The organism is Bacillus sp. TH22 (genome assembly GCF_016651015.1).
GTDB classification, from domain to species: domain Bacteria; phylum Bacillota; class Bacilli; order Bacillales; family Bacillaceae_G; genus Bacillus_A; species Bacillus_A mycoides.
This window is the reverse complement of the sequence record NZ_JAEKER010000001.1, coordinates 4,623,438-4,681,108: the sequence shown is the minus strand read 5'-3', so window position 1 is coordinate 4,681,108 and position 57,671 is coordinate 4,623,438. Positions and strand designations below refer to the sequence as shown.

Here is a 57,671-nt window from a genome sequence, read left to right as displayed (position 1 = left end):
TGTTCCCATTTCCCATAAATTTAACTGTTTCGTGTCTGAAAGAGGCAATCTATCAGGATATGTAAGCGCGTATTGAATCGGTACTCGCATATCAGGTGAGCCAAGCTGTGCCATTACACTACGATCTTCAAATTCAACCATAGAATGAATAATACTTTCTTTATGTAGAACAACATCGATTTGCTCATAAGGGATACCAAAAAGCCAGTGTGCTTCAATTACTTCTAGCCCCTTATTCATCATTGTAGCAGAATCAATTGTAATTTTCGAACCCATTGACCAGTTTGGATGACGAAGTGCATCTTCTACGGTCACTTGATGCAATTCATCTCTCGTTTTATCACGAAAACTTCCGCCTGAAGCAGTTATAATTAAGCGAGAGATTCTTTTTTCATTTTCACCATTCAAGCATTGAAAAATAGCTGAATGTTCACTGTCTACTGGAAGTAACGATACATTATGTTTTCGTGCTGCTTCCATTACAAGATGCCCTGCAGTTACTAACGTTTCTTTATTTGCAATTCCAATTGTTTTTTTCGCCTCAATTGCGCGGAGTGTCGGTAACAACCCTACGCTACCTACAACAGCATTCACTACAATTTCTGTATCTGGGTGCAGCGCTACTTCTAATAAGCCTTCGCTACCATATACTACTTTTGTATTACCAGAAACAGCTTGTAATTTTAAAACATCTTCCTCTCTTTGCACAGAGACAATTTGCGGGGAAAATTCTTGAATTACCTTTACTGCATAATCAACATTTTTCCCTACAGAAAAAGCAACGAGACGGAATTGGTCTGGGTGCGAGCGTAACACATCTAATGTTTGTGTACCGATTGATCCGCTTGCACCTAGTAAACTAATGTTTTTCATGACTCCAACCCCTCGTTCATTTATTAATTGTATTGTAATAAGAAGTATAGAATTGGTAACACAAATAACCAACTATCTGTTCGATCTAAAATACCACCATGTCCAGGTAAAATTGTACCTGAATCCTTTACACCATAATGGCGTTTAAATGCAGATTGCACTAAATCACCAATTTGTCCAAAAATAGAAATGATAATCGTCAGAACGATTAAAACTCCTACATTCGCTTCAACTGGGAAGAACATATTGTAAACAAGTGCAACAACAATTCCACAAACAATACCGCCTAATGAACCTTCAATCGTTTTATTCGGACTAATTTCTGGCCATAATTTTCTTTTTCCAAATGCTTTTCCTATGAAATATGCACCTGAATCAGTTGCCCATATGACAAATAGTGCACAGAACACATATTTGATTCCTAATATTCTCGTTTCATTTAAATATAAGAATCCCATTCCAACATATGTCGTTGCCATAAGTAAAAATGAAGCATTGTCAAAAGTAAATGTATTCTTAGAAAGGACTGTATATGATAAAAGTAATAAAACAATCACAAATGTGATTTCTAATTTACCTAACCCAATCCACGTAAACAGTTCTGATGCACTACTCGGAATTAAAATAATCCACAATAATACTGCAGCTAAAACTGTTGGTACCGAAATAAGCGTAAGCTTGTTCATACGAATTAATTCATATAAACCTATAGAAGCAAGTGCATACACTAAAACTGTAAAAGGCACGCCACCGTAAATTACGATGGGAATGAATAGCGCGGCAGCAATCACTCCAGTAATAATTCTCTGTTTCACTACCAAACCCTCTCTTTCTACACGCCTCCGAATCTGCGCCCTCTATGTTGAAAGTCTGTAATCGCATTTAGCAAATGTTCCTCGGTAAAATCTGGCCAATACACATCTGTAAACCAAAATTCCGAATAAGCAATTTGCCATAACATGAAATTACTAATACGTAGCTCTCCGCTTGTACGGATTAACAACTCTGGATCAGGTAAAGAACTCGTCATTAAGTAAGAAGAAATCTTTTCTTCACTTATTTCTTCCGAACGAATTTTTCCTTCCTCACTATCTTTCATCATATGTTGCACAGCAGAAACGATTTCATCTCGACTTCCATAGTTTAACGCGAAATTAAGAATTAATCCCGTATTCTCTTTCGTATCTTCCATGGCTTTTTCCATCGCTCTGCGCGTATGCGTAGGAAGACGATCTTTTTGCCCTATTACTCGGACTTGTACGTTTTCTTCAATCAACTCTGGTAAAAATGCACCTAAAAATTCTTCTGGAAGCTTCATCAAATAATCAACTTCTTTTTTCGGTCTTTTCCAGTTCTCAGTCGAAAAAGCATAAAGAGTTAATACTTTCACATCAAGCTTACTTGCAAATTTTGTGATTTTCTTCACAACTTGCATACCTTCATGATGACCAGCAATGCGAGGCATGGCTCTTCTCTTTGCCCATCTTCCATTACCATCCATAATAATAGCAATATGTTCTGGGATATATCCTTTTTTCACTTTTTCAATGAGATGATCAAACGATGTGACCTTTTTACTTTTAAAAAAAGGAAACTTTTTAAACATCATTCATACCCTCCAACAAGCAGACGTATGCCTAAAAGTGTAAAAAGACCCCCTTAAGAAGAGGGTCATATTTGCGAAATTATCGCTATTACACTTCCATAATTTCTTTTTCTTTGTTTTTTGCTATTTCGTCAACTTTTGCAATATATTTATCTGTTTCTTTTTGGATATCTTCAGTATATCCTCTTAAATCATCTTCTGTAATGTCGCCAGCTTTTTCAAGCTTCTTAAGGTCATCATTACTGTCACGACGTACGTTACGAACAGCAACTTTTGCTTCCTCAGCATATTTCTTCACAACTTTTACAAGATCGCGACGACGCTCTTCTGTTAATGCAGGGAATGCAATACGAATTACAGTTCCATCATTAGAAGGGTTTAAGCCTAAATCTGCTTTTAAAATTGCTTTTTCAATATCACCGATAGAAGTTTTATCATAAGGTTGAATTACAAGCAAACGTGCTTCTGGAACTGTAATGTTCGCTAATTGCACAACTGGTGTTGGTGCACCATAGTAATCAACTTGTACCTTATCTAATACAGACGAGCTTGCACGACCAGCGCGAACTGTTGCTAATTCACGAGAATAAGCAGCAACTGCTTTTTCCATTTTTTCATTTGAAGACTTCAATACTTGTTGTCCCATAATTTATTTCCCCCTTACAACTGTTCCAATATTTTCGCCTAAAACGGCACGTTTAATGTTACCTTTTTCCATAACCGAGAATACAATTAATGAAATATCATTATCCATACATAAAGAAGAAGCTGTAGAATCCATTACACCTAAACCTGCTTTTAATACATCTAAGTAAGTAAGTGTTTCGTATTTCGTAGCTGTTGGGTCAATAGATGGATCTGCACTATATACGCCATCCACATTATTTTTCGCCATTAAAATAACGTCCGCTTCGATTTCAGCTGCACGTAATGCTGCTGTTGTATCTGTAGAGAAGTATGGGTTACCTGTACCTGCAGCAAAGATAACAACACGTTTTTTCTCTAAGTGACGAATTGCTTTACGACGAATGTAAGGCTCTGCCACTTGACGCATCTCAATTGAAGTTTGTACGCGAGTTTGAATTCCAATATTCTCTAAGCTATCTTGAAGAGCTAATGAATTCATAACTGTTGCTAACATGCCCATGTAATCTGCTCCTGCACGATCCATGCCCATTTCGCTTCCAATTTTCCCACGCCAAATGTTACCGCCACCAACAACAACAGCAACCTCTACATCAAGTTCTGCAATTTCTTTCACTTGTTCCGCAACTGACTTAATAACAGCTGGGTTAATTCCAAATCCTTGCTCGCCAGCTAAAGCTTCTCCGCTCAGCTTTAAAACGACACGATTATATTTCGGTTTACTCATAATGAACCTCCAATTGCTTACATCTTTATTTTAAAAAAGGGAACACAATGTGTTCCCTAATCTGTATTAGTTGTTACCTTTTACTTGGTTCATTACTTCTTCAGCAAAGTTGTCTTCGCGTTTTTCGATACCTTCACCAACAGCGTAGCGAACGAATCCTTTTAATGTTCCGCCTTTAGACTCAACGAATTGACGAACTTTCATGTCAGGATTCTTAACGAATGTTTGGTCAAGTAAGCAAATCTCTTCAAAGAATTTGCCAAGACGGCCTTCTACCATTTTCGCAACGATTTTTTCAGGCTTGCCTTCGTTTAAAGCTTGTTGTGTTAATACTTGACGCTCATGCTCAACTTCTTCAGCTGTTACAGCATCGCGGTCGATGTATTTAGGGTTAACTGCTGCGATGTGCATTGCTACATCTTTAGCAGCTGCTTCGTCAGTAGAACCTTCAAGAACTGTTAATACACCAATACGTCCACCCATGTGTAGGTAAGCGCCGAATGCATCAGCATCAGTTTTTGATACGATTTCGAAACGACGAAGTGTAAGTTTTTCACCAATTTTAGCGATTGCTTCGTTGATGTGCTCTTCTACTGTTTTGCCGCCTTCGATTGTTTGAGCCATAGCTTCTTCAACGTTAGCAGGTTTGTTAGCTAATAAGTGAGCAGCTAATTCTTTAATTAACGCTTGGAAACCTTCGTTTTTCGCAACGAAATCAGTCTCAGAGTTTAATTCTAAGATTAAACCTTCGTTACCGTTTGTTTCGATGAAAGTTAAACCTTCAGCAGCGATGCGGTCTGCTTTTTTAGCAGCTTTCGCAATACCTTTTTCACGTAAGAAGTCAATTGCTTTCTCCATGTCGCCGTTAGTTTCTGTTAAAGCTTTTTTGCAGTCCATCATACCTGCGCCAGTTTTTTCGCGAAGTTCTTTTACCATTTGTGCAGTGATTGCCATATTTTTCATCCTCCTAAAATATGTATTTATACCTTTTATAAAGGTGTTTATACCTTTTATAAAGGTGTTTATACCTTAAAAAAGGTGATAAAAGGCCGAACCCCTTATCACCTTTCCAAATTTGTTACGCAGTAACAGTTTCTTCACCTTGTTTTGTTTCAAGGATCGCGTCTGCCATTTTAGATGTAAGAAGTTTTACAGCACGAATTGCATCATCGTTTGCTGGAATAACGTGATCGATTTCGTCCGGATCACAGTTTGTATCAACGATACCGATGATTGGAATGTGTAATTTGCGTGCTTCAGCAACTGCAATACGCTCTTTACGAGGGTCTACTATGAATAATGCACTTGGAAGACCTTTCATATCTTTAATACCGCCTAAGAATTTCTCAAGACGCTCTAACTCTTTTTTAAGTTGAACAACTTCTTTCTTAGGAAGTACTTCGAAAGTACCATCTTCTTGCATTCTTTCGATATCTTTAAGACGCTTGATACGCTTTTGGATTGTTTGGAAGTTTGTTAAAGTTCCACCTAACCAACGTTGGTTAACGAAGTACATACCAGCACGAGTTGCTTCTTCTTTAATAGCTTCTTGTGCTTGTTTTTTAGTACCTACGAATAAAATGTCTCCACCTTCAGCAGCGATGTCACGCATCGTTCTGTAAGCTTCCTCAACTTTTTTCACAGTTTTTTGTAAGTCGATGATGTAGATACCGTTACGCTCTGTGAAGATGTAACGCTTCATTTTTGGGTTCCAACGACGAGTTTGATGTCCGAAATGAACACCAGCTTCAAGCAATTGTTTCATAGAAATTACTGACATAATTTAGTTCCTCCTAAATGGTTTTTTTGATATCCTCCGTTTACTTCATCTCTAAGCGAAACTACGAACGTAGCACCAACACTTAAATCAGTAAACGTGTGTACTTTGTACTGACACCACTGCTTACTATATCATACTGAAATATTACAATCAAGTCGAAAATGCGAACAATGTAAAACTTTCTTTTTTTCACGCTCAAATCCTAGTATTACCAACCTTCAATTCCTTTAAGCAAGGAATTGAAGGTTAATTAATAGTTTTCTAATGAATGTTGTCATGACGCCTTACGTAAGCAAAATCATTCACTTAAAAAAACAAAAAACTCTCCTCGCTTGAGGAGAGTTTTTTTTATAAATTAGTTTGTTTTTAATTTAGCAAGTTCCTGTAGAAACTTGTCGTTTAGCACTTTAATGTATGTTCCTTTCATACCTAAAGAGCGAGACTCAATAACACCAGCACTTTCTAATTTACGTAGTGCATTTACGATTACCGAACGAGTAATTCCTACGCGATCAGCAATTTTACTTGCAACAAGTAAACCTTCTGTTCCATTTAATTCTTCGAAGATATGCTCGATTGCTTCTAACTCACTGTAAGATAATGAGCTAATCGCCATTTGAACAACAGCTTTACTACGTGCTTCCTCTTCGATTTCTTCTGCTTTTTCACGTAAGATTTCCATACCTACAACAGTTGAGCTGTATTCAGCAAGAATTAAATCATCGTCTAAGAACTCTTGACCAAGACGAGCTAATACTAGTGTACCTAGACGCTCACCGCCACCAACGATTGGTACGATTGTAGTTAAACCTTGACCGAATAATTCTCTATTTTCTACTGGGAATGCTGTGTAGTCACTATCCACACCTAAATTTGAAGATGTTTCTGTAACATTGAATAAACTTTGCGTATACTCTTCTGGGAATTGACGCTCTGCAAGCATGTGCTTCATACGTTCGTTTTCGATTTGTTGGTGAATCGCATATCCTAATAATTTACCGCGACGACTTACAACGAACACGTTCGCTTCAATTACTTCACACATTGTGTCAGACATCTCTCTAAAGTTTACAGGCTTTCCTGCTGCGCTCTGTAATAACGCATTTAATTTTCTCGTTTTTGCTAATAATTCCATTTCAAAATTTCCTCCTACATGTTACTTACATATTTTTTCATCACTTGGAAACTAGGGCGAGTCACCTGATGACACTATTACAAAATAAACTGGCTCACATCTTTATTTTTAGCTATTGTCGCTAATTTTTCCTCAACATATTGAGGTGTTATCGTTATTTTCTCTAACGTAATTTCAGATGCCTCAAACGATAAATCTTCAAGGAGCTTCTCCATAACAGTATGAAGTCTTCTCGCTCCAATATTATCTGTATCCTGATTAACTTGATAAGCAATCTCAGCAATCTTACGAATAGCTTCGTCTGAAAATTCAATTTCTATACCTTCAGTCGCTAATAACGCCGTGTACTGTTTAATTAGCGCATTGTCAGGCTCGATTAATATTTTAACAAAATCATCCGCCGATAATTTTGTTAATTCTACTCGAATCGGAAATCTCCCTTGCAATTCCGGAATTAAATCCGACGGTTTAGACATATGGAACGCTCCAGCTGCAACAAATAAAATATAATCCGTTTTTACTGATCCGTATTTCGTTGCTACATTCGATCCTTCTACAATCGGTAAAATGTCACGTTGCACACCTTCACGCGATACATCTACGCTATTCGACTGCTTACCAGCAATTTTGTCAATTTCATCGATAAAAATAATCCCGAGCTGTTCAGCACGATAAACAGCCTCTTGTGTAACTTCATCCATATCAATTAAGCGCTGTGCCTCTTCATTTGTCAAGAGTTTTCTTGCTTCTTTTACAGAAAGTTTACGTTTTTTCGTTTTTTTCGGCATGATACTTCCTAGTGCATCTTGGAAATTCATTCCCATTTGCTCCATGCCAGTTCCTTGCAACATATCAAACATAGAAGACTGTTGTTCCGTCACTTCGATCGATATCACTTCATCTTCAAGAAGGCCTGCCGCAAGCTTTCTTTCCACATCTTGACGTTTCTTTTCGATTTCATCATCTTCCTGTGCATCAGATGTTTGGTTTGAATTTTGATTACCACCAAAAAGCATTTCTAATGGATTTTTAAATCCAGATTGCTTCTCCGGACTCGGCACTAAAATTTCAACAAGACGTTGATTCGCTTGCTCTTCTGCTTTATCTTGAACTTTAACTACCATTTCCTCTTTCACAATGCGAACGGATGTTTCAACAAGGTCACGGACCATCGACTCTACATCTCGACCCACATATCCAACTTCTGTAAATTTCGTCGCTTCAACCTTAATAAAAGGTGCTCCAACGAGTTTCGCCATTCGCCGTGCTACCTCTGTTTTACCAACACCTGTCGGTCCAATCATTAAAATGTTTTTAGGTGCAATTTCATCACGTAAATTTTCAACTAATTTACTGCGACGGTATCGATTTCGTAGAGCTACAGCAACCGCTTTCTTTGCATCTTTTTGACCGATGATGTATTGGTCTAATTTTTCCACAATTTGACGCGGAGTAAAATGTAAATGCATATAAAATGCCTCCCTTACGGATTCTACAATTCTTCAACAATTATGTTGTGGTTCGTATAAACACAAATATCGCCTGCAATTTCTAAACTGGCCTTCGCAATTTGTTTCGCTGTTAAATGTTCACTTGCATGTTGCTTTAAAGCACGACCAGCAGCAAGTGCATAATGTCCGCCTGAACCAATTGCTAAAATACCATCATCTGGTTCAATCACTTCTCCTGTACCTGAAACAAGGAGCATCGTTGTTTTATCCATGACAATGAGCATTGCTTCTAGCTGACGTAGCATTTTATCACCACGCCATTGTTTCGCCATCTCAACTGCAGCACGCTGCAAGTTGCCATTATACTCTTCTAATTTCCCTTCAAACATTTCAAAAAGAGTAAATGCATCAGCAACTGATCCTGCAAAACCAGCTAAAACTTTCCCTTGGAAAAGTTTGCGAACTTTGCGAGCTGTATGTTTCATTACAACAGCATTCCCCATCGTTACCTGACCATCTCCAGCCATTGCACATTCTCCATTATGATGAACTGCAAATATCGTTGTAGCGTGGAAATTTCCCATAGAAAAAACTCCTTTATATGTTTTTATAGCCTTAAAAGCAATTTATGCCCGCGGGTGATGCTTCATGTACACAGAACGCAATCTTTCTTTAGAGACATGCGTATAAATTTGTGTGGTTGACAAATTCTCATGACCTAATAGCTCCTGCACAGTACGTAAATCCGCTCCTTCATCCAACATATGTGTAGCAAATGTATGCCTTAACATATGGGGACTTATCCGCATTGTAAGTGAAGCTTTCTTAATGAGTTCGTTCAAAACATAACGTACACCCTGATCTGTTAACGGCTTACCTTTCGCATTTAAAAATACCATATGAGATTGTTCTTCAGTCTTTTGAGCTAACTGTTTTCTCCCGTTCTCTATATAAGTAATTAAAGCATCTTGTGCATAGCTTCCGAACGGAATATATCTTTGTTTTTTCCCTTTTCCCATCACTAAAATTGTTCCCACTGCAAAGTCAATGTCGGTAAGTTGCAAATTAACGCATTCGCTTACACGAATCCCAGTTGCATACATCAACTCTAATAAAGCTTGATTCCTTTGACCTAATGGTGCCCCTGTATCAGAAACTTCAAACAATTCCTCTAACTCTTCAGCATATAAAAACTTTGGGATTGACAATTCTTTCTTGGGAAGTGACGCAAGTGCAAACGGATTATCTTTTTGATAACCTTCACGCATCAAAAAACGATATAAACTTCGTAAGCTTGATACTTTCCTTGCGACAGATTTACGGGCTAACTTCTGATCGTGCAACGTCGTCAAGTATAAACGAACATCCGCGTATGTAACATCTAAAAAAGAGGATATGCCTTCTCGCTCCATAAATTGCACAAAATGTTCTAAATCATTTTGATAACTTGCAATTGTATATTTTGAATAATTTCTTTCAATTTGTAAATATCCAACGAATAATTGTAACAATTTCTTCACATTCACATCCATATAATTCACCTCAATAAAGGCTACTAAATCGTATCACAACTTAGTAGCCTTTGCAAGAAATTTAATTAAATATTTACAAAATTTTGAATTGTTTCCAAAGCGCGTGTAGCATATGCTTCATTTCGCTCTTGTTTCTTTTTAATTTTCTTCTCTAACGGTGTAAATAAACCGAAGTTTGCATTCATTGGCTGGAAGTTTTTCGCATTTGTCGCAGTAATATAATTTGCCATACTTCCCATTGCAGTTACAGGTGGTAATACAACTGGCTCTTCACCTTTTACAAGTCGAGCAGCGTTAATACCCGCTAATAATCCTGATGCTGCTGATTCAACATAACCCTCTACACCAGTCATTTGACCAGCGAAGAATAAATCATCACGTTGTTTATATTGATATGTTGGACGAAGTAAATTAGGCGAATTAATAAACGTATTACGATGCATTACACCATAACGTACAATCTCTGCGTTTTCTAGTCCTGGAATTAGCTGTAACACTTCTTTTTGTGGCCCCCACTTTAAATGTGTTTGGAAACCTACAATATTATATAATGTTCCTGCTGCATCATCTTGACGTAACTGAACAACCGCATACGGTGTTTTCCCTGTTTTCGGATCTTCTAACCCAACAGGCTTCATCGGTCCAAATACTAACGTCTGTCTTCCTCTACTTGCCATAACTTCTACTGGCATACAACCTTCAAAGAAAATTTCTTTTTCAAATTCTTTTAAAGGCACTGTCTCAGCAGCAATTAAAGCCTCATAAAAACGATCAAACTCTTCTTCTGTCATTGGACAGTTTAAATATGCCGCTTCACCTTTATCATAACGGGATTTTAAATATACTTTATTCATGTCAATGCTGTCTTTCTCAACGATTGGCGCTGCAGCATCATAGAAATAAAAATAATCTTCACCTGTTAGTTTTTTTAATTGTGCAGAAAGATCCGGAGACGTAAGTGGACCTGTCGCGATAACAGTTGGTCCCTCTGGAATTTCAGTGATTTCCTCATTCATTACAGTTACGTTCGGATGATTTTTCACATATTCAGTCACTTTCGCCGCGAATTCATGACGGTCTACAGCTAAAGCACCTCCTGCTGGTACAGAGCACTCATCAGCTGCACGAATAATGACAGAATCCATTAGACGCATTTCTTCTTTAATAACACCAACAGCATTTGTCAATGTGTTTGCGCGAAGTGAGTTACTACATACTAATTCAGCAAATTTATCTGTATGATGAGCTGGTGTTTGCCTTACTGGTCTCATTTCATATAATTTCACTTGGACACCACGCTTTGCAATTTGGTAAGCTGCTTCGCTTCCTGCAAGACCTGCGCCAATGACGTTTACTACTTGTGTTGTCATATATATCACCTTTCCTTTTCTTCCCGAAAAAAATGTGAGCAGTTACGCTCACATTTGTTGTTCTTCTTCATAATCACACGAAATACATTGTACTTGCACGCCTTTTTTTAACTTTTTCTCTACGAGCATACCTTCACACTTCGGACATTTACGACCAATCGGCTTATCCCAAGATACAAAGTCACATTCTGGATACGTACCGCATCCGTAGAAAAGGCGTTTCTTTTTATTACTACGGCGTTCAATAATTTGCCCTTTATCACACTTCGGACAAGTAACACCGATTTCTTTTACAATCGGTTTTGTATTACGACATTCCGGGAAATTTGAACAAGCCATAAACTTCCCATATTTACCCATTTTAAAGACCATCGGGTGACTACATAATTCACAGTCTTCCCCAGCTGGTTCATCTTTAATTTCCACTTCACGCATTTCTTTTTCCGCTTTTTCTAAGCGCGGTTCAAATCCTACGTAGAAATCATCAACAATTTTCACCCAATTTGCATTTCCTTCTTCTACTTCATCAAGGCTTTGCTCCATATTGGCAGTAAATTCAATGTTAATAATTTCTGGGAAAAACTCTAAAATAAGTTCGATTACTATTCCACCAAGCTCAGTCGGAACGAAGCGTTTATTATCTAAAGCAACGTATCCTCGTTTTTGGATTGTTTCAAGTGTCGGTACATAAGTAGACGGTCTCCCAATTCCAAGCTCTTCAAGTGTTCTTACTAGACGAGCCTCTGTGTAACGCGGCGGAGGCTGTGTGTAATGTTGCTTTGGTTCTATATCTTTTGAAAATACAGTTTCACCTACTTCTAACGGTGGCAACATCTTATCCTTTTCTTCCGCACCATCATCTTTCGACTCTACGTACACTTTCATAAATCCTGGGAACTTTACAACTGATCCACTTGCACGGAACTGAACATTGTTATTAATGAGTTTCGCTGTAACAGTATCCATTATAGCAGATGCCATTTGACTTGCAACAAATCGCTCCCAAATCAGTTTATACAAACGGAGTTGATCACGACTTAAGAAACTTTTTAGTTCCTCTGGCTTTCTCATTACCGAAGTAGGACGAATCGCCTCATGCGCATCTTGTGCTTTCGACTTTTTCGTTTCTTTCCTCTTCTCTGTTCCTATGTATTCCGCACCAAATGCCTCAGTAATGTAATCACGAGCCTCTGTTTGAGCTGTTTCTGAGATACGTGTTGAATCAGTTCTCATATACGTAATAAGACCTACAGTCCCTTGTTTTCCAAGATCTATCCCTTCATACAGCTGCTGTGCAAGCATCATTGTTTTCTTTGCTCGCATATTTAACTTACGCGCTGCCTCTTGTTGCAAGGAAGATGTTGTAAACGGTAATGCAGGGTTACGCTTTCGCTCTTTTCGCGTTACATTTTCAACCGAAAACGCATTGTCTTTCATCTTTTCGATTATTTCGTTCACTTGTGCTTCGTTCGTTAATTGAACTTTTTCACCATCTACACCGTAAAAGCTTGCTTCAAATGTGTCTTTCCCTTTCACAAATTCTGTTTTAATTGTCCAGAATTCTTCAGGTTCAAAACTTTGAATTTCTTTTTCACGTTCGATGATTAAACGAACTGCTACAGATTGTACGCGTCCTGCACTTAATCCTTTTTTTACTTTCTTCCATAATAAAGGACTAATATTGTAACCAACAAGACGATCGAGTATACGCCTTGCCTGTTGTGCATCTACTAAATCCATATTAATTGCACGAGGATATTTAAATGATTCTTTTATTGCATCTTTTGTAATCTCATTAAATACAACTCGGCAATCTGATTCAACGTCCACATTTAACGTATTTGCTAAATGCCAAGCAATTGCTTCTCCTTCACGATCCGGATCGGCCGCGAGATAGACTTTCTTTGCTTTTTTTGCCGCTGATTTTAAATCTTTTAAAACGGGACCCTTACCACGAATGGTAATATACTTCGGGGTGAAGTTATTCTTTACTTCTATCCCCATTTGGCTTTTAGGTAAATCGCGGACATGTCCCATGGACGCGACGACTTTGTATTTTTTCCCTAAATATTTTTCAATGGTCTTCGCCTTAGAAGGCGACTCCACGATTACGAGGTAATCTGACATGCTAGTGCCTCCTTAAGAGGTGGATTCAAGTCTTCATCAATCTTATTGATTTCTCTTGTTTTTGTCAATCAAGAATGAATATACCATACAGCGACAATCTACCATTTGTCAATAATTGTTTAATAAAAACATAAAAATATATGGTTAATTTAAAATTTCTTCAAGGATATCCTCCGCATTTCTTACTAGCTTTGCGCCTTGTTGAATTAGATGATTCGTTCCCGCTGCACTCTCTATAAATATAGGTCCAGGAAGCGCAAACACCTCTCTATTTTGTTCTAGCGCAAGGTCTGCAGTAATAAGGGATCCACTTCTCGTTTTTGCTTCTACAACTAAAACACCTTTACTTATACCGCTAATAATTCGATTTCTTTTTGGGAAATACCATTTTTTCGGCACATAATGGGGCGGATACTCTGTCAATAACAATATATAATCTTTCCACGTGTCATATAAACCTCTATTCTCCTTTGGATACATATAAGATAATCCATGTCCTAATATTGCAATGGTCGGGCAATGCTGCCTTACTGTAACTTCATGAGCAATTGTATCTATCCCTCTTGCAAACCCACTAACAATAAGCCATTCTTTTTCAAGTAAAGGTTGTAAAATAAACTTCATACTCTCCTTTCCATATAAAGACGGTTCTCTCGTTCCAACAATCGCTAATTTATTTACTTTATTTAGAAAATCTCTTTCTCCTTTTCCGTATAAAACAAAAGGGGGATCTTGTATTTCTCGCAGTAATTGTGGATAGTCCTTATCCCATATTGTTATATAAAATATTCTCTTTTTTTCTAACTGGGATACATATTGTTGGAGATTTGAAATTTGAAGAAAATTTACTAGTTCTAAAGATTTTTTCGAGGATATTCCAGCGTAATATTCAAATTGTTTCGGACTAAAAGTGTATATTCCCTTCAGTTCTGGATCAACATATAGTAGTCTCTCCATCGCCTTCCAATGATCCGCCAACATGTAATGAAGGTGCAATAAACGTTCTCTTTTCATCTCAATTCTCCTTACCCATAATTTTTATTATGTAAACAAAAAATGTGTAAAAAGACACCCTCTAATAAGAAGGTGTCTTTCAAAAAGATTAGTAGTTTTTACAAGTCTCAAATAATCCCTTTTCTTTTAAAACAGAGATTAATGTTTCACCCATAACAGCTGGTGTTTCCGCTACTTTAATACCACAAGCTTCCATTGTTTTAATCTTTTCAGCAGCAGTTCCTTTGCCGCCAGAAATGATCGCCCCAGCATGACCCATACGTTTGCCTTCAGGCGCTGTTTGACCACCAATGAAGCCTACAACTGGTTTTGTCATATTAGCTTGTACCCATTCTGCTGCTTCTTCTTCTGCCGTACCGCCGATTTCACCAATCATAATTACAGCATGCGTTTCTTCATCTTCATTAAATGCTTTTAACGCATCAATAAAGTCCGTACCGTTAACAGGGTCTCCCCCGATACCTACAGCAGTAGATTGGCCAATACCTTCTTGCGTTAACTGATGTACAGCTTCATACGTTAATGTACCAGAGCGAGATACGATACCAACATGACCTTTTTTGTGAATATATCCTGGCATAATACCAATTTTACATTCGTCAGGTGTAATGACACCAGGGCAGTTTGGTCCAAGTAAACGTGTATGTTTACCCGCCATATATCTCTTTACATTTACCATATCTAATACAGGGATTCCTTCAGTAATACATACTACTAAATCAATCTTTGCATCAACTGCTTCCATAATTGCATCAGCCGCAAAAGCGGGTGGAACGTATACAACTGAAGCGTTTGCGCCTGTTGCTTTCACAGCATCTTCTACTGTATCAAATACTGGTACGCCTTCAATATCAGTGCCACCTTTACCTGGTGTTACACCACCTACAATTTTCGTACCGTATTCAATCATTTGCTTTGTATGGAATAACCCTTGAGAACCTGTAATACCTTGAACAATAACTTTTGTATCTTTATTAACTAATACGCTCATTTTTCTCCCCCGCTTTCTATTAGCCCACTAGTGAAACAATTTTTTGTGCACCGTCTGCCATAGATTCTGCTGCAACAATATTTAAACCAGACTCATTTAAAATTTTCTTTCCTAGCTCTACATTTGTACCTTCAAGACGTACAACTAAAGGCAACTCAAGACCTACCTGCTTCGTCGCTTCAATAACACCTTCTGCGATAACATCACACTTCATAATGCCACCAAAAATGTTAACGAAGATACCCTTTACATTTTTGTCAGAAAGGATAATTTTGAATGCTTCTGTAACTTTTTCAGCTGTTGCGCCGCCACCAACATCTAAGAAGTTAGCCGGGTCACCATGGTAATGTTTAATGATATCCATTGTAGCCATTGCTAAACCTGCACCATTAACCATACAACCGATATTTCCATCTAAAGGAATGTAGTTTAAGTCATATTTAGAAGCTTCAATTTCTTTTGAATCTTCTTCTTCAAGATCACGAAGTTCTAAAATGTCTTTATTGCGATATAACGCATTAGAATCAAAGTTTAATTTTGCATCTAACGCCATAACTTTACCGTCACCTGTTGTAACAAGTGGATTAATCTCAGCGATAGAGCAATCTTTTTCGATAAACGCACTGTATAAGCCCATCATAAACTTCACAGCTTGTCCTACAAGTTCTTTTGGAATATTGATGTTAAACGCGATTCTACGCGCTTGGAAACCTTGTAAACCTACTGCTGGATCAATATATTCTTTAAAGATTTTTTCAGGCGTTTTTTCTGCTACTTCTTCAATTTCTGTTCCACCTTCTTCAGATGCCATTAAAACAACTTGAGAAGTTGCACGATCTAATACAAGACCTACATAATATTCTTTTTTAATATCGCAACCTTCTTCGATAAGTAAGCGTTTTACTTCCTTACCTTCAGGACCTGTTTGATGCGTCACAAGTGTAGTTCCTAAAATGCTTTCTGCATATGTACGAACTTCTTCTAAATTTTTCGCAACTTTTACACCGCCAGCTTTGCCGCGTCCACCAGCGTGAATTTGCGCTTTAACTACACATACTTCCGTTCCTAATTCTTTCGCTGCTTCTACAGCTTCTTCTACTGTAAATGCAACCTTCCCGTTCGGAACGCTAACCCCATAGCTTCTAAGGACTGCCTTACCTTGGTACTCATGGATATTCATGGTCCCATCCTCCCCTGTTTTCCTGTTTTACTCGAAAAGTTTTTTAATGTTTAAAAAACATTACATTGCCATTGTATAAGATGATTGGCACGCTGTCTACAATAAAGTGTCAGAAAACTGAAATCGCTTTATTCTTTTTCGAAAATAATAATGTTTATATACCAAAATAAAAAATAAGCTGTGAATATACAGCTTATTTTTCAGAGTGTTGGGAAACCCTTTAGGGTTCCCAACACTCTGGAATCTTTTTTGATTTTAGCGAAAGAAAACAACAAAAAATAGTAGAATTTAGAAAAATAGCCCTCCACCAACCCCTTTTTGGTTAGATGGAGGGCTATTTTTTTCATGTTTTGACAAGCGGCGGTGAGGTAAGCCTGCATTTGGACAGATTTCAGCCCTCGAAACCGAGCATATCGATAGCCATGTAGTTCTTTTGCATCCGCAAAGCTTCGCTCTATAGTTGAACATCGTACTTTATACAACTTTTTCCCTGTAGCTGTTAGTTTGTTTTTTCTAGCGATATCTTTATATTTCTCCCATATATGATGGGTGATAACTTTTTGTTTTTGTTTCTTTGAAAAGCATACCTCACGTAGCGGACAAACAGCGCAGTCTTCTGGATTCGATTTATATTGACGATATCCTTCGCGATCCGTTGTCGCATATTCTAAAATACATCCCATCGGACAAGCAAATGCATTCATTTCTTCTACATATTTAAATTGGCTTTTCGGTACTTCTTTATTTCTCTTTCCAAATCGGCGATACCCCATCACCATAAATATATTTCTTTCTGATAACTTCTTACAGATATATCCTGTAAAATAGCCTGCATCAAGAGCTACAGCTTCCACTTCAAATCCGAATTTATCAACTTGAGCTTGTAGACGTGCTAAATACGGCTCGGAATCTGCCATATTTCCAGCCGTTATATAGGTATCTGTAATAATATTGTACTTCGCATCAGTCGTACGATGATCTAAAAAATGAAAACCGTTCGGTTTTCCATCTCTCATTAAAAATCCACTATCTGGATCCGTTGTACTTATCCGAGTTTTTTTAGTAGGGGTATCACTTTCCTTTCTAGGTTTTAATTCTTTTTTCCGTGCGCATCACGATCTTCGATTACCGCAGCTTCTAGTTCATCTATATAGAACTTTGCCTTTTCTTTTTTATATTTATGTACAAATTTATTTTTATTGGCATTGGCCTTAATGTGTGTGGAATCTGTCATCAACGCACGTCCTCCTACCATACGGCGCTCCGTCGCTTGTCTCACAATCTCATCAAAAATTTCTTCGAAAATATTTGTATGAACGAAACGAGTACGGCGATTCCAACTGATTGTAGAATGATCTGGAATTGTATCTGATAGAGAGAACCCTAAAAACCAACGGTAGGCAATGTTCGTTTTAATCTCCTTTTCCAATTGACGCTCAGAACGAATACCATAAAAATATCCAATAAACATCATCTTAAATAAAACGATAGGATGGATTGACGGACGGCCATTGTTTTCACAATAATAAGGGCGTAACTTCTCCTCAATAAAATCAAAACTAATTGTCGCTTCAATCGCACGAAGGAAATGATCTTGTGGAACCAATTCTTCTACAGAAACAGATACACGCTCGTCGCGATGATTTTTTAAAGCACCCATCATAAGAAATCTCTCCTTTTCCTCTTTTTTATCAGTGTTGACACATAAAAAGAGGTTCAGACACAAAAATAGGCTGTGGAGAAGGCTTTCTCCACAGCCTGAAAAATAAGCTGTGAATATACAGCTTATTTTTGAATCATATCCTTAATTGGCGCGAATGATTTTCGATGTTCCTCTAATACTCCATGTACTTCAATCGCTTCTAAATGCTGTTTCGTCCCATATCCCATATGTTGTTCGAATCCATATGCAGGATACTTTCCTCCTAACTCTTTCATCATGCGATCTCTCGTCACTTTCGCAATAATAGATGCAGCTGAAATAGAGACACTTTTCGCATCACCTTTAATGATTGATGTTTGCGGAATTGATGTAGGAAGCTTCATCGCATCGATTAATAAATATTCTGGTGTACATGATAAATTAGCAACGGCATCTAACATCGCTTGCTTCGTCGCTTGATAAATATTTATTTCATCAATAACTTGTGGTGATATAATTCCAACTCCAATCGCAATTGCATGATCTTTAATTTCATCATAAAAACGCTCACGTTTCGCTTCACTTAATTTTTTCGAGTCATTTAATCCTGGAATATAAAAATCTTCCGGAAGGACGACTGCCGCCGTCACAACCGGTCCCGCTAACGGCCCACGACCCACTTCATCAATACCAGCAATGTATGTGAGCCCTTTTTCACGTAACTCATTTTCGTACTTTGACATTTCTAGAAATTTTTCTCTTTCTTTTTGCGCTAACTCTTTTTGTTTATACCACTTCAAAATTAGTTTTTGAACACCTTTTCGCTCATCTTTCACTAACATTTGAAAACGCTCGTCTTCTTCATTCATAATTTCTTGCAGCAAACATTCCGCTTCATGAATAGTCATTTTTTGCATCTATTTACACTCCTTTTAAACGTAACCAAAAAGAAAAGACGTACAAACGCACGTCTTATACTTCTTCTACTTTTTCCGCATCTTCTACCTGCTCTGCAAACTCTTCTGGTGTTTCAAATGTCATTTTTCCTAATCTTCCACCACGAAGCTCACGAAGTATAAGCTCAGATGTTTTATCATAATCAATCATTCCGCCGCCCATTAAGCAACCTCTATTTTTTCCAATTGCATCAAATAACTCCACAATTTCTTCTGGAATGTCATTTAAATTATATCGCTCTTTTAAACGTTCCGGATAATGTTTTTCCATAAAACGTAACGCATAAATAGCTACATCCTGTAGATTTAATATAGAATCTTTAATTGCACCAGTCGTCGCTAAACGAAGACCAACTAATTCATCTTCAAATTTAGGCCACAAAATACCTGGTGTATCTAATAATTCCATTTCTTTCCCAACTTTAATCCACTGCTGGGCCGTTGTCACACCAGGACGATCTCCTGTTTTTGCTATATTCTTCTTCGCTAATTTATTAATTAGTGTAGATTTACCAACGTTTGGAATACCTACAATTAAAGCACGAATTGCTCTTGGTCTAATGCCTTTAGCAACCATTTTATCGAATTTTTCTTTGACAAGAACTTTACAAGCTGCTGCAATTTCTTTCATACCTTGTCCAGCTTGCGCATTAATTGAAATTGCCTTTTGACCTCTTTCATCAAAATATGCAATCCACTGCTTTGTAAGACGATCATCCGCCATATCCGCTTTATTTAAAACAACAAGCCTTGGTTTATGTGTAATAATTTCATCAATCATTGGATTACGAGAAGATAAAGGTAATCGAGCATCTACAAGCTCAATTACAACATCAATTAACTTTAATTTTTCTGTTACTTGGCGTCTAGCCTTTGCCATATGTCCTGGGAACCATTGAATTACCATGTTGCCACCTTCTTTTTCTTTTATTTCACAATACGCGCATCTTTTAACGGCCAATATAGCATATTTGCTTTACCAATCACTTGGTCCATTGAAATTGTACCAATCGAACGGCTATCTTTACTAAAACGACGATTATCGCCTAAAACAAATAATTGACCTTCTGGAACAGTTTTCTTTCCTGTCATTTCTTCAAGAGTAAAATCATATGTAAGCGGTCCGTCAGCAAGTTGTTTTTTCTGCTTATCTAAATACGGCTCCTCATAAGGTTTCCCGTTAACATATAGTTTATCATTACGGTATTCGATTTCGTCGCCTGGCAGGCCAATAATACGCTTAATATAATCTTTTTCTTCCGTCGCTCGGAATACAATAATATCAAAGCGTTTCGGATCACCTATGTGATAGCCAATTTTATTAACAATCATTCGATCACGGTCATGTAAAGTCGGCGACATCGATACACCGTCTACGAGAATTGGGGCAAAGAAAAACTGTCTAATTACGCCCGCTAATACAACAGCAATCAAAATTGCTTTGATCCATTCCCAAAGTGAGCTCTTCTCTTTCTTCATGCTTTCCCCTCCACTGTTATGTAAGCTGCTCGTATTATACCAAAATTTCATATAGATTGGAAAAAGGGAGCTTGTGTATTTACAAGCTCCCATACATGTCTTATCGAATTTCTTTAATACGTGCTTTTTTACCGCGAAGGTTACGTAAGTAGTATAACTTAGCACGACGTACTTTACCACGGCGAAGTACTTCGATGTTCGCGATTCTTGGCGTGTGAACTGGGAATGTACGCTCAACACCTACACCGTAAGAAATCTTACGAACTGTGAATGTTTCACTGATTCCGCCACCACGACGTTTAATTACAACACCTTCGAAAAGCTGAATTCTTTCACGAGTTCCCTCAACTACTTTTACGTGTACACGTAAAGTGTCTCCAGGACGGAATGAAGGAAGGTCAGTTTTCAATTGGCCTTTTGTGATTTCTGTGATTAATTGTTGCATATTAAATTCTCTCCTTTAAACAGATGCTCTTATAAAGTCTTATTAAATTACAGCGGAACATCGTTAATACGGCTACTGATTTCAGTAGCACAAATGTTATAATAGCATATTGCTAGGACTGTTGCAATAGAAAATATATCAAGCCCTTATCGGTCTTCTTTAATCTGTTCCAGCCATTTCTCTTCTTGCTTAGATAATTCTCGTTCTTCCAGTAAATCCGGTCTACGTGTGTACGTACGACGTAGTGACTCTTTATGGCGCCATTCATCAATGTTTTTATGATTTCCTGACATTAGTACATCCGGTACCTTCATACCACGAAAATCAGCAGGACGTGTATAATGTGGGTGTTCTAACAAACCTGTGCTAAAAGAGTCTTCCACTTGTGACGTTTGATTCCCAAGCACTCCTGGCAAAAGACGTACAACACTGTCAGTGACTACCATAGAAGCCAATTCTCCACCCGTTAATACGTAATCCCCAATAGAAATCTCATCTGTTACAAGATGCTCACGAATTCGTTCATCGTATCCTTCATAATGGCCACATACAAAAATAACATGCTCTTCTCCAGCAAGCTCTTCTGCCTTCTTCTGCGTGAAACGCTCTCCTTGTGGACACATTAAGACGATTCTCGGCTTACGGTCTGTTTCCTTCGTTAACTCTTCTACTGCGTCAAAGATAGGCTGCGGGGTTAATACCATACCAGCGCCCCCACCATACGGATAATCATCTACACTATTATGCTTACTAGTTGTATACTCACGAAAATTGACAACACGAAGCTCTACCGCTTCTTTTTCTTGTGCTTTCTTTAAAATTGAAGAACCAAATACACCCGTAAACATATCTGGAAACAATGTTAAAATGTCAATTTTCATTATAGTAGCCCTTCCATTACATGAATGGTTACTAATTTATTTTCAATGTTAACTTGAAGTACAACGTCATCAATATAAGGAATTAGCAAATCTTGACCCTTTGGACGTTTAATCACCCAAACGTCATTCGCACCAGGAGATAGAATCTCTTTGATTGTCCCTAACGCTTCTCCTTCTTCCGTTACAACGTTGCAACCAATAATTTCATGGTAGTAGTATTCACCTTCAGCTAGTTCGCCTAACTGCTCTTCTGGTACTTTTATTAAAGAACCTTTTAACTTCTCTACTTCATCTACATTGTTGTATCCTTCAAGTGTTAATAAATCAAATGTCTTATGTTGACGATGAGAAGTTACCTTCACTGTAAGGTAGTCTGTACCTTTCTCATCCCATATGTATAACGTGTTCCCTACTTTATATCGCTCTTCTGGAAAATCAGTACGAGAAATAACACGAATTTCTCCTTTTACGCCATGAGTATTTACAATTTTCCCTACATTAAACCATTTTGTCATAAATAGTATGTCACCCCTGGTTTCTATATAAATTAAGCATTTCCATTTTATATATGGACCATGCAATTTCTCTTTAAATGTTAAAAAAGGGAGAGGAAATAACTCCTCGCCCTTTTTACGTTTATTGAATTTCCAGTGTGACGTTCTCATCATTATGATGTCCCACTGAATACAAGAGCATTCTAATCGCTTTCGCAACTTTCCCTTGCTTTCCAATGACTTTTCCAACATCCTCAGGATGTACAGTTAATCGATACTTTATTTCTCCGTTGCAAAGTTCCTGTGTAACTTTTACATCTCCAGGATGATCCACAAGAGGTTTAACAATTGTCTCGACTAACATTTTCATTGTCATTGCCTCAATTACTTACCTTGTTTAGATAAGTGGAATTTCTCCATGATACCTTGGTTAGAGAAAAGGTTACGAACTGTATCAGATGGTTTAGCACCATTTCCTAACCATTTTAATGCTGCTTCTTCGTTGATCTTAACTTCCGCTGGTTGAGCAACCGGATTGTAAGTACCGATTTCCTCAATGAAACGTCCGTCACGAGGAGAACGAGAATCTGCAACAACTACACGATAGAAAGGAGTTTTTTTAGCTCCCATACGTTTTAAACGAATTTTAACTGCCATTTATAAAGCACCTCCGAATTTATTTCACACAGATAATTATATTAGCAAAAAGACTATTGCTTTGTAAAGTATTTTTTCTTAACAGAGCCATCTTTTTTCCTTACATGAATGGAAACTTCAATCCACCTAGTCCTTTTTTCTTACCTTTTTGCATTCCCGTCATCGTCTTCATCATTTTTTTCATATCATCAAATTGCTTGATTAGACGATTGATTTCTTGTACCGTTGTACCGCTACCTTTGGCAATGCGCTTTTTACGACTAGCATTGATTATTTCCGGTTGTTCTCGTTCTACTTTAGTCATAGAACGAATAATTGCCTCAATATGCCCAATTTGTTTTTCATCAACTTGTGCATTTTTCAGCCCTTTAATTTTATTTGCACCAGGAAGCATTCCTAACAATTCGTCAAGCGGTCCAAGTTGACGCACTTGTCCAAGTTGTTCTAGGAAATCGTCAAGCGTAAACGAAAGCGTACGCATTTTTTGCTCAAGTTCTTTTGCTTTCTCTTCATCAACTGTAGCTTGCGCTTTTTCAATTAATGTTAAGACGTCGCCCATCCCTAAAATACGGGATGCCATACGTTCTGGATGGAACGCTTCAATTGCATCTAGTTTTTCACCCATACCAGCAAATTTAATTGGTGTATTTGTTACAGCCTTAATAGATAATGCCGCACCACCGCGCGTGTCACCATCTAATTTCGTTAATACAACACCTGTTAATCCTAACTGTTCATGGAAACTTTGTGCTACATTTACCGCGTCTTGTCCTGTCATCGCATCGACAACAAGGAAAATTTCATCCGGTTTCGCAACTTCTTTGACTTTCGCTAATTCACCCATTAGTTCTTCATCAATATGCAGGCGACCCGCTGTATCGATTAAAACGTAATCGTGATGATCTTCTTTCGCTTTCGCAATCGCTTGTTTCGCAATTTCAACCGGACTTACTTGATCTCCTAAGGAGAAAACAGGCATGTCCAATTGCTTCCCTAATGTTTCAAGCTGTTTAATCGCTGCTGGACGGTAAATATCCGCTGCAACAAGCATCGGTTTACGATTATGCTTTTTACGAAGCAAATTTGCAAGCTTACCTGTCGTCGTTGTTTTACCCGCACCTTGCAGACCAACCATCATTATAACAGTAGGTGGCTTATTAGCAACAGCAATTTTGCTTTGCTCTCCGCCCATAAGTTCTGTAAGTTCTTCCTGTACGATTTTAATTACTTGTTGTCCAGGTGTCAAACTTTTCATTACATCTTGTCCGACAGCACGCTCAGACACACGCTTTATAAAATCTTTTACTACTTTAAAGTTAACATCCGCTTCTAAAAGAGCTAGACGAACTTCTCTCATCATTTCTTTTACATCGGCTTCAGAAACTTTTCCTTTGCCACGGATTTTTTGCATTGTCTGTTGAAGTCGGTCGGCTAATCCTTCAAATGCCATATTGCCGCCCTCCTAATCTAATTTTTCGATAGCTTCAACAACTTGTTTCATTTCTTCATTCACATGCTCTTCTTCGCTGAGTAGCTGTTTTAGCTTTGCAACAAGTCGCTGTCGCTCTTGAAACTTTTGAAGTAATACTAATTTATCTTCATATTCTTCAAGCATCGCTTCAGTCCGTTTAATGTTATCATACACGGCTTGGCGACTTACATCAAATTCTTCCGCAATTTCACCAAGAGATAAATCATCTAGATAATAAAGCGACATATAACTTCTTTGTTTTTGCGTTAACAACGATTGATAAAAATCAAATAAATAGTTCATTCTCGTTGTTTTCTCGAGCATGTTGGATCATCCTTCGTTAAGTGATTTCCCTTTACATGACTTAGTTTACATGGAGTATAAAAGAGTGTCAAGTTTTTTTCTTAACATCACATATTTTTATAAAAAAGAAGCGGAAATACCGCTTCTTTCACTTACACTTCTTCTGTTTCTACTACGTTCGCAAACAAACCATAAACATATTGTTCTGGATCAAACTGTTGCAGATCATCCATTTGCTCTCCTAGCCCAACAAATTTCACCGGAACATCCATTTCGTTACGAATCGCTAAGACGATACCACCTTTAGCAGTTCCATCTAACTTCGTTAAAACAATACCAGTAACATTCGTGGCTTCACGGAATGTTTTCGCTTGGCTTAAACCATTTTGCCCTGTTGTTGCATCAATAACAAGTAATACTTCATGAGGAGCCCCTGGTACTTCACGCTCAATTACGCGCTTCACTTTCTCTAACTCATTCATTAAGTTTACTTTATTTTGTAAGCGTCCCGCTGTATCACATAGCAATACATCCACTTTACGGGCCTTTGCCGCTTGTACAGCATCATACATAACAGCCGCTGGATCAGATCCTGACCCTTGTTTAATTACTTCTACACCAACACGATCGCCCCATACTTCTAATTGCTCAATCGCCCCAGCACGGAATGTATCTCCTGCCGCCAATAGGACAGACTTACCTTCTGATTTAAATTTATGTGCAAGCTTACCAATCGTCGTCGTTTTCCCCACACCATTCACACCAACAAATAAAACTACTGTTAATTGATCCTCTTGTATATTAACTTCATTACTAAAATCGCTGTCACCTTTGTAAATGCCCACTAGCTTTTCAGAAATAACAGCCTGTACTTCTTTCGGATCTTGAATGTTACGACGTTGCACTTCTTCTTTCAACTGATCAATTAATTCCATCACTGTCGAAACTCCAACATCCGCACTAATTAAAATTTCTTCTAATTCTTCAAAGAAATCTTCGTCTATTTTGCGGTAACGGTACACTAAGTCATTTACTTTATCAGCAAATGAATTTCTCGTTTTTTCTAATCCTTGTTTAAACTTCTCTGTTACCGTATCCGTTTGTTTTGAAATTTTTTCTTTTAATTTTTTTAAAAAGCTCATACTTCCCATCCTTCCTATCTACTTGCAACAAGTTCTTCGCCATCATCTAAACGAACAGAAACAAGCTTCGACACCCCTGATTCTTGCATTGTTACACCGTACAATACATCAGACTCTTCCATTGTACCTTTTCGGTGTGTAATTACAATAAACTGCGTTTCATCACTAAATTTCTTTAAATACTGCGCAAAACGAGCAACGTTTGCCTCATCAAGAGCTGCTTCCACTTCATCTAGAACACAGAATGGAACTGGGCGTACTTTTAAAATACCAAATAAGAGCGCAATTGCCGTTAAAGCACGCTCTCCCCCTGAAAGTAAACCTAAATTTTGTAGTTTCTTCCCTGGTGGTTGCGCTACAATATCAATACCCGTATTTAGTAAATCTTCTGGGTTTGTCATTACTAAATCCGCTCTTCCACCTCCGAATAATTCAGAGAATACAGATTGAAACTCTGTTCGAATCCCTTCGAATGTAGTAGAAAAGCGTTTTTTCATCTCTTCATCCATTTCCGTAATAAGTTGATGCAATGTCGATTTCGCTTCTTCTAGGTCATCTCTTTGCTCTAATAAGAATGTATGGCGCTCTGCTACACGTTCATACTCATCAATTGCCCCTAAATTTACTGCGCCTAACTCTTCAATGGATAGTTTAATTAGTTTCACCTTTTTACGTGCATCTTCTGCAGGCATCATCATTGTATACTTAAGTTTTGCTGCTTCAAATGAAATAGTATATGTTTCACGTAAATGTTGCAATCTATTTTCCAGCTCTACATCAAGTCGGTTAATTTTCACTTCTTGATCTTTCAGCATCTCAAGAATATATTTATGTTTACCTATTGTTTCTTTCACACCGCGCTCTAAATGCTCGACTCTTTCTTGCAATGATACGCGTTGTTCACGACGAGAACGAATTAACTCCGAAGTTTGATTACGATCATACGCCTTCTTCTCAATCATATTCGTAATTTGTTCTTCGCCACTTGAATTAGATGTCATCTCTTGCTTTAAGAACGCTAAATCTTCTTTCGTTTTTACAAGCGTCGCATCAGTCTCTTCTTTTTCCTTCGTCAATCGTTCGACTTTTTCTTTTTGATTAGACAAACGTTGTTGTTGTTCAGCAGCTTGTACTTTTAGCTCCGTCATTTCCTTCTGAACTTTTTCTTTTGAAGAATATTGTTCACTTTTTTGTTTCGTTAAAACGACGATTTTGCTATCTAATTCCCCAATCTCAGCTTGAAGAGTCGCTAAAATCTTTTCTAACTCTTCTTTGCGCCCTTGCATTTTTACTTGATCTTGTAAAAATCCTTCAATCTCTAAATCGTAAATCGATAAACGATCATTAATACGATGTTCATCTAATTCTAAACGATTAATTTCTTCTCTTAGCTTCTGTTCATCTACACGTTCGGTCTCTACACCTTGGCGTAGCTCTCGTATTTGTACTTCTTTTTCTTGAATCTCTTGCTTTACTGCTTTAACAAAGTTTTCTAGCTTCGTTGTTTTTTCTTCCATGTCAGTTAGTTTTTTAGTCCACTCTTCAAGTTCACGTTGACGTCCCAATAAAGAGGATTTCGCCTGTTTTACAGCTCCACCCGTCATAGAACCACCCGGGTTCACTACGTCACCTTCGAGTGTTACAATACGATAGCGGTATTGCAGTTGTTTCGCTAGCTCATTTGCTCCGCGTAAATCTTTCGCAACAACAACTGTACCTAATAAACTTGAAACTACATTCTCATATTTATTATTGTACTGCACAAGTTCTGCCGCTACACCGACAAACGATGGATGCTGATTCACAATGCGTAATTGATCAAATGATAGCGATCGGCTTTTAATAACAGCTTGAGGTAAAAACGTTGCACGGCCATGTTTATTTTGCTTTAAAAATGCAATTGCATTACGAGCATGCTCTTCTGTTTGTACTACGATATGTTGCATCGCTGCCCCAAGGGCGATTTCCATTGCGATTTCATATTCTTTCGGCACAGTCAGAAGTTCTGCAACAGCTCCCTCAATACCTTGTAGTCTATTTTCTCTAGCCTTTAATACTTCACGTACCCCTTGATAGAAGCCAGAGTAGTCCTCTTGCATCTCTTCTAACATTTCTTTCCGAGAGCGCGCCTGTTGCACAAATTGATACGCTTGATACAGTTTCGTTTCATTTTCACTATACTGTGACTTACATTTCCCAAGTGCCGTTTCTGTCTTCCGTATGTTAGAAATAATGCCAGCTATTTTCTCTCTCGCTTGCTCATAACTGTCTACAAGTTTCGCCTTTTTCGCTGTAATTTCCACACGCATCTGTACATACTTTTCATTTTCTTCATCAAGTCGTTCGTTTTTAGAGTTTTGCTGTTTTGATTGTTCTTCAATCATAGATAATTCATTACGAAGACTTGCTTGTTGATTTAAAAGTTCAATATAGTCACCTTTTAAATTCTCAATTTGTTCCTCTAAATTCTCAGCAAAAGTCGCAAGTAATTGCTCGTTATCATGCAATTTCTTCTCCAATTCTTTTACTTGATTCACAAATTGCATTAAAGCTTCTGTACTTGTTTCAATTTCGCCATCATAACTTGTAGTTTTCTCTGTTAACTCAACAATTAGCTTTTCAAGCTGCGCACAATGTGTCGTTGCATTTTGCTTTCTTTCCTTTAACAGCTCGCGTTGCCCTTCTAGTTTTTCTAGTTCTTTACTAGACAGAAGTAGAACTTCTTGTAAGGAATTTACAGATTCATCAACGGCTTGTAATTGCCCGCGTAATTCCACAAGCTCTTCTTCACTTTTTTGTAAGTTCGCCGACATTTTAGCTTCTTCATCTTTATTATGCCCAAATTGATTTCGAAGCGCTTCCCACTTTTCATGTAATTCTTCAATTTCATGTACAATAAGCGCAGCTTCTACTTTCTCTAATTCTTCTTTTTTCTCAAGATAATCTTTCGCAATAGAAGCTTGTCTTTCTAGTGGTTCTACTTGACTACTTAATTCGTGAATAATATCTTGTACACGATTTAAGTTTTCTTGTGTTTCCGCCAATTTCCCTTCAGCTTTCTTTTTACGAAGTTTATATTTCAGCACACCCGCAGCTTCTTCAAATACACCACGACGTTCTTCTGATTTACTACTCAAAATCTCTTCGACTTTCCCCTGGCTAATAATCGAAAAAGCTTCCCTTCCCATACCAGAGTCCATAAATAAATCAATAATATCTTTTAATCTACAAGATTGTTTATTAATATAAAAATCACTATCACCCGAACGAGATACACGACGCGTTACACACACCTCGTTATACTCAATCGGTAAGCGTTGGTCTTCATTATTTAAAGTTAATGTAACTTCAGCAACATTAACCGCTCTTCTCGTATCACTGCCGGCAAAAATAATATCCTCCATCTTTGCACCGCGTAATGACTTTGCAGATTGTTCACCAAGTACCCAGCGAATTGCATCAGTAATATTACTTTTCCCGCTCCCGTTAGGTCCTACTACAGAAGTTACACCTGGAACAAAATCGACAGATACACGCTCAGCAAAAGACTTAAATCCTGCTATTTCTAATCTTTTTAAAAACACGAAAGGCCTTCCTCCTATTCTCCGTTGTTGTAAACGTTGTCTGTACGAAAACAAACTACTATACGGATTTCCCACTCCTTTTATTTATAAATAAAAGGAAAGTTTCATTCTATGCATAAGGAATCCCCCTCATTCAAAGGGGGATTCCTCATGATTGTTCTTTTAATTTTTTCAATGCTTCTGCAGCAGCTTGTTGCTCTGCCTCTTTTTTTGACTTACCACTTCCAAGACCTAATGCCTCATTATTTAAAGTTACACGGGACACAAATTCTCGGTTGTGGGCTGGTCCTTTTTCTTGCAAAATTTGATACTCAACATTGCCACTACCATCACGCTGAATCAATTCTTGCAATTGACTCTTATAATCCATCACATGAGAAAAAGCACCTTCATTAATTTTTGGATATACAACTTCTTTTAAGTATCCCCAAACTGTTTCTAGCCCTTGATCAAGATAAAGGGCACCAATAAACGCTTCAAAGACATCCGCTAATAAAGCTGGTCGTTCACGTCCACCCGTCATTTCCTCACCTTTCCCTAATAAAACAAGGCTACCAAATGACATTTCGTTTGCAAAACGAACAAGAGATGGCTCACATACAATAGCTGCACGTAGTTTTGTTAACTCTCCTTCGCTCATTGTCGGATATTTTTGAAACAGATACTGTGATACAGTGAGTTCCAATACAGCATCGCCAAGAAACTCAAGACGCTCATTGTCCTCATGCGGTTTTTTTCGATGCTCATTCACATACGATGAATGCGTAAACGCTTGAATCAATAATTTTTCATCTGTAAACGTAATACCTATCTCTTCTTGAAATACTTTAAAAGCTTCACGATATTTTGCTTCGTATTTTTTTTCTCTATGTTTTCGGTACGGCATAGGTCCCTCCAGATATAAGCCGAGAAGCCCCGTTAAAAAACGGGACTTCACTTAAGCATTATAGATGACTCTCTATGTAAGTCACAGCATCGCCAACAGTAGCAATCTTTTCAGCATCTTCATCAGAAATTTCCATTTCGAATTCATCTTCTAATTGCATTACAAGTTCTACTACATCTAGGGAGTCTGCGCCTAAATCTTCTTTGAAGCTTGCAGCTGGTACTACTTCAGTTTCTTCTACTCCTAAACGATCAACGACAATTTTGGTTACACGCTCTAAAACATCTGCCATTCTATTCACCTCCCCTCAAATATTATATAAAATATTGTCCAAAAAAACTAGGTGAAATCGATTCTTTTATTACATTACCATACCGCCATCAACATTTAACGTTTGACCTGTAACATATTTACTTTGATCAGAAGCAAAAAACGTTACAGTATTTGCGATATCTTGTGCTTCTCCAAACTGAGCTGCAGGAATTAATTTTAACATTTCGGCTTTTATATTTTCATCTAATACATCCGTCATATCAGTCGCAATAAACCCTGGAGCAATTGCATTTACAGTAATATTTCGGCTCGCTAATTCTTTTGCTGATGTTTTTGTTAATCCAATTACACCAGCTTTAGCAGCAACATAATTTGCTTGTCCTGGGTTTCCTGTTACACCAACAACAGAAGCGATATTAATAATACGTCCATGACGTTGACGCATCATATAGCGCGATACTGCTTTCGTACATAAGAAAACACCTTTTAAGTTTGTATTAATAACTGTATCCCATTCTTCTTCTTTCATACGCATTAATAAATTATCTTTTGTTACACCAGCGTTATTTACAAGAATATCAACTTGTCCAAACGTATCTACAGTTTGTTTCACCATTGCAGTAACATCATCAGCATTTGCAACATCTGCTCTTACTGCAATGGCATCTGAACCTAATTTCTTTATTTCATCAACTACTTCATTCGCCTTTTGCTCATTACCAGCATAATTTACTACAACATTTGCCCCTTGTTTCGCTAAATCAATAGCAATCGCACGACCAATCCCACGTGAAGCACCAGTTACTAATGCTACTTTCCCTTTTAACATCAGCTTTCTCCTCTCAAATTTGAAATGGTATCTTTTAATGTCTCTTCATCATATACCGCATATGCTTTCACTGAAGAATCAATCGACTTCATAAGACCAGCAAGTACTTTTCCAGGTCCGATTTCAATAAATGTATCTACCCCTTGATTCACCATATACTCAATAGATGGGTACCATAATACAGGCGAATAGAGCTGTTCAATTAGCTTTGCTTGAATATCTGTACCACGCGTAATAACATCTGCCGTAACATTTGCAATAACAGGAATATTCGTGTCTTGAATTGTAATTTCATTTAAAACACTTTGGAATTTCTCAGCAGCTGGTTTCATAAGCGAGGAATGAAACGGTCCACTTACTTTGAGCGGAATTGCTCTTTTAGCACCATTTTCTTTCGCTCTTTGAGAAGCAAGTTCTACTCCTTGCTTTGTTCCAGAAATAACAATTTGCTTCGTACTATTCATATTAGCAATTTGTACTGCATATCCTTCACTTGTTACTTCTTCTGTAACTCGTTTCAGCATATCCGGATCCGCACCTAAAATAGCTGCCATTGCACCTTCCCCGCCTGGAACAGCTTCTTCCATATATTCCCCGCGTTTCCTTACAGCATATACAGCGTCTTCGAATGTTAATGCACCAGCAGCTACAAGAGCGCTATATTCACCTAAACTATGTCCTGCGACAAAATCAGGTGTAATATCATACTCCTTCAAAGCTGTTAAAATTGCAAAGCTCGTTGTTAATAGTGCCGGCTGCGCATTTGTCGTTAATGTTAACTTTTCTTGCGGTCCTTCAAAAATCACTTCTGAAAGAGAATCATGCAAAACCTCATCCGCTTTTGCAAACACTTTCGCAACCTCTTTATTATTCTCCGCTAACTGTCTACCCATTCCAACTGCCTGTGAACCTTGGCCCGGAAAAAGAAATGCTATTTTTCCCATTTCAAATCCTCCTCTTATTGAAGCGGCTCCTTCTCCATTACACTTGAAATTGTAGGAATTACTTCTTTCGCTACCATTTCTCTCGTTTGACGAATCGCACTAAATATCGATTGGTCATTAGAAGAACCGTGAGCCTTAATGACAGGAGCTTTCAATCCAAACAACGCCGCTCCCCCATACTCCGAATAATCCATTTTATCTTTCAATACCATAAGTTTTGGTTTTAATACCGCTGCTGCTAATTTGCTCGTAAACGAACTCATTAATTGTTCTTTTAACATAGAGAATAACGCAAGTGCTGTTCCTTCTAATGATTTTAGCGCTACATTACCCGTAAAACCATCACATACAACAACGTCTGCTACACCTTGCAATAAATCTCTTGATTCAACGTTTCCAACGAAATTAATTGGTGCATCCTTGAGCATAGCAAAGACTTGTTTTGAAAGCTCGTTTCCTTTACCATCCTCTGTTCCAACGTTTAAAAGTCCAACGCGTGGATTTTTAATTCCTCTTACCTTCTCTGCGTAAACAGAGCCCATTACTGCATATTGATATAAATGAATTGGTTTTGCATCAACGTTGGCTCCAACATCTAACATAACAAAACCTTCTCCATCAACAGTTGGCATTGTAGGTGATAAAGCTGGTCGTTCAATTCCTTCCATACGACCAACAACAAACAATCCAGCTGCCATCAGAGCTCCTGTACTACCTGCTGATATACAAGCATCCGCTACGCCGTCTTTTACTTGCTGCGCCGCTAGTACCATTGAAGCTTGTTTTTTTCGACGAACCGCTCTTACTGGTTCGTCTGTCGATTCGATTTTTTCGTCCGTATGAAGTATAGTAATTCGCTCTTCACTCGTTAAATATTGACGAATCCCCTCTTCTTTCCCTACTAAAGTAATATGTAAATCTGAGTATTCCTTAATAGCTTTCATTGCTCCTAATACTACAGCCTTTGGTGCATGATCGCCGCCCATTGCATCTATTGCGATTTTCATAAGTTGTTACCTTCCTCACTATAATTACTAGATCGATACATTTCAAAAGTGCCTGTAAAGACAAGTTCTTCTCCAACAAAACTACGCACTTTGACAACCGTCCGTCCTTTATCATTCTCTACATCTTCAACACGTACTTTTGCAACAACACGCTCTCCTAATTTTACAGGACGAATATATCGAATGGTGGACTTTGCAGTTAAAGCTAATTCTTCATCAATAACCGCAACAGCTAGTGAGTTTGCTTGTGCAAACAAATGATGCCCACGAGCAATTTGATTTCTTTTAAATACATGTTCTACCTTTACTTCAAAGATAGAAATCGCATGTCTATCTAATTCTATATCAATAATTTCTCCGACAACCTCTTCTAACGGTAAAGATTTCACATCTTCTTCATGTTGTTTTGTAGCCACATGCTTAATTCGTTCTCTTAATTCAGGAATAGATAATTCCATACGATCAAGACGAACAGTTTGTATGCTCACTTGAAATTTTTCCGCTAAATCTTCATCCGTTATAAAAGGATTCGTTTCTATTGTTTGTTGTAATAATTCTTGTCTTTCTTTTTTACTTCTTCTTTTTTTCATACCGCACCATCCATTTTTATGACTAGGTACTAAAAGTAGTATATAATCATTAAAAGTAGAATGCAACAAAAACTTTTGCAGACTACTTTTAATCGAGCTTCTCTCCCTGGAATACACCTGTCCCATCAAGATAAGTACGCAGCGAAGCATACTGATCATTATGCCAAAACGCTTCTGAATCAACTAGTATCGCTGCATCTTGTCTTGCTGTTTCTAACGCCCGATAATCATGTACCATATCAGCAACCTTAAATTCTGGTAGACCACTTTGCTTACTTCCAAAGAAATCCCCAGGACCTCGTAACTCTAAATCTTTTTCTGACAATACAAATCCATCATTTGTTTCAGTCATAATGCGCATTCTTTCTTTTCCCGTTTCTGATTTCGGGTCCGCAATTAATAAACAATATGATTGTTCACTACCACGCCCAACACGCCCCCTCAGCTGATGGAGCTGTGATAAACCGAAACGTTCCGCGTCATAAATAACCATAACAGTCGCATTTGGTACATTCACGCCTACTTCAACAACTGTTGTCGACACAAGAATTTGCACTTTATTTTCACTAAACTGTCCCATTATCTCTTCTTTTTCTTGAGATGATAGTCTCCCATGCATTAATCCAACTTGGCATTTCCCTTGATAATGATGAGTCAGCATACTATGTAAGTCGATAGCATTTTGTACATCCAGCTTCTCAGACTCTTCAATAAGAGGGCAAATAACATATGCCTGTCTTCCTTTTTTTATCTCTTTCTCCACAAAGCCGAGGACACGATCTAACATATCATGTTTTGCCCAGTACGTTTCGATTACCTTTCTACCAGCTGGCATTTCGTCGATAATAGAAACGTCCATCTCTCCAAATGCAGTGATAGCTAACGTACGCGGGATTGGGGTCGCCGTCATAAACAATACATCTGGACTTTCACCTTTCTCACGTAAAACCCGGCGCTGCGCCACACCAAATCGATGCTGTTCATCGGTAATAACGAGACCTAACCTATGAAATATAACTTCGTCTTGAATTAAAGCGTGCGTTCCAACAAGGATGTCTACTTCTCCCTGTTCTAATCTCGACAAAATTTCTCGACGTCTCGCACCTTTAACAGAACTTGTTAGCAATTCAACCTTCATACCGAAATGTGAAAACGTCTCCGCGAGCGACTGATAATGTTGCTCGGCTAAAATTTCTGTAGGAACCATCAAAGCACCTTGATAATGAGCCAATTTCGCCGCATAAAGAGCAATCGCAGCAACAACTGTTTTCCCAGAACCTACATCCCCTTGCAATAATCGATTCATTCGGTACGGAGATATCATATCTTTCATTATTTCATCTACAACCCGGCGTTGTGCACCAGTTAATGGAAACGGAAGCGCATCAGTAAACTCTTGCAATTCTACTAATGAAATTTCCTTTTTCGTCCCTTTCGAGTTTTCCCTTTCCATTTTCCGTAATGTTTGCATTTTCAACTGAAACAAGAAAAACTCCTCATATACAAAACGGCGACGCGCTTGCTTTAAGTCTTCCTGTCCCACTGGAAAATGTAACCCTCTGAGCGCTTCATAGCGTGATAATAATTTATATCGACTTAACAAACCATCTGGTAACACTTCGACTATAGAATCTCCATACTCCTTAAATGCCTGTGCAACAAACCGGCGCATCTGTTTTACTGTCAGTTTTCCTTTCACTGAATATACAGGTTCTACTTCTTGTTGTCGTACAACCGGTCCAAAATTCAGTTCTGATACAGCAATTGTTTGGCGATGCTGATCCCATTTACCAGTAATCGTTACCGTTTCATCTAAATTTAACTTTTGTTTATAGTATGGTCTATTAAAACATACAGCTGTAATTAAATAACGACCGACGAGAACACGAACTGTAAGACGTGACTTCTTCTTCCCATAATATTGCAGTAAAGGAGCACTATGAACTTTCCCCTCAACCGTTACACGCTCGTCATGCTTTACTTCAGCAAGATCTTTCATCGCATAGTCTTCATAGCGGTACGGAAAATGTTCTAATAGATGAGAAACTGTATAAATTCCCATCTCGTGTAACAACTCAGATGTTTCTCCTCCGATTCCCTTTACATCCGTAACAGGAACTTGTACAACTTCATTCAAGATTCTCACGCTCCGTCACATTATTTTCTTTGATTCATTCTATTGATTATCCATTATTATCATTGACATCTGTAATGGCTCTCTTTCACCTTATATATTCTATCATAGGCATTCTAAGAGAAACTACTCTAATCCCTCTATATAAAGTGAAACTATAATCAGTGGACGTTTACGGACAATTAATCTCCCACTTAACTTCTTTGCTCCAGCCGAATATAAGGGGGTGGAAGTTTTACTGCCCACAAATAGCGGGATAAAACAAAGTTGTACAATACGTAAGAAAAGAGCCTCACTATTAGCAGCAAGGCTCTTTTCTATCATCAATATGCTAGCCTTTTGAATAAAAACTAGTAATAAACTTCATATCACTATTTCTTATCCATTAGCAAGTAAGTAACCCATTTATTTTCAAATCGAATCTTTTCTTATTCTACAGAGAAGATGAAAGAATACACCGGTTGGTTCCCTGCATGTACTTCTACTTCTGCATCTTCAAAGTTCTCTTCTACAAACGCAACTAATTTAGCCACTTCTTCATCTGTTGCATCTTCACCTTGTAGAATCGTTACGATTTCAGAATCCTCATCAATTAGCGCTTCTAGTAATTGCTTTGCAGCTCCTACTTTCTCCGCATTTGTAGATACAATTTTCCCATCTGCAATACACATGAAATCATCTTTTTGAATCGCTACACCGTCAATTTCCGTATCACGAACAGCATACGTAATCTGACCTGTTTTCACATGAGCTAAAGCTTCTTTCATGTTTTCTTCATTCTCTTCTAGCGTTCCAACTGGATTAAATGCTAACATTGCAGCCATACCTTGAGGAACTGTTTTTGAACGAATAACAATAACTTCTTGTTCTACAACTGACGCTGCTTGTTCTGCTGCCATCACGATATTCCCGTTATTTGGTAAGATGATGATTTTTTCAGCATTTGCCTCTTCAATCGCCTTCACAATATCCTCCGTACTCGGATTCATCGTTTGGCCACCTTCGATAACTTTCGTTGCACCAATGCTCTCAAATAGAGTTTTAATACCCGATCCCATAGCTACAGTTACAATACCATACGGTTGTTTCTCTATTGGCTGATTCGTTTGTTCAGGTACCATGGTAGGTTCATCTAATAAAGCAGTATGCTGTTCACGCATATTTTCTACTTTAATCTTAATTAGACTACCGTAACGTTGTCCATAGTTCATAGGATCTCCAGGATGTTCCGCATGAATATGAACCTTTACAACCTCATCATCCGATACAACAAGTAGTGAATCTCCGTACACACTAATATCTTCACGGAATTTTTGTTCAGAGAAATTATGTTCCTTCATTTTTCCAGGCTCTAATTTCACCATGAATTCCGTACAATATCCATACTTAATATCTTCTGTACTCAATTGGCTTTGTACACTACGGTGATGTTCTGCACGTACCATGTCATTCATAGATGGTTGGGCAGGCATATTAGAAGAAATCGTTTCTCCTTTTAAGTCAGCTAAAAATCCTTCATATACAACAACAAGACCTTTACCACCGCTATCTACAACGCCAACTTGTTTTAATACAGGTAATAAATCTGGCGTACGATTTAACGATGCGTTCGCTTCTTTTACAACGTCTTCCATAAACAAAACAAAGTCGCGCTGTTTTTTCGCAACTGTCACTGCATATTTACCCGTTTCTCTTGCAACCGTTAAAATCGTTCCTTCAATTGGTTTCATAACCGCTTTGTAAGCTGCCTCTACTCCTGCTTCTAAAGCTGCGGCAAAATCAACTGTCGTTAATTCTTCTTTTTGTTCAATGGATTTAGAGAAACCACGGAATAACTGAGATAAAATAACCCCAGAGTTACCACGAGCTCCCATTAATAATCCTTTGGCTAAACTTACACCGACTTTACCAGCATGCTGTGAAGGATTTGCTTTCACTTCACGTGCGCCTGAAGTCATTGATAAGTTCATGTTTGTACCGGTATCGCCATCTGGAACTGGGAATACGTTTAATGCATCAACAAGCTGAACATTATTTGTTAAATTATTGGCTCCTTGAATGATCATTTGTGATAAACGTTTTCCATCAATTTTTTGAATTGACACAGATTTTCCTCCTTAATGCACATTACAAGTTTATTACTTTAACTCCTTGTACATAGATGTTTACAGAATCTACTGCTAGTCCTACAGTTTGATCTAATGTATATTTCACTTTAGTCTGCACGTTATGTGCTACTTCTGAAATTTTCGTACCATAGCTCACAATAATATACATATCAATATGTACTTCATCTTCATTTTTACGAACAATAACGCCTCTAGTGAAGTTTTCTTTTCGTAAAATTTCTGTTAATCCATCTTTTAACTGATTTTTCGATGCCATACCTACGATACCGTAGCAATCTACTGCGGCACCTCCAGCAATTGTTGCAATTACATCTGTACTAATATCAATTTGACCGTACTTCGTTTTAATTTCAATTGACATCTCGTTTCCCCCTTCATAAATGGTGAAAGTGAGCTAGACTACTTTAGTTACTATCATATAATCTTTTTAAAGAAAATTCCATCGTTCTTTCTTTTTCACTCTCATATTTTATGTTTTAAATTACATTTTTTTATGATGAGCAAAATAGTCCATTGTTATTATACAACATGTACCACTATAATATGTCAAGCAATTTTTCTTGATTTCACCTTTTCTTCATTGACATATAGTGTCAAGTATTTTTTCTTGATTTCTTTTTCCTACGGTGTTGCATTCTCTTTTTAGTTGTGTTAAATTATAGTAGTGTTTTTAGCATCGCATAAAAGGCTAACATTGAAAAATTACGTATGTTACGGTAGTTAAGGGAGGGAAATATAAATGGCTCGTGTTTGTGCTATCACTGGAAGAAAAGCTCGTTCTGGTAACTCTCGTTCTCACGCAATGAACGCTACAAAACGTAAATGGGGCGCTAACCTTCAAAAAGTTCGCGTACGCATCGACGGAAAAGTTCAACGTGTTTACGTTTCTGCTAGAGCATTAAAATCTGGCAAAATCGAACGTGTTTAATAATAAAAAAAAGAGCCGCTAGGCTCTTTTTTTATTATACCATTGGAAAAAGCACCGGTAATAGGTGCTTTTTTTAGTCTTTTTTGAAGGTATTTAACATCGCACGAACAATTCCACCAAGAAATTTAGGTAACTTAATTGTATAAAATCTCATGGTTTCCCTCCTAATCCCCATTACTCCACTTGTTCACTATATGATGCAAGGAGCAAAATTGTTTCTTCAATCAGTGCTTCTTATCATCATTAATATGCCAGAAGTGAATGAAAAAGTACCTTTTTCCTCAACGAGTTCATTACTAATACAAAGTGTCGATCCCCACTCTATTGTTTTATTAGTAAGAGGATACTTAAAACCGTGAAGTGTAATGCCTTCTACCCTTTCAGTAACTGGTACAAATGATACGTATGGAAAATGTTCGTTTCCTTCAATTATATACATACCAAACTTTTTCACCATTATTTCATTTTTATTGTCCACAATACACATTTCTATATTTACTTCTAATCCCTTTAAAAGCATCTGAATATTTGCTAAACCATGATCAAGTCTTCCACCAGTAGCACCAAAAATACGAATTAATTTTGGTTTCTGTTCTAAAGCCCAGCTAATTGCAATTTCTAAATCTGTTTGATCTTTTTCTCGCGGGACGATATGTAATTCATTTGTTTGCTGCCTCATCCACGCTAATTCCTCATCAGTAACTGAATCATAATCCCCAAACGCAACAGCCGGAGTGATTCCTTTTTTCAACAAACGGTACACTCCTCTATCAACAGCCGCCCAAACTACTTCTTCATTTTCATACCGCGAAAAATCTGCGCAGTATTCTGCAGGTCCTCCCGCTAAAATATGAATAATCATTTTTCCTTCCCCTTCTATTGTAAAAAGGCAATCTGCCATTCGGTAGATTGCCTTTCTCCTTATTTGCCACTCTAACATGTATAAATAGTGAAGTCTTAATGAACTAGAAGCTTCACTAGGATAAAGGTTCGTTCATTCTTTATCCGCGAATTACACGAATTGCTTCACCGCGGTCTTTTTGATTGTATACTGCTGATCCCGCTACAAGAACATTCGCTCCTGCTTCAATACAAAGTCTTGCCGTTTCAGCGTTGACACCACCATCAACTTCAATTTCCACTTCTAGATTTCGCTCTTTAACCATTTCTGCAATTTGTTTGATTTTCGGTAATACAGAATGAATAAACTTCTGCCCGCCAAATCCAGGATTTACTGTCATAAGTAATACCATGTCTATATCTTCTAATACATGCTCAATCGCTGAAACTGGAGTATGCGGATTTAATACAACCCCTGCTTTAATGTCATGAGATTTAATTAACTGAATTGTACGATGTAAATGAGGACACGCTTCTACATGAACAGTAATAATATCCGCTCCCGCTTTTGCGAAAGTTGGGATATAGTTATCAGGGTTTTCAATCATTAAATGTACATCTAACGGTAATGATGTAATCGGACGGATTGCTTCTACAATTAATGGTCCAATCGTAATATTTGGTACGAAATGCCCATCCATTACATCGACGTGAATGTAGTCAGCTCCGCCTTTTTCTACATCTTTAATCTCTTCCCCTAATCTTGAAAAATCTGCTGATAAAATCGATGGTGCAATTTTAATCATGACTAATACCTCGGCTTTCTCTCTCTAATTTCTTCTACGAATTGTTTGTAATTCTTATAACGATATTCGGTAATCTTTCCTTCTTCAACCGCAGCTTTCACCGCGCATTTCGGTTCAGCAAGGTGTGTACACCCTCTAAATTTACAGTATTGGCTCGCTTCTTTCAACTCTGGAAAACAATATGTAAGATCTTCTACCTCTATATCTATGAAATCAAGCGAACTAAAACCAGGTGTATCCGCAACAAGTCCGCTTCCAACTGTAATTAATTCTACGTGTCTTGTCGTATGCTTTCCACGTCCTAAATGTGAAGAAATATCATTAGTTTTCAATTCTAAATCTGGACGTAATACGTTTAGCATTGAAGATTTCCCAACACCAGATTGGCCTGCAACGACGGAAATACAACCTTCTAAGAATGGTTTCAGAATATCAATACTTTCCGATGTATTTATAGAAGTAAACAACACATCATAACCCATTTCACGATAATCATTTGCATAAGATTCAACAGTTTCTCTCATTTTTTCATCTACTAAATCCATCTTACTAATACAAATAATTGGTTTAATGTTATGATATTCAATTAATACTAAAAATCGATCTAACAGTCCTGGATTAAAATCTGGTTCTACCGCAGAGAAAACAAGAATAGCTTGATCAACATTAGCAATAGGAGGTCTAACAAGTTCATTTTTTCGATCAAATACTTCTAACACATAACCTTCATTCGGATTATCCGCTTGAAAAACAACTTGGTCTCCTACAAGTGGCGTAATTTTATTCTTTCTAAATACACCACGCCCACGACATTGTGTAATCCCTTCCTCATTCTGCACATAATAAAACCCACTTAGAGCTTTTACAATTTTTCCTTCTGGCATATAATTCTCCTTTATTTTGTATAAAATGAAACTGCAATTAAATATGAATAGACTAGCGTTCTTTAAACAATTAGTTCAAAGCCCACCAAATATATATCCAGGTTCATATATTTAATCTACCATCAAATTTGAAATATTATTTACAACAGTATCACTTTTACAGCTTTTTGAATCATATATTTTTGCCTGTTATACAGTCCACGATGTAGACAGCATAACAGGCAAGAGTAATAAATTCCATCTTCTATATAAGGACGATGGAATTCACTATTATTGAGCTGGATATGGTACTTCCTTGTCCATAATCGTTACTCCATCTCGAACAATTTTATAGTGTCCCTTTGCACCTTCTTGAATTACAAATTCTAAAGAAATAATCGCTGACTCAGTAATTGTTCTCGTTTCAACTGGTTTATCCATTTTTTGCTGCATATCTTCTTTATAAATTTCTATTGTTTGCGGCTTTTTCTCACCTGTTGCAGAAGCTTCATATGGGATAGAAATGTTATCCACTTTTACCGTTTTCGTCACTTTAGGCTTCGGACCATCGGAGATAACAACCGATACTTTATCTCCTTCTTTTAAAGGTGTCCCAGGCTTTGGTAACTGTGAAATAACAAGACCTTTATCAACCGTATCTGAATACTCTCTTTTTATATCAGAAACAAGCTTTCTTTCATTTAAATAACCTTTTACACTATTTTCAGTCCATCCTGAAAAATCACCTGGTCTTATTTGATAAGGTCCTTTACTTACCCAAATTTTCAGTTCTTGTTCTGTCTCTATAACCATTTGATCAGGCGTTGGTATTTGCTCTACAATTTCACCTTTCGGCTTATCATTTTCAATATAATTTATTGTAACTTGTTTATATTCTTCTTCTAACTCAGCTCTTATACTCTCGAAATCTTTTCCTGTCAAATCACGCATCTTACTTTTCTTTTTCCCACCTGATTGATAGATAGTAATTTTAGAGTTTTCTTTCACTACTCTTCCTGCTATAGGATCTGTTTTTATCACTTTTCCGGCTTCAACATCATCTGTATATACAAGATTAGGTTCAGTAACTTCAAAACCTTTTTCAACTAATGTATTTACAGCTGTCGTATATTTCATACCAGCCACATCAGGAACCTTCACATCTTTCGGAATAAAGAAGCCTGGAATAACAGTAAGTGCTAATGTTATCCCTATCGCTAAAAGTAAAAATGTTGTAATTAAAACTTTCAGCCATTTATTATTTCGCTTTTTCTTCTTACCTGATTTGGTCTCTTCTTTTCTTACTTGTTCATCCACTTTACTTCCTTTTAATACAATCGTTTCATCACTTACATTTTGAAATAGTTGTTCTTGTTGAATAATTGGAATCGCTTTCGTTGCTTCCATATCTTCTGGTATGTAAAATGGTTGTTCATTTATTCGTTCTGGGTATAGTGCTGTTTCAATATCTCGTTTCATCGCGTTAGCAGATTGATATCGATGGAACGGATCTTTCGCAGTTGCCTTTAATATAATATTTTCAACACTTTGTGGAATATTGTCATTCCATCTTTTTGGAGATGGCATTTCATTTTGTAAATGTTTTAACGCAATTGCAACAGCAGATTCACCAGAAAACGGTTGTCTTCCTGTTAACAATTCAAACATAACAATCCCAAGTGAATAAATATCTGATTGTTTATTCGCTATACCGCCGCGCGCTTGTTCTGGTGATAAATAATGCACCGAACCGAGCACCGAATTTGTATGTGTAATTGTTGCTGCACTTGTAGCTGTCGCAATTCCAAAGTCTGTTACTTTGACCACTCCGTCATCTCGAATCAAAATATTGTGCGGTTTAATATCACGATGTACAATCTCAAAATGATGGGCGTGTGCCATAGCGGACGTTAACTGCTCCATTATATCAAGAGCCTCTCCTATCGGTAACATCCCTCGATCAATTATGTATTGCTTCAATGTTCGTCCAGGTACATATTCCATTACAAGATAATATATATCATCCTCTTCCCCAACATCATACATATTCACAATATTTGGATGCGACAACGTTGTAACAGATTGCGCTTCTCGATGGAAACGTTTAATAAACTCTTCATTATTTGAATAGTCGAGTCTTAATATTTTTACCGCTACATCTCGGCCGAGTATATCATCATGAGCTAAATATACATTGGCCATTCCTCCACCGCCAATCATTTTCAGCAGCTTATAACGGTCATTTAAGCGTTTTCCAATCAGCACGTTGCACTTCACCTACTTTCGTTTGTCGAATCCGTATAATCAATAATAACGAGGGTAATATTATCTTCTCCACCACGATCATTTGCTAATTGAATGAGATGCTCTCCCTTCGCCTCGAGCTGTTCATTCAATTGTAAAATTTGTTGCATATCATCAATAGAAACTTTGTTAGACAATCCATCCGAGCAAAGAAGTAATTGATCATCTTCTTCAAGCACCAATGTTTTAACATCTAATCCAACTGTTTCTTCATTTCCTAATGCTCTTAACAAAACATTCTTTTTCGGGTGATATTCTGCATCTTCCTTTGAAATTTCGCCATGTCTTACAAGTTCATTTACAAGCGAATGATCTTCCGTTACAAGCGTCATTTCCCCCTCTGATACCATATAACAACGACTATCTCCTATATGACCTATCGTCACAAAATTCGATGTACAAATGGCTATTATAAGTGTTGTTCCCATGCCATTACATTCTGCATGCTGCTGAGAGTAAGCATATATGCGCTCATTAATAATTCCAACGTTAGTATGTAACCACTTTTCTACCTTTTTAGGCTCATTCATATTATGCGTTTGCTTCCAATAATCATGGAATAATTGAATAGCCATCGAGCTAGCTACATCGCCAGCTCGATGACCTCCCATTCCATCTGCTACTACCGCTAAAATATTTCCATCTAAATTGCGAAAAACTCCTGCACTATCTTCATTATGTTGACGAACTTTTCCTTTATCCGATAGAAACACGGCTTTCATCTAGTCACCTCGTCTCTTCTTTGCGCTCCTTTGCACGCAACTGACCGCAGGCTGCATCAATATCATGACCTTGTTCACGGCGAATGGTTACATTCACTCCACGATCTTTTAGCGTCTTTTCAAATAAGAAAATTTGCTCTCGTGGCGTACGTACATAATCACGTTCTGGCACGTAGTTTACCGGAATTAAGTTTACATGACATTTTACACCTTTTAAGAGCGCAGCAAGTTCTTCAGCGTGCTCAACTTGGTCATTTTCTCCTCCAAATAAGCCATATTCAAATGTAATACGACGCCCTGTTCTATTTACATAGTATTTAACAGCTTCCATTAAATCAGGTAGCTTATAAGCACGGTTGATCGGCATTAATTTTGAACGTATCTCTGTATTTGCAGCATGCAATGAAATCGCAAAATTAATTTGCATATCTTCTTCAGCGAACTTATAAATTTTTGGAACAATTCCACTTGTTGAAACTGTCATATGTCTTGCACCAATATGAATTCCTTTTTCATGATTTACAATGCGTAAGAATGACATTAAGTTATCATAATTATCAAATGGTTCTCCAATTCCCATAACAACAAGAGAACTTACACGTTCTTCTGTTTCATCAAGCGCACGCTGAACTTCTACTACTTGCGCTACAATTTCTCCAGCCTCTAAGTTTCGTTTTAACCCACCAAGTGTAGAAGCACAGAACGTACAGCCAATGCGGCAACCCACCTGTGTTGTTACACAAATGGAATTTCCATATTCATGTCGCATTAGTACAGTTTCAATAGAGTATCCATCGTATAACTGGAATAGGAATTTAATCGTTCCATCCGAAGACGTTTGTTTTACTAAAGTGTTTAAAGTAGTAATATCAAAGGAATTCGACAATTTATCGCGCAATCCTTTAGCAAGGTTTGACATATCCTCATAATTTTTTACACGTTTTTTATATAGCCAATCAAAAATTTGTCCTGCACGGAACTTAGGTTCTCCTTGTTCCTTTAACCAATCTTGCATTTCATGAAGTTGTAAAGAATAAATTGATGGTTTCTTTGTTTCTAGATTTTTCTTTTGTTTTTTTACAGTCGTTTCCATGATGCTACACCTTCTTTCTTAAACAAGCAATATAAAAGCCATCTGTTGCAAAATAATGCGGTAAAATTCGTACTTGACCTTCATCAATATACGGATTTAACTTTTCTGGCATGCGATCTTTTATCGTAGTATCCCATTCAAATTCAGGATGCTCTTGTAAAAATTGCTTTATCACTTGTTCATTTTCTATTTTTTCAATTGTGCACGTACTATAAACAAGGCGACCACCTTGTTTTAACAATGGTGCTATTTTTTCTAGTATCGCAAGTTGAATCGTTGATAACCTTTCACTATCGCCCTTATCTTTACCTAACTTAATATCAGGTTTACGTCTAATAACACCAAATCCAGAACATGGTGCATCTACTAATATTTTGTCAAAAGATTCATTTGCAAAATGCTCTTGAACTTTTCTAGCATCTAAAGCCATCGTTTCTACATTTTCTAAACCAAGTCTCTTCGCCTGTTGTTCAATTAAACGTACTTTATGTGCGTGTAAATCAAGCGACATTACCTTACCAGTTCCGTCCAAACGCTCTGCAATATGAGTTGTTTTTCCGCCAGGAGCAGCACAACTATCTAGAACTGTATCTCCTTTATTCGGTTCTAAAGCACGTGCTACAAGCATTGAGCTTTCATCTTGAATAGAAAGGAAACCTTTTTTGAACGCTTCTGTATGTGCGACATTTCCTCTTTCAATTTGAATTGCATCCTCTGACAACTCGCCACGTTTTGCTTCTATACCCTCATCAGCTAATAACGCAACCGCTTCTTCTACCGTTACTTTATCAACATTTACACGTGCTGTTGGTACAGGTGGCAACATATTTACTTCACACATTTTCTCTGCTGTCTCTAAACCATATTCGGATGCCCATTCTTGTACAAGCCACATTGGATGACTCGTTGCAATCGCAAGACGTTCTACTGGATTTTCGATTTCTTCTAACGAAGGTACACCTTCTCGCTGAATTGAACGCAATACTCCGTTTACCATGCCTGAAATCCCTTTATGCCCACGACGCTTTGCAATCTCAACTGCTTCATGAATAGCCGCTCTTTCTGGAACTCGGTCTAAATATAGCATTTGATATAGAGATAGGCGAAGCAACACTCTTACCCACGCTTCAACCTTTTTTCTTAAAAATGGTTGTAAATAATAATCTAGTGTGTCACGACGTTGAATTGTTCCATATACCATTTCAGTTAATAAACCAATATCTTTTCTGTCAATTGTATTTTTTTCAATCAAATTATTTAAAAGTAAGTTGCTATATGCACCACTTTTTTCTACTTGAATTAAGCCATCCAGAGCTAACTCACGAACATTTTGTCTCATGCATTTTCTCCTAACTTCGTACCAATTTCAGGTTTTGTTCCACGTAAAAATTGTGAACAACTCATACGCTTTTTACCAGATGGTTGCAATTCAGTGATTTTAACGCCTGTCTCGTTCCCTGTTGCAACAACAAATCCATCTTCTTCAAGAGCTACTATTGTACCTGGTTCAGCTTTCTCTGTAATAGAGACCTTCTCTCCCCACCATACTTTAATAACTTGTCCTGCCAAAGTCGTATAAGCAACTGGCCATGGATTCAATCCGCGAATGTGATTGTATACTTCTTCACCTGTTTTTGTCCAATCAATTATCTCTTGCTCACGTTTTATATTATATGCAAACGTCACTTCAGCTTCACTTTGTTTAATTGGTTCTAGTTTACCCTGAATTAGTAAAGGAACCGTTTTAGATAAAAGGTGTGCTCCTGCTTCGCTTAACTTATCAAATAATGAACCTGTTGTTTCACGCTCTTCAATTTCTACTTCTACTTGCGTTAATATATCGCCCGCATCTAATTTTTCTACCATATACATAATTGTAATACCTGTTTTCTCTTTACCTTCCATGATCGCATAATGAATTGGTGCACCACCGCGAAGTTCTGGAAGTAATGATGCGTGGACATTAATACATCCATACTTTGGCGCTTCTAAAATTTCATTCGGTACGATTTGTCCAAATGCTGCTGTTACAATTAAGTCTGGCTCTAGTGCTAATACTTTTTCATATTCGTCTTTTTCACGAATTTTTAACGGCTGTACTACTGGAATACCATGTTTCTCCGCTTCTACTTTAACAGGAGTAGGTGTTAAAACCTTTTTTCTACCAACTGGACGATCAGGTTGCGTTACAACACCAACTACGTCATATCCGTCCTCGATAAGACGACGAAGCACCGGCACAGAAAAGTCCGGTGTCCCCATAAATACTACTTTCATCATTCAAAAACCGCTCCTTTTAAACCTATTCTAATTCGCCTGCTTCATAATACCTTTTCACTTTAGATGTAAATAAAACACCGTGTAAATGATCGATTTCATGCTGAATTGCACGCGCTAAGAAGTCATCCGCTTCTAATAAAAATATTTTACCGCGACGATTTTGTGCACGTACTTTAATGTAATCGGCACGCCCCACTTCACCATAAAGTCCCGGAAAGCTTAAGCAGCCTTCGGGACCTACTTGTTCACCACGTTTTTCTAAAATAACAGGATTAATTAATTCAATTTTACCCGTATCATCACCTATATCAACAACAGCAACTTGTAAGCTTACCCCCACTTGTGGCGCAGCTAGACCAACTCCGTCTGCAATTAACATTGTTTCATGCATATCTTTTAACAATTTCACTAACTTTTTATCAAAGTTAATTACTCTTTCGCATGGTGTTTCTAACACTTCATTTGGATGCTTTACAATTTCTAAAACTGCCATATTTCCCTCCGCTACATTAACATTGTTGGATTAAAATCAATTGAGATTTGTAGCTCTTTTTGCATTTCTGCTTGATAATGTTCATTTACCATTTTGAGCACGTTCTTTAAGTTTGGTTCCCGTTTGTATTTTATCATGCATTGGTAACGATATCTATCTTTTATCCTTGGAATTGCTGAAGCAACCGGCCCTAACACCATTGTTTGCCTTGAACAATGCGTTCGTAAATGACCGACAATTTTTTCCGTCACTTGGACTGCCTTTAATAACTCCGGATGAGATACAGTTACAAGTACAACGTAGTAATATGGCGGATATTGTCTCATTTGCCTCATTTGCATTTCGTGCTCATAAAATACATCATATTGTTGATTCTTTGCTAATTCTACACTGTAATGTTCCGGCGTATACGTTTGAATTACAACTTCACCTGGCAATTCATGTCTTCCTGCACGTCCACTCACTTGTGTCAATAGCTGATACGTCTTTTCACTCGCCCGAAAATCAGGTAGATGAAGCATCGTATCCGCCGTTAAAACGCCAACAAGCGTCACCTTCGGAAAATCAAGCCCTTTTGCAATCATTTGTGTTCCAAGTAATATATCTGCTTTCTCTTCACCAAACGCCTTTAATAATTTTTCATGCATTCCTTTACGGCTTGTTGTATCCACATCCATTCGAATGACCCGCGCCTCAGGGAATAGTTTTGTGATTTCTTCTTCAACCTTTTGCGTCCCTGTACCAAAGAAACGAATATACGTACTATTACAAGCAGGACACTCCGTTGGCATATTTTCCTCATGACTACAATAATGACACTTTAAACGATGGTTCATTTTGTGATATGTCAACGAAATATCACAATGCGGACATTGTACGACATACCCACAATCACGGCACATCACAAACGTAGAATGCCCCCTTCTATTTAAAAAGAGAACCATTTGTTCTTTCTTTTCTAATCGATCTGCTATTTTTTCATGCAGTGCCTTTGAAAACATTGAACGATTTCCATCACGAAGCTCTTCACGCATATCAACAATTTCTACAGTCGGCAAAGCTTGTTTGTTCATACGTTTTTCCATTGTAAGCAACCCATAGACACCTTTTTTCGCTCTAGCAAACGATTCAAGTGTCGGCGTTGCACTTCCGAGAACGATTGGACACTTATGGTATTGTCCTCTCCACACTGCTACATCTCTTGCATGATACTTTGGGTTATCCTCTTGCTTATAACTTGATTCATGCTCTTCATCAATAATAATGATTCCTAAATTTTCGAATGGAGCAAAAATAGCTGAACGCGCACCAACTACAACTTTCACTTCTTTTCTTAATATCTTTCGCCATTCATCATATTTCTCGCCAACAGAAAGCGCACTGTGAAGAACTGCAACTTGCGAACCGAACCTACCTTTAAAGCGATCTACCATCTGGGGCGTTAGCGCAATTTCAGGAACAAGCACAATTGCTTCTTTTCCTTTCTCGAGCACCGCTGCTATAGATTGTAAATACACTTCAGTCTTACCACTTCCTGTAACACCATATAGTAAAAATGGATTGTAAGTTTCATTTGTAATTGATGATAAAATCGGTGTAATTACTTGTTTTTGTTCCTCAGTAAGCGGAAATGGTTTCGTTTGTTCAAAATCATCATCGTCATACGGACTCCGGTATACCTCTACATACTTTTCTGAGATTAGACCCTTTTTAACAAGTGCTTTTATTGGAGCATCTGTTATTTGTAATTCTTCTGTTAAATTTTTTAACGGTACACTTTTGTAGTTTTCTACAAAATAATAGAGTACATCTTGTTGTTTTTTAGTTTTCAGTTCAAATGCTGCTAATTCCAATTTATCTGCCGGCAACTCCGGTTGAACTACTCTTTGTTTCTTCTTCTGCACTTTATCCTTTACTTGATAAACCACTTCAGTCGTACCATTTTTAATTTCTTGTTGAATAGTGCGATATAGGTGCGGCTGTGCTTCGATAACTTCCCAATCTATCGTTTCCTTCCCTTGAAATAAAGAAAGAATTTCTGGTGCTACTTCTTCTCGGTTACGAAGTTGCAGACGCTTTTTATATGTTGCTTTAATCGCCGTCGGAAGCATCACCTGAAAAGCTGAAATCATATAACATAACGTTTCACTTGTAAGCCAATACCCAAGTTTTAATAATTCATCATTTAAAACCGGAGTGACATCTAATATTTCATACAACGCTTTTAACTTTTTACTTTCTAGTTCAACCGAATCCTTTATGCCAATAATAAAACCTTGCAATTTCCTCGGACCGAATGGGACTACTACACGCATTCCTGTTTGCACGATATCTTCCCATTTTTTAGGGATAATATAATCAAACGGTCGATCTGTTTGACGTGCAGGTACATCAACAATTACACTTGCAAACTTCATACATAATCATCTTCTAACATCATTTCTATTTGCTTTAATATTTCACGAGCCACTTCTTTCTTCGTTAAAAGTGGCAGCTCAATGATTTCTCCATCTTTTCTATACATTGTCACAATATTTGTATCCGTACCAAACCCAGCTCCTTGCGCTTTCACGTCATTCGCAACAATCATATTTGCATTTTTCTCACGTAATTTTCTCGTTGCGTATTCCTCTATGTTTGTCGTTTCAGCTGCAAAACCGATAAGTAACTGTCGGTCCTTCTTCTCACCTAACGTTTTTAAAATATCCACTGTTCTTTCTAATTCAATTACAGCATCGCCATTTTTCTTTTTCATTTTATTATCATGAACATATTTCGGACGGTAATCTGCAACGGCTGCTGTTTTGATGACAACATCCACACTCTGATAATGCTGAAGGACTGCCTCTAACATATCTTGTGCAGATTCTACTTGTATTGTTGTGACATGTAATGGTGACTCTAATGCTGTCGGTCCTGACACAAGTATGACATCAGCACCTAAGCCTGCTGCAACTTCTGCGATCGCATACCCCATCTTTCCAGAAGAAAAATTCGTCATAAAACGAACCGGATCAATCTTTTCACGTGTCGGTCCAGCTGTTATTAATATTCGTTTTCCTTGCAATGGTTGTTGTTCTGAGAAAGCCTCTTCTAATCGTCCAATAATTGCTTCAGGTTCTTCCAGTCTTCCTTTTGCTACATAACCACATGCTAAAAAACCTTCCCCAGGCTCAATAAATGTATATCCTAATGTTTTTAACGTCATCATGTTTTTTTGAACAATTTTATTTTCATACATATGCACATTCATAGCAGGTGCAATCCACACTGGAGCTGTAGTAGCTAACAAAGTAGTTGTAATCATATCATCAGCAATACCACCAGCTAACTTTCCAATGCAATTAGCTGTAGCAGGTGCAATAAGTACAACATCTGGCCAATCCGCTAAATCAATATGAGCAATAACAGCGGAGTCTCTCTCATCAAACGTATCCGTATATACATCATGGCGAGAAAGTGCTTGAAATGTAAGAGGCGTAACAAACTTCATTGCCGACTCACTCATCATTACTTTTACAAGAGCGCCAGCTTGTGTCAATTTACTTGTTAACGCAGCCGCTTTAAAAACTGCAATGCCTCCTGTTACACATAGAAGTATCTTTTTCCCTTTTAGCATATGACTCGTCCTCTTTCTTTTTCAAACTTATTCTACTGAAATAGAATTTCCAGCTCGTCAGTACCAGTATTCGTTCCGTCTTTTTCGATTCCTTTTCATCCCTATCGTAAAAAAATAACAACCTACTTGTAAATAGGTTGTTACCGTTACATAGAAAATTATAAAGTCTATGTTTTAATTTGTCGAAAAGAATGTCTTAATCAATTATTGTGTCATCGCTTGGTACATATTTTAATACTTCTAAATCGATTTCTTCTAATGCTTTACCTACACATTTATAAGAAACAGGCTTTTCAATAACACAATTATCAGCAATTTGCATTTCACGTGCACGCTTTGCAGCTACTGTTACAAGTGTATATTTAGAATCGATTTTTGTTAATAATGAGTCAATTGATGGATTTAACATAATTATAGACCCTCCGTCATTTCTTTATAGTATTTTGCCACTCTTTCGCGGCGGCAATGTTCACCAACCACAATTGCTTTAATTCGGTCACAAGCTAATTCAACTTGATCGTTTTCTACAACATAGTCATAAGCGTCCATCATTTCGATTTCTTCTTTCGCTACAGTTAAACGATTTTCAATAACATCTTCAGTTTCTGTACCACGGCCGACAATTCGGTTCTTTAGTTCAGATAAACTTGGAGGTGCTAAGAAAATAAATACACCTGCTGGGAAGGCTTTCTTAACTTGAATTGCTCCTTGCACTTCAATTTCTAAGAACACATCTTTTCCTTCTTGTAACGTTTTTTCAACATAATCAATCGGTGTTCCGTAATAATTACCAACGAACTCAGCCCATTCAAGTAACTTTTCATTACGAATCATTTCTTCAAATTCTTCTCTCTCTTTAAAGAAATAATCCACACCATCTACTTCACCTTCACGCGGTTTACGTGTCGTTACTGAAATAGAGTACTGAAAACGTGTGTCTTCATGGCTAAACAGCTCTTTTCGAACCGTTCCTTTCCCGACACCAGAAGGTCCCGAAAGAACGATGAGCAATCCTCTTCTACTTCTCATAAATATGTAAAACCTACCCTTCCTCACTTAAATCTTCTTTATTATTCAAACGATGTGCAATCGTCTCTGGCTGAATTGGACTTAATACTACATGCCCATCATCCATAACAATAACCGCCCTTGTTTTTCTCCCATACGTAGCATCAAGCAAAGCATTATGTTCACGCGCTTCCTGTACTGTCCGTTTAATAGGAGCTGACTCCGGACTTACAATAGCAATAATTCGATGAGCAGATACAATATTTCCGTATCCAATATTTAAAAACCGCATGGCCATAGTTTGCGCCTCCTAGTAAGTCTATCCGATTTCTCCACCACGTATAACTTTATATATTTTTTGAAAGCTACTCAATATTTTGTACTTGTTCACGAATTTTTTCAAGGTTATTTTTCATTTCTACGACATATTTTGAAATTGTTAAGTCATTTGCCTTAGAACCTATCGTATTAACTTCCCTATGCATCTCTTGCACGATGAAGTCCATTTTCCTTCCAACAGGCTCTGTAATTTGCAATGCTTCACGAAATTGATCTAAATGACTTTGTAATCGAACTAATTCTTCGTGAATATCTGAACGTTCTGCAAATATTGCTACTTCTGTCAACAATCGTTGTTCATCTAAATCTTGATTATGTAATTCTTTTAAGCGATTTTCTAATCGTTCACGATATTTTTGTGTAACAATTGGTGCATGTGGAATAATTGCATTTACACAATTATGAATCTCTTGCAAACGATATGCTATATCTTTATGTAATCGTTCTCCTTCACCATCTCTCATCGTTTTCAACATATGAGCAGCTTGGCGAACAGCCTCATATAAACCGGTTTCAAATTGTTCATTTACATTTTCTATTTCTTCAACTGCCGTTACTTCTGGCATTCCCATTAGTTGCCCGAGTGTAATAGAATCTTGTAATTGAAATTTCCCTTTTATATCTTCCATAATGGATTGGTACTGCTTGAGAAGTTCCCAATTCACAGTTAATTTTCTTTCAACAAGCCCTTCACCTGTTATACTAATAGACACTTCAATACGTCCACGGCGAACTTGCTTTGCAATTATTTTACGAATCTTGTCTTCAAACGCCATCATTTGCTTCGGAAGCCGAATACTCATTTCTAAAAAACGATGGTTCACCGACTTCATTTCTACTGTTATTTGAAAAGTATCGTTTTCTACCTTCGATCTTCCAAATCCTGTCATACTACAAATCATCTTTATCACATCCAAGCCATGAAATAACTCAATGAAAAAGGCAATAGAGACAAGGCTCTACTACCTTCTGTAAATTATATCATATTTTCATATCATTGACTATTTCAAGTTTAATCCCTTCTTATATAACAGCGGCTTTTTCTTTTTCCCCTTTTTTCTTGTTAATAAGGATCCTACTAATAAGAAGGTCGGAATAGATGATAATCCTCCAATTAACAACCAATCTCGTGCTTGTATCGGCATTGTGCTAAAAATCGGCTGTAATGGTGGATAATATATAACTACAAGCATTAACAGTAAAGAAATAATAACCGCCCCTACTAAATATATATTTCCAAACGGGTTGCGGTGAAATATAGAATGTTCACTACGACAATCAAATACATGAATAAGCTGAGCCAGTACTAATGTTGCGAAGGCTACCGTTTGTGCATACTTCAATTCATTCGGATGCTGGTTAAATGCAATAATAAACGCTACTAATGTCACTGCTCCGATTAGAAAACCACGACTTATAATTTTCCACGCAAGCCCTCTAGCGAACACCCCTTCTTTCGGATGGCGTGGTGTTCTCTTCATCACATCTCCTTCAGCCTTATCCAAACCTAATGCCATCGCTGGTAAACCGTCAGTAACTAAGTTCACCCATAAAATTTGAATTGGAACCATCGGCAATGGCAGTGCAAGTAACATCGCAAATAACATAACTAAAATTTCACCAACGTTAGATGCTAACAAATACCGAATAAACTTCCGAATATTTTCATATATGTTTCTACCTTCTTTAATCGCCGATTTAATCGTAGCAAAGTTATCATCTAACAACACGAGTGACGAAGCTTCTTTTGCAACATCTGTCCCTGTAATTCCCATCGCAATCCCTATATCAGCTGTTTTAATAGCTGGAGCATCGTTCACTCCATCACCTGTCATAGCTACTATATGTCCCTTATTTTGCAGCGCCTTAACGATTTTCAATTTATGCTCAGGAGACACACGAGCGAATACATACGTATCTTCTACAATATCTTCTAATGCCTCTACATCCATATTCGCAAGTTCTACACCTTCAACAACGCGTCCACCCGCCGGTAAAACCCCTAGCTGTTCCGCAATTGCCATTGCCGTCACTTTATGATCTCCCGTAATCATTACCGTTCTAATACCAGCTTCTTTACACTCTTTCACCGCTTGCGCCACTTCTAGTCTTGGCGGATCTATCATTCCTTGTATTCCAACAAGCATAAAATCCTGCTCGACTTCTCTTTCATGTTCAATTGAATCTGTAGCTTTTAGCGGTTTAAATGCCACCGCAATCGTTCGTAAAGCTTGACTTCCTAAACTATGAATCGCTGCCTGCACTTCTTTTCGATACATTTCACTTAAAGGCTGCTGCTTATTTCCCCACAAAATTGTTTGACTCATTTGCAAAAGAACATCTGGTGCTCCTTTTGTAATAACAAATTTTTTACCCTCACAATCACGAACGATAACGCTCATCATTTTTCTAGTTGAATCAAAAGGAAATTCACGAATGACTTCAAACTTTCCTTTAAGAGCTTCACGTGATATTCCCGCCTTCATTGCAGCAGCAACGAGAGCTCCCTCTGTTGGATCTCCATCTAACACATACGTCTTTTTCTTTTGAATAACATTCGCATTATTACATAAACAGCCAAATGTAAGTAGTTGATACAGTGATTTCGTCTTAGTAGGGTCAATTACTTCTTCACCTTTCATAAACGAACCTGTTGGCTCATAGCCTTGACCTGTTACTTTCCACAATTCTCCGCCTGACCACATATGTGTTACCATCATTTTATTTTGTGTCATTGTTCCTGTTTTATCTGAGCAAATAACAGAAGCACAGCCTAACGTTTCTACAGCTGGCAACTTTCGCACAATTGCCCTCTTTTTAATCATACGCTGTACACCAAGTGATAGCGCAACCGTAACGATAGCTGGCAATCCTTCTGGAATAGCTGCAACAGCAAGCGAAACCCCAGCCAAAAACATGTGATACACTTCATTCCCTTGATATACACCAGCTAGTACAACAAGAGCCGTCAAAATAAGAGCAACAATAATTAAAATTTTTCCAAGCTGTTCTAATCTTCTTTGTAATGGCGTTTCCATTTGCTCAGCATTTTGCAACATATTTGCAATTTGCCCCATAGCTGTATTCATTCCAGTTGCTACGACTACCCCTGTTCCAGCACCTCTCGTTATCATCGTCCCCATAAATGCCATGTTTTTTTGATCACCAATTGAAACATCTTGACCTTGTAACGCATCTACCTTCTTTTGTACAGGCAATGACTCTCCTGTAAGAGCCGATTCTTCAATATATAAACTTGAAGATTCCACAAGGCGAACATCCGCGCCAATACGGTCACCACTAGAAAATTTAATAATATCACCTAGTACAAGCGCTTTTGACGGCGCTTTTATCCACTTCCCATTTCTTAGTACAGTAACTTGAGGAGCTGCCAATTCTTTTAAAGCTTCCAACGATTTTTCAGCTTTCCTCTCTTGGAAGAAACCGAGGACACCATTAATAATAACAATTGCAACAATTGCAATCGAATCAATATACTCTCCTAAAAAAGCTGAAATAATTGTAGCACCAAATAAAACAAGTACCATAAAATCTTTAAATTGCGCTAAAAACACCATAAGCGCAGAAGGCCGCTTTGCTTCTTGCAATTCATTTGTACCAAATTTCTTTAATCGGCCCTCTGCTTCTTGCTCTGTAAGACCTACCTCCACATTCGTATTCGTTCTTTCCTCCACTTCATGTGCTCGCATTTCATACCAGTTCATCCTGCCATCGACCTCCTGATTCCAGACATACTCTAATGAAAGCTTATTCAGCCTCGTCCAAAAAAATGCTATAATTAACTTTTAGTTAGAAAGGAGTGTTCATTCATGGCATTCGATGGATTATTTACAAGAGCAATTACACATGAAATTGCAAATTCTCTTCAAACAGGAAGAATTTCAAAAATATATCAACCCTCAAAATATGAAGTTTTATTACATATTCGAGCAAACGGAAAAAACCAAAAACTAATTCTTTCATCTCACCCTACATATGCGCGTATGCACTTAACAAATCAAAACTACAATTCACCAGCGCTACCGCCGATGTTTTGTATGCTTCTTCGCAAACATTTAGAAGGTGGATTTATTGAAAA

At 37.6% G+C, this 57,671-nt stretch carries 57 protein-coding genes (2 of these 57 cut by a window edge); 2 read left to right on the top strand and 55 right to left on the bottom strand.

Translation table 11 applies throughout. The annotated features are described in order from the left end of the window. The 38 genes from dxr to JFU18_RS23810 all read right to left on the bottom strand — a co-directional run. Positions 1 to 873: the 5' portion of a 1-deoxy-D-xylulose-5-phosphate reductoisomerase gene (gene dxr, locus JFU18_RS23995; protein WP_002014547.1), read on the bottom strand. Its footprint begins 270 nt before the window's first position; 873 of the gene's 1,143 nt are visible here — the first part of the coding sequence; the start codon lies at positions 871 to 873; its stop codon lies beyond the left edge, outside the window. A gap of 23 nt (positions 874 to 896) precedes the next feature. Further along, positions 897 to 1,688: a phosphatidate cytidylyltransferase gene (gene cdsA, locus JFU18_RS23990; RefSeq protein WP_002088171.1), complete on the bottom strand. Its 792-nt coding sequence runs from the start codon at positions 1,686 to 1,688 to the stop codon at positions 897 to 899. Between the two features lie 17 nt (positions 1,689 to 1,705). Continuing rightward, positions 1,706 to 2,482, bottom strand: a complete 777-nt coding sequence (locus JFU18_RS23985; protein WP_002014545.1) for an undecaprenyl pyrophosphate synthase — start codon at positions 2,480 to 2,482, stop codon at positions 1,706 to 1,708. Between the two features lie 85 nt (positions 2,483 to 2,567). Next, on the bottom strand, positions 2,568 to 3,125 hold the full coding sequence (gene frr, locus JFU18_RS23980) for a ribosome recycling factor (RefSeq protein ID WP_000531506.1): 558 nt from the start codon (positions 3,123 to 3,125) through the stop codon (positions 2,568 to 2,570). Between the two features lie 3 nt (positions 3,126 to 3,128). Next, on the bottom strand, positions 3,129 to 3,851 hold the full coding sequence (gene pyrH / locus JFU18_RS23975; protein ID WP_002014544.1) for a UMP kinase: 723 nt from the start codon (positions 3,849 to 3,851) through the stop codon (positions 3,129 to 3,131). A gap of 66 nt (positions 3,852 to 3,917) precedes the next feature. Beyond that, positions 3,918 to 4,805: a translation elongation factor Ts gene (gene tsf, locus JFU18_RS23970; RefSeq protein ID WP_002088177.1), complete on the bottom strand. Its 888-nt coding sequence runs from the start codon at positions 4,803 to 4,805 to the stop codon at positions 3,918 to 3,920. A 124-nt stretch (positions 4,806 to 4,929) separates the two neighbouring features. Further along, positions 4,930 to 5,631 (bottom strand): 30S ribosomal protein S2, encoded by a 702-nt coding sequence (gene rpsB, locus JFU18_RS23965; RefSeq protein WP_002088178.1) that lies wholly within the window; start codon positions 5,629 to 5,631, stop codon positions 4,930 to 4,932. Between the two features lie 355 nt (positions 5,632 to 5,986). After that, positions 5,987 to 6,766, bottom strand: coding sequence for a GTP-sensing pleiotropic transcriptional regulator CodY (gene codY / locus JFU18_RS23960; RefSeq protein ID WP_002014541.1), 780 nt, complete (start codon positions 6,764 to 6,766; stop codon positions 5,987 to 5,989). Between the two features lie 77 nt (positions 6,767 to 6,843). Continuing rightward, a complete protein-coding gene (gene hslU, locus JFU18_RS23955) occupies positions 6,844 to 8,235 on the bottom strand; it encodes an ATP-dependent protease ATPase subunit HslU (RefSeq protein ID WP_002014539.1) in 1,392 nt (463 codons plus the stop codon). Positions 8,236 to 8,258: 23 nt separating this feature from the next. After that, positions 8,259 to 8,801: an ATP-dependent protease proteolytic subunit HslV gene (gene hslV, locus JFU18_RS23950; protein WP_002014538.1), complete on the bottom strand. Its 543-nt coding sequence runs from the start codon at positions 8,799 to 8,801 to the stop codon at positions 8,259 to 8,261. 42 nt (positions 8,802 to 8,843) lie between these two features. Beyond that, a complete protein-coding gene (xerC, locus tag JFU18_RS23945; RefSeq protein ID WP_078175468.1) occupies positions 8,844 to 9,743 on the bottom strand; it encodes a tyrosine recombinase XerC in 900 nt (299 codons plus the stop codon). Positions 9,744 to 9,814: 71 nt separating this feature from the next. Further along, complete coding sequence (gene trmFO, locus JFU18_RS23940; RefSeq protein WP_002014534.1) at positions 9,815 to 11,119, bottom strand: FADH(2)-oxidizing methylenetetrahydrofolate--tRNA-(uracil(54)-C(5))-methyltransferase TrmFO; 1,305 nt, start codon at positions 11,117 to 11,119, stop codon at positions 9,815 to 9,817. 48 nt (positions 11,120 to 11,167) lie between these two features. Continuing rightward, on the bottom strand, positions 11,168 to 13,246 hold the full coding sequence (topA, locus tag JFU18_RS23935) for a type I DNA topoisomerase (RefSeq protein WP_002088184.1): 2,079 nt from the start codon (positions 13,244 to 13,246) through the stop codon (positions 11,168 to 11,170). Positions 13,247 to 13,390: 144 nt separating this feature from the next. Then, a complete protein-coding gene (gene dprA, locus JFU18_RS23930; RefSeq protein ID WP_002014531.1) occupies positions 13,391 to 14,260 on the bottom strand; it encodes a DNA-processing protein DprA in 870 nt (289 codons plus the stop codon). 88 nt (positions 14,261 to 14,348) lie between these two features. Then, positions 14,349 to 15,251, bottom strand: coding sequence for a succinate--CoA ligase subunit alpha (gene sucD, locus JFU18_RS23925; RefSeq protein WP_000115186.1), 903 nt, complete (start codon positions 15,249 to 15,251; stop codon positions 14,349 to 14,351). A 19-nt stretch (positions 15,252 to 15,270) separates the two neighbouring features. Further along, a complete protein-coding gene (gene sucC / locus JFU18_RS23920; RefSeq protein WP_002014529.1) occupies positions 15,271 to 16,431 on the bottom strand; it encodes an ADP-forming succinate--CoA ligase subunit beta in 1,161 nt (386 codons plus the stop codon). A 200-nt stretch (positions 16,432 to 16,631) separates the two neighbouring features. Continuing rightward, a protein-coding gene (locus tag JFU18_RS23915; RefSeq protein WP_374101388.1) for an IS1182 family transposase occupies positions 16,632 to 18,094 on the bottom strand; the annotation gives its coding sequence in 2 pieces (ribosomal slippage) (positions 16,632 to 17,533 and positions 17,533 to 18,094; 1,464 coding nt in all). Positions 18,095 to 18,216: 122 nt separating this feature from the next. Next, on the bottom strand, positions 18,217 to 18,990 hold the full coding sequence (locus JFU18_RS23910) for a ribonuclease HII (protein WP_002142917.1): 774 nt from the start codon (positions 18,988 to 18,990) through the stop codon (positions 18,217 to 18,219). Positions 18,991 to 19,045: 55 nt separating this feature from the next. Beyond that, positions 19,046 to 19,936 carry a ribosome biogenesis GTPase YlqF gene (gene ylqF / locus JFU18_RS23905; RefSeq protein ID WP_002014526.1) on the bottom strand — a complete coding sequence of 297 codons (891 nt, stop codon included), beginning with the start codon at positions 19,934 to 19,936 and terminating at the stop codon, positions 19,046 to 19,048. Positions 19,937 to 19,956: 20 nt separating this feature from the next. Then, entirely contained in the window at positions 19,957 to 20,508 is a 552-nt protein-coding gene (gene lepB, locus JFU18_RS23900; RefSeq protein ID WP_002066791.1) for a signal peptidase I, read from the bottom strand. A 100-nt stretch (positions 20,509 to 20,608) separates the two neighbouring features. Further along, positions 20,609 to 20,953: a 50S ribosomal protein L19 gene (gene rplS / locus JFU18_RS23895; protein WP_002014524.1), complete on the bottom strand. Its 345-nt coding sequence runs from the start codon at positions 20,951 to 20,953 to the stop codon at positions 20,609 to 20,611. Between the two features lie 146 nt (positions 20,954 to 21,099). After that, positions 21,100 to 21,834 (bottom strand): tRNA (guanosine(37)-N1)-methyltransferase TrmD, encoded by a 735-nt coding sequence (gene trmD, locus JFU18_RS23890; RefSeq protein ID WP_002014522.1) that lies wholly within the window; start codon positions 21,832 to 21,834, stop codon positions 21,100 to 21,102. Continuing rightward, positions 21,834 to 22,349: a ribosome maturation factor RimM gene (rimM, locus tag JFU18_RS23885; RefSeq protein WP_002014521.1), complete on the bottom strand. Its 516-nt coding sequence runs from the start codon at positions 22,347 to 22,349 to the stop codon at positions 21,834 to 21,836. The genes trmD and rimM overlap by 1 nt, the downstream gene beginning before the upstream one ends. A 121-nt stretch (positions 22,350 to 22,470) precedes the next feature. Beyond that, on the bottom strand, positions 22,471 to 22,698 hold the full coding sequence (locus JFU18_RS23880) for a KH domain-containing protein (RefSeq protein ID WP_002088196.1): 228 nt from the start codon (positions 22,696 to 22,698) through the stop codon (positions 22,471 to 22,473). Positions 22,699 to 22,712: 14 nt separating this feature from the next. Further along, positions 22,713 to 22,985 (bottom strand): 30S ribosomal protein S16, encoded by a 273-nt coding sequence (gene rpsP / locus JFU18_RS23875; RefSeq protein ID WP_000268750.1) that lies wholly within the window; start codon positions 22,983 to 22,985, stop codon positions 22,713 to 22,715. Between the two features lie 100 nt (positions 22,986 to 23,085). After that, positions 23,086 to 24,435, bottom strand: a complete 1,350-nt coding sequence (gene ffh / locus JFU18_RS23870; protein WP_002014519.1) for a signal recognition particle protein — start codon at positions 24,433 to 24,435, stop codon at positions 23,086 to 23,088. Positions 24,436 to 24,447: 12 nt separating this feature from the next. Then, a complete protein-coding gene (locus tag JFU18_RS23865) occupies positions 24,448 to 24,780 on the bottom strand; it encodes a putative DNA-binding protein (RefSeq protein WP_002033794.1) in 333 nt (110 codons plus the stop codon). A gap of 131 nt (positions 24,781 to 24,911) precedes the next feature. Next, entirely contained in the window at positions 24,912 to 25,901 is a 990-nt protein-coding gene (ftsY, locus tag JFU18_RS23860; RefSeq protein WP_002088200.1) for a signal recognition particle-docking protein FtsY, read from the bottom strand. Positions 25,902 to 25,915: 14 nt separating this feature from the next. Continuing rightward, entirely contained in the window at positions 25,916 to 29,485 is a 3,570-nt protein-coding gene (smc, locus tag JFU18_RS23855) for a chromosome segregation protein SMC (protein ID WP_201034254.1), read from the bottom strand. A gap of 148 nt (positions 29,486 to 29,633) precedes the next feature. Next, positions 29,634 to 30,371, bottom strand: a complete 738-nt coding sequence (rncS, locus tag JFU18_RS23850; protein WP_002033792.1) for a ribonuclease III — start codon at positions 30,369 to 30,371, stop codon at positions 29,634 to 29,636. Between the two features lie 58 nt (positions 30,372 to 30,429). After that, positions 30,430 to 30,663 carry an acyl carrier protein gene (acpP, locus tag JFU18_RS23845; RefSeq protein ID WP_002014515.1) on the bottom strand — a complete coding sequence of 78 codons (234 nt, stop codon included), beginning with the start codon at positions 30,661 to 30,663 and terminating at the stop codon, positions 30,430 to 30,432. Positions 30,664 to 30,732: 69 nt separating this feature from the next. Further along, positions 30,733 to 31,473, bottom strand: a complete 741-nt coding sequence (gene fabG / locus JFU18_RS23840) for a 3-oxoacyl-[acyl-carrier-protein] reductase (protein ID WP_002014514.1) — start codon at positions 31,471 to 31,473, stop codon at positions 30,733 to 30,735. Continuing rightward, on the bottom strand, positions 31,473 to 32,417 hold the full coding sequence (fabD, locus tag JFU18_RS23835; RefSeq protein ID WP_002128825.1) for an ACP S-malonyltransferase: 945 nt from the start codon (positions 32,415 to 32,417) through the stop codon (positions 31,473 to 31,475). The genes fabG and fabD overlap by 1 nt, the downstream gene beginning before the upstream one ends. A 14-nt stretch (positions 32,418 to 32,431) precedes the next feature. Beyond that, the gene (gene plsX, locus JFU18_RS23830; RefSeq protein WP_002128828.1) at positions 32,432 to 33,424 is read right to left on the bottom strand and encodes a phosphate acyltransferase PlsX; all 993 of its coding nucleotides are present in this window, start codon (positions 33,422 to 33,424) and stop codon (positions 32,432 to 32,434) included. Then, positions 33,421 to 34,014: a transcription factor FapR gene (gene fapR / locus JFU18_RS23825; protein ID WP_000747354.1), complete on the bottom strand. Its 594-nt coding sequence runs from the start codon at positions 34,012 to 34,014 to the stop codon at positions 33,421 to 33,423. The genes plsX and fapR overlap by 4 nt, the downstream gene beginning before the upstream one ends. An 88-nt stretch (positions 34,015 to 34,102) precedes the next feature. After that, positions 34,103 to 36,151, bottom strand: coding sequence for an ATP-dependent DNA helicase RecG (gene recG / locus JFU18_RS23820; RefSeq protein WP_002014510.1), 2,049 nt, complete (start codon positions 36,149 to 36,151; stop codon positions 34,103 to 34,105). 425 nt (positions 36,152 to 36,576) lie between these two features. Further along, positions 36,577 to 38,253 (bottom strand): DAK2 domain-containing protein, encoded by a 1,677-nt coding sequence (locus JFU18_RS23815; RefSeq protein WP_002066784.1) that lies wholly within the window; start codon positions 38,251 to 38,253, stop codon positions 36,577 to 36,579. A gap of 22 nt (positions 38,254 to 38,275) precedes the next feature. Continuing rightward, entirely contained in the window at positions 38,276 to 38,638 is a 363-nt protein-coding gene (locus JFU18_RS23810) for an Asp23/Gls24 family envelope stress response protein (protein ID WP_002014507.1), read from the bottom strand. Positions 38,639 to 39,016: 378 nt separating this feature from the next. Between JFU18_RS23810 and rpmB the strand changes: the two genes are divergently transcribed. Continuing rightward, a complete protein-coding gene (gene rpmB / locus JFU18_RS23805) occupies positions 39,017 to 39,205 on the top strand; it encodes a 50S ribosomal protein L28 (protein WP_000124776.1) in 189 nt (62 codons plus the stop codon). Positions 39,206 to 39,278: 73 nt separating this feature from the next. On the opposite strand, the gene spoVM is transcribed toward rpmB, so the two are convergent. The 17 genes from spoVM to JFU18_RS23720 form a co-directional block, all read right to left on the bottom strand. Continuing rightward, the gene (gene spoVM / locus JFU18_RS23800; RefSeq protein WP_001213599.1) at positions 39,279 to 39,359 is read right to left on the bottom strand and encodes a stage V sporulation protein SpoVM; all 81 of its coding nucleotides are present in this window, start codon (positions 39,357 to 39,359) and stop codon (positions 39,279 to 39,281) included. Between the two features lie 66 nt (positions 39,360 to 39,425). Then, a complete protein-coding gene (locus JFU18_RS23795) occupies positions 39,426 to 40,106 on the bottom strand; it encodes a thiamine diphosphokinase (protein WP_201031674.1) in 681 nt (226 codons plus the stop codon). 100 nt (positions 40,107 to 40,206) lie between these two features. After that, the gene (gene rpe / locus JFU18_RS23790; protein ID WP_201031675.1) at positions 40,207 to 40,851 is read right to left on the bottom strand and encodes a ribulose-phosphate 3-epimerase; all 645 of its coding nucleotides are present in this window, start codon (positions 40,849 to 40,851) and stop codon (positions 40,207 to 40,209) included. A gap of 2 nt (positions 40,852 to 40,853) precedes the next feature. Beyond that, on the bottom strand, positions 40,854 to 41,735 hold the full coding sequence (gene rsgA / locus JFU18_RS23785) for a ribosome small subunit-dependent GTPase A (protein WP_002014503.1): 882 nt from the start codon (positions 41,733 to 41,735) through the stop codon (positions 40,854 to 40,856). A 270-nt stretch (positions 41,736 to 42,005) separates the two neighbouring features. After that, positions 42,006 to 43,979 (bottom strand): Stk1 family PASTA domain-containing Ser/Thr kinase, encoded by a 1,974-nt coding sequence (gene pknB, locus JFU18_RS23780; protein WP_201031676.1) that lies wholly within the window; start codon positions 43,977 to 43,979, stop codon positions 42,006 to 42,008. Positions 43,980 to 43,987: 8 nt separating this feature from the next. Continuing rightward, positions 43,988 to 44,740 carry a Stp1/IreP family PP2C-type Ser/Thr phosphatase gene (locus JFU18_RS23775; protein ID WP_201034255.1) on the bottom strand — a complete coding sequence of 251 codons (753 nt, stop codon included), beginning with the start codon at positions 44,738 to 44,740 and terminating at the stop codon, positions 43,988 to 43,990. A 4-nt stretch (positions 44,741 to 44,744) separates the two neighbouring features. Beyond that, the gene (gene rlmN / locus JFU18_RS23770) at positions 44,745 to 45,833 is read right to left on the bottom strand and encodes a dual-specificity RNA methyltransferase RlmN (protein ID WP_002014500.1); all 1,089 of its coding nucleotides are present in this window, start codon (positions 45,831 to 45,833) and stop codon (positions 44,745 to 44,747) included. A 4-nt stretch (positions 45,834 to 45,837) separates the two neighbouring features. Beyond that, positions 45,838 to 47,172 (bottom strand): 16S rRNA (cytosine(967)-C(5))-methyltransferase RsmB, encoded by a 1,335-nt coding sequence (gene rsmB, locus JFU18_RS23765; protein ID WP_002128834.1) that lies wholly within the window; start codon positions 47,170 to 47,172, stop codon positions 45,838 to 45,840. Then, positions 47,169 to 48,113 (bottom strand): methionyl-tRNA formyltransferase, encoded by a 945-nt coding sequence (fmt, locus tag JFU18_RS23760; RefSeq protein ID WP_002014498.1) that lies wholly within the window; start codon positions 48,111 to 48,113, stop codon positions 47,169 to 47,171. The genes rsmB and fmt overlap by 4 nt, the downstream gene beginning before the upstream one ends. A gap of 22 nt (positions 48,114 to 48,135) precedes the next feature. Then, a complete protein-coding gene (gene def / locus JFU18_RS23755) occupies positions 48,136 to 48,606 on the bottom strand; it encodes a peptide deformylase (protein ID WP_201034256.1) in 471 nt (156 codons plus the stop codon). 11 nt (positions 48,607 to 48,617) lie between these two features. Further along, positions 48,618 to 51,023 (bottom strand): primosomal protein N', encoded by a 2,406-nt coding sequence (priA, locus tag JFU18_RS23750; RefSeq protein WP_201031679.1) that lies wholly within the window; start codon positions 51,021 to 51,023, stop codon positions 48,618 to 48,620. Beyond that, complete coding sequence (coaBC, locus tag JFU18_RS23745) at positions 51,020 to 52,225, bottom strand: bifunctional phosphopantothenoylcysteine decarboxylase/phosphopantothenate--cysteine ligase CoaBC (RefSeq protein ID WP_201031680.1); 1,206 nt, start codon at positions 52,223 to 52,225, stop codon at positions 51,020 to 51,022. The genes priA and coaBC overlap by 4 nt, the downstream gene beginning before the upstream one ends. A 196-nt stretch (positions 52,226 to 52,421) precedes the next feature. Continuing rightward, positions 52,422 to 52,634, bottom strand: a complete 213-nt coding sequence (gene rpoZ / locus JFU18_RS23740) for a DNA-directed RNA polymerase subunit omega (RefSeq protein WP_002014493.1) — start codon at positions 52,632 to 52,634, stop codon at positions 52,422 to 52,424. 2 nt (positions 52,635 to 52,636) lie between these two features. Continuing rightward, complete coding sequence (gmk, locus tag JFU18_RS23735; protein ID WP_002014492.1) at positions 52,637 to 53,254, bottom strand: guanylate kinase; 618 nt, start codon at positions 53,252 to 53,254, stop codon at positions 52,637 to 52,639. 13 nt (positions 53,255 to 53,267) lie between these two features. Further along, positions 53,268 to 53,531, bottom strand: a complete 264-nt coding sequence (remA, locus tag JFU18_RS23730) for an extracellular matrix/biofilm regulator RemA (RefSeq protein WP_001251456.1) — start codon at positions 53,529 to 53,531, stop codon at positions 53,268 to 53,270. A 67-nt stretch (positions 53,532 to 53,598) separates the two neighbouring features. Then, complete coding sequence (locus tag JFU18_RS23725) at positions 53,599 to 54,474, bottom strand: YicC/YloC family endoribonuclease (protein WP_002088227.1); 876 nt, start codon at positions 54,472 to 54,474, stop codon at positions 53,599 to 53,601. A 99-nt stretch (positions 54,475 to 54,573) separates the two neighbouring features. After that, positions 54,574 to 57,297: a calcium-translocating P-type ATPase, SERCA-type gene (locus tag JFU18_RS23720; RefSeq protein WP_201031681.1), complete on the bottom strand. Its 2,724-nt coding sequence runs from the start codon at positions 57,295 to 57,297 to the stop codon at positions 54,574 to 54,576. A 105-nt stretch (positions 57,298 to 57,402) separates the two neighbouring features. Here JFU18_RS23720 and JFU18_RS23715 point away from each other — a divergent pair, with 105 nt between their 5' ends. After that, positions 57,403 to 57,671, top strand: partial view of an Rqc2 family fibronectin-binding protein gene (locus JFU18_RS23715; protein ID WP_002014489.1) — the 5' end (the start) only. It continues 1,441 nt past the right edge of the window; the window shows 269 of its 1,710 coding nt (coding positions 1-269); its start codon is at positions 57,403 to 57,405; its stop codon lies beyond the right edge, outside the window.

Bases quoted from the DNA above. Each gene is read 5' to 3' on its own strand.
- JFU18_RS23985 (WP_002014545.1), bottom strand. From the start codon at position 2,482: ATGATGTTTAAAAAGTTTCCTTTTTTTAAAAGTAAAAAGGTCACATCG.
- frr (WP_000531506.1), bottom strand. From the start codon at position 3,125: ATGGGACAACAAGTATTGAAGTCTTCAAATGAAAAAATGGAAAAAGCA.
- pyrH (WP_002014544.1), bottom strand. From the start codon at position 3,851: ATGAGTAAACCGAAATATAATCGTGTCGTTTTAAAGCTGAGCGGAGAA.
- tsf (WP_002088177.1), bottom strand. From the start codon at position 4,805: ATGGCAATCACTGCACAAATGGTAAAAGAACTTCGCGAAAAAACTGGC.
- rpsB (WP_002088178.1), bottom strand. From the start codon at position 5,631: ATGTCAGTAATTTCTATGAAACAATTGCTTGAAGCTGGTGTTCATTTC.
- codY (WP_002014541.1), bottom strand. From the start codon at position 6,766: ATGGAATTATTAGCAAAAACGAGAAAATTAAATGCGTTATTACAGAGC.
- hslU (WP_002014539.1), bottom strand. From the start codon at position 8,235: ATGCATTTACATTTTACTCCGCGTCAAATTGTGGAAAAATTAGACCAA.
- hslV (WP_002014538.1), bottom strand. From the start codon at position 8,801: ATGGGAAATTTCCACGCTACAACGATATTTGCAGTTCATCATAATGGA.
- trmFO (WP_002014534.1), bottom strand. From the start codon at position 11,119: ATGACAACACAAGTAGTAAACGTCATTGGCGCAGGTCTTGCAGGAAGC.
- topA (WP_002088184.1), bottom strand. From the start codon at position 13,246: ATGTCAGATTACCTCGTAATCGTGGAGTCGCCTTCTAAGGCGAAGACC.
- dprA (WP_002014531.1), bottom strand. From the start codon at position 14,260: ATGAAAAGAGAACGTTTATTGCACCTTCATTACATGTTGGCGGATCAT.
- sucD (WP_000115186.1), bottom strand. From the start codon at position 15,251: ATGAGCGTATTAGTTAATAAAGATACAAAAGTTATTGTTCAAGGTATT.
- sucC (WP_002014529.1), bottom strand. From the start codon at position 16,431: ATGAATATCCATGAGTACCAAGGTAAGGCAGTCCTTAGAAGCTATGGG.
- JFU18_RS23910 (WP_002142917.1), bottom strand. From the start codon at position 18,990: ATGCAAAAAATGACTATTCATGAAGCGGAATGTTTGCTGCAAGAAATT.
- ylqF (WP_002014526.1), bottom strand. From the start codon at position 19,936: ATGGTAATTCAATGGTTCCCAGGACATATGGCAAAGGCTAGACGCCAA.
- lepB (WP_002066791.1), bottom strand. From the start codon at position 20,508: ATGAAGAAAGAGAAGAGCTCACTTTGGGAATGGATCAAAGCAATTTTG.
- rplS (WP_002014524.1), bottom strand. From the start codon at position 20,953: ATGCAACAATTAATCACAGAAATCACAAAAGGCCAATTGAAAACTGAC.
- trmD (WP_002014522.1), bottom strand. From the start codon at position 21,834: ATGAAAATTGACATTTTAACATTGTTTCCAGATATGTTTACGGGTGTA.
- rimM (WP_002014521.1), bottom strand. From the start codon at position 22,349: ATGACAAAATGGTTTAATGTAGGGAAAATTGTAAATACTCATGGCGTA.
- JFU18_RS23880 (WP_002088196.1), bottom strand. From the start codon at position 22,698: ATGAAAATGTTAGTCGAGACAATTGTTAAACCTCTTGTGGATCATCCT.
- rpsP (WP_000268750.1), bottom strand. From the start codon at position 22,985: ATGGCAGTTAAAATTCGTTTAAAACGTATGGGAGCTAAAAAAACTCCT.
- ffh (WP_002014519.1), bottom strand. From the start codon at position 24,435: ATGGCATTTGAAGGATTAGCCGACCGACTTCAACAGACAATGCAAAAA.
- JFU18_RS23865 (WP_002033794.1), bottom strand. From the start codon at position 24,780: ATGCTCGAGAAAACAACGAGAATGAACTATTTATTTGATTTTTATCAA.
- ftsY (WP_002088200.1), bottom strand. From the start codon at position 25,901: ATGAGCTTTTTAAAAAAATTAAAAGAAAAAATTTCAAAACAAACGGAT.
- rncS (WP_002033792.1), bottom strand. From the start codon at position 30,371: ATGCCGTACCGAAAACATAGAGAAAAAAAATACGAAGCAAAATATCGT.
- acpP (WP_002014515.1), bottom strand. From the start codon at position 30,663: ATGGCAGATGTTTTAGAGCGTGTAACCAAAATTGTCGTTGATCGTTTA.
- fabG (WP_002014514.1), bottom strand. From the start codon at position 31,473: ATGTTAAAAGGGAAAGTAGCATTAGTAACTGGTGCTTCACGTGGGATT.
- fabD (WP_002128825.1), bottom strand. From the start codon at position 32,417: ATGGGAAAAATAGCATTTCTTTTTCCGGGCCAAGGTTCACAGGCAGTT.
- plsX (WP_002128828.1), bottom strand. From the start codon at position 33,424: ATGAAAATCGCAATAGATGCAATGGGCGGCGATCATGCACCAAAGGCT.
- fapR (WP_000747354.1), bottom strand. From the start codon at position 34,014: ATGAAAAAAAGAAGAAGTAAAAAAGAAAGACAAGAATTATTACAACAA.
- JFU18_RS23810 (WP_002014507.1), bottom strand. From the start codon at position 38,638: ATGTCAATTGAAATTAAAACGAAGTACGGTCAAATTGATATTAGTACA.
- rpmB (WP_000124776.1), top strand. From the start codon at position 39,017: ATGGCTCGTGTTTGTGCTATCACTGGAAGAAAAGCTCGTTCTGGTAAC.
- spoVM (WP_001213599.1), bottom strand. From the start codon at position 39,359: ATGAGATTTTATACAATTAAGTTACCTAAATTTCTTGGTGGAATTGTT.
- JFU18_RS23795 (WP_201031674.1), bottom strand. From the start codon at position 40,106: ATGGCAGATTGCCTTTTTACAATAGAAGGGGAAGGAAAAATGATTATT.
- rpe (WP_201031675.1), bottom strand. From the start codon at position 40,851: ATGATTAAAATTGCACCATCGATTTTATCAGCAGATTTTTCAAGATTA.
- rsgA (WP_002014503.1), bottom strand. From the start codon at position 41,735: ATGCCAGAAGGAAAAATTGTAAAAGCTCTAAGTGGGTTTTATTATGTG.
- JFU18_RS23775 (WP_201034255.1), bottom strand. From the start codon at position 44,740: ATGAAAGCCGTGTTTCTATCGGATAAAGGAAAAGTTCGTCAACATAAT.
- rlmN (WP_002014500.1), bottom strand. From the start codon at position 45,833: ATGGAAACGACTGTAAAAAAACAAAAGAAAAATCTAGAAACAAAGAAA.
- rsmB (WP_002128834.1), bottom strand. From the start codon at position 47,172: ATGAGACAAAATGTTCGTGAGTTAGCTCTGGATGGCTTAATTCAAGTA.
- fmt (WP_002014498.1), bottom strand. From the start codon at position 48,113: ATGATGAAAGTAGTATTTATGGGGACACCGGACTTTTCTGTGCCGGTG.
- def (WP_201034256.1), bottom strand. From the start codon at position 48,606: ATGGCAGTTTTAGAAATTGTAAAGCATCCAAATGAAGTGTTAGAAACA.
- priA (WP_201031679.1), bottom strand. From the start codon at position 51,023: ATGAAGTTTGCAAGTGTAATTGTTGATGTACCTGCACGTCAAACAGAT.
- coaBC (WP_201031680.1), bottom strand. From the start codon at position 52,225: ATGCTAAAAGGGAAAAAGATACTTCTATGTGTAACAGGAGGCATTGCA.
- rpoZ (WP_002014493.1), bottom strand. From the start codon at position 52,634: ATGTTAAATCCATCAATTGACTCATTATTAACAAAAATCGATTCTAAA.
- gmk (WP_002014492.1), bottom strand. From the start codon at position 53,254: ATGAGAAGTAGAAGAGGATTGCTCATCGTTCTTTCGGGACCTTCTGGT.
- remA (WP_001251456.1), bottom strand. From the start codon at position 53,531: ATGGCCATGCGGTTTTTAAATATTGGATACGGAAATATTGTATCTGCT.
- JFU18_RS23725 (WP_002088227.1), bottom strand. From the start codon at position 54,474: ATGATTTGTAGTATGACAGGATTTGGAAGATCGAAGGTAGAAAACGAT.
- JFU18_RS23720 (WP_201031681.1), bottom strand. From the start codon at position 57,297: ATGAACTGGTATGAAATGCGAGCACATGAAGTGGAGGAAAGAACGAAT.